Source organism: Pseudomonas sp. RP-B7, from assembly GCF_059803535.1.
This window is the reverse complement of the sequence record NZ_JAPFHC010000006.1, coordinates 1-57,671: the sequence shown is the minus strand read 5'-3', so window position 1 is coordinate 57,671 and position 57,671 is coordinate 1. Positions and strand designations below refer to the sequence as shown.

At 61.2% G+C, this 57,671-nt stretch carries 42 protein-coding genes (1 of these 42 running past the window's edge); 26 read left to right on the top strand and 16 right to left on the bottom strand.

Annotation, left to right across the window (positions count from 1 at the left end; translation table 11 throughout):
* The 3 genes from OPU96_RS08040 to OPU96_RS08030 all read right to left on the bottom strand — a co-directional run.
* Positions 1 to 913, bottom strand: partial view of an ABC transporter permease subunit gene (locus tag OPU96_RS08040; protein WP_192298247.1) — the start only. 1,121 nt of this gene lie to the left of the window's left edge; 913 of the gene's 2,034 nt are visible here — the first part of the coding sequence; its start codon is at positions 911 to 913; its stop codon lies off the left edge, out of view.
* A gap of 489 nt (positions 914 to 1,402) precedes the next feature.
* Positions 1,403 to 2,389, bottom strand: a complete 987-nt coding sequence (locus tag OPU96_RS08035; RefSeq protein WP_192298054.1) for a phosphate ABC transporter substrate-binding protein PstS — start codon at positions 2,387 to 2,389, stop codon at positions 1,403 to 1,405.
* A 232-nt stretch (positions 2,390 to 2,621) separates the two neighbouring features.
* The gene (locus OPU96_RS08030; protein ID WP_192298055.1) at positions 2,622 to 3,911 is read right to left on the bottom strand and encodes an MFS transporter; all 1,290 of its coding nucleotides are present in this window, start codon (positions 3,909 to 3,911) and stop codon (positions 2,622 to 2,624) included.
* 239 nt (positions 3,912 to 4,150) lie between these two features.
* Between OPU96_RS08030 and OPU96_RS08025 the strand changes: the two genes are divergently transcribed.
* The gene (locus tag OPU96_RS08025; RefSeq protein WP_003176975.1) at positions 4,151 to 4,555 is read left to right on the top strand and encodes an acyl-CoA thioesterase; all 405 of its coding nucleotides are present in this window, start codon (positions 4,151 to 4,153) and stop codon (positions 4,553 to 4,555) included.
* A 57-nt stretch (positions 4,556 to 4,612) separates the two neighbouring features.
* Positions 4,613 to 5,512, top strand: coding sequence for a D-hexose-6-phosphate mutarotase (locus OPU96_RS08020; RefSeq protein WP_226454706.1), 900 nt, complete (start codon positions 4,613 to 4,615; stop codon positions 5,510 to 5,512).
* Positions 5,513 to 5,648: 136 nt separating this feature from the next.
* Here the strand turns inward: OPU96_RS08020 and OPU96_RS08015 are convergent, their stop codons facing one another.
* From OPU96_RS08015 to OPU96_RS07995, 5 genes are all read right to left on the bottom strand, one after another.
* Positions 5,649 to 6,185, bottom strand: coding sequence for a DUF3299 domain-containing protein (locus OPU96_RS08015; RefSeq protein ID WP_050784921.1), 537 nt, complete (start codon positions 6,183 to 6,185; stop codon positions 5,649 to 5,651).
* Positions 6,186 to 6,263: 78 nt separating this feature from the next.
* A complete protein-coding gene (locus tag OPU96_RS08010) occupies positions 6,264 to 6,509 on the bottom strand; it encodes a GlsB/YeaQ/YmgE family stress response membrane protein (protein ID WP_016978642.1) in 246 nt (81 codons plus the stop codon).
* A 105-nt stretch (positions 6,510 to 6,614) separates the two neighbouring features.
* Positions 6,615 to 7,700 (bottom strand): 5-(carboxyamino)imidazole ribonucleotide synthase, encoded by a 1,086-nt coding sequence (locus tag OPU96_RS08005; RefSeq protein WP_192298057.1) that lies wholly within the window; start codon positions 7,698 to 7,700, stop codon positions 6,615 to 6,617.
* An 11-nt stretch (positions 7,701 to 7,711) separates the two neighbouring features.
* Positions 7,712 to 8,203, bottom strand: a complete 492-nt coding sequence (gene purE / locus OPU96_RS08000) for a 5-(carboxyamino)imidazole ribonucleotide mutase (RefSeq protein WP_003176980.1) — start codon at positions 8,201 to 8,203, stop codon at positions 7,712 to 7,714.
* Between the two features lie 332 nt (positions 8,204 to 8,535).
* The gene (locus tag OPU96_RS07995; RefSeq protein WP_192298058.1) at positions 8,536 to 9,444 is read right to left on the bottom strand and encodes a LysR substrate-binding domain-containing protein; all 909 of its coding nucleotides are present in this window, start codon (positions 9,442 to 9,444) and stop codon (positions 8,536 to 8,538) included.
* Positions 9,445 to 9,626: 182 nt separating this feature from the next.
* On the opposite strand from OPU96_RS07995, the gene aspA reads away from it, so the two are divergent.
* The 8 genes from aspA to OPU96_RS07955 all read left to right on the top strand — a co-directional run bounded on the left by aspA (position 9,627) and on the right by OPU96_RS07955 (position 26,740).
* A complete protein-coding gene (gene aspA / locus OPU96_RS07990) occupies positions 9,627 to 11,051 on the top strand; it encodes an aspartate ammonia-lyase (protein ID WP_192298059.1) in 1,425 nt (474 codons plus the stop codon).
* A gap of 392 nt (positions 11,052 to 11,443) precedes the next feature.
* Positions 11,444 to 12,889: an alanine/glycine:cation symporter family protein gene (locus OPU96_RS07985; protein ID WP_192298060.1), complete on the top strand. Its 1,446-nt coding sequence runs from the start codon at positions 11,444 to 11,446 to the stop codon at positions 12,887 to 12,889.
* Between the two features lie 77 nt (positions 12,890 to 12,966).
* Positions 12,967 to 13,944, top strand: coding sequence for an asparaginase (locus OPU96_RS07980; protein ID WP_498558945.1), 978 nt, complete (start codon positions 12,967 to 12,969; stop codon positions 13,942 to 13,944).
* A gap of 109 nt (positions 13,945 to 14,053) precedes the next feature.
* Positions 14,054 to 18,676, top strand: a complete 4,623-nt coding sequence (locus OPU96_RS07975) for a hypothetical protein (protein WP_498558944.1) — start codon at positions 14,054 to 14,056, stop codon at positions 18,674 to 18,676.
* A gap of 62 nt (positions 18,677 to 18,738) precedes the next feature.
* Complete coding sequence (locus OPU96_RS07970) at positions 18,739 to 19,731, top strand: AraC family transcriptional regulator (RefSeq protein WP_226454710.1); 993 nt, start codon at positions 18,739 to 18,741, stop codon at positions 19,729 to 19,731.
* Between the two features lie 122 nt (positions 19,732 to 19,853).
* Positions 19,854 to 20,894 (top strand): histone deacetylase family protein, encoded by a 1,041-nt coding sequence (locus OPU96_RS07965; protein WP_226454711.1) that lies wholly within the window; start codon positions 19,854 to 19,856, stop codon positions 20,892 to 20,894.
* Positions 20,891 to 21,982 (top strand): polyamine ABC transporter substrate-binding protein, encoded by a 1,092-nt coding sequence (locus OPU96_RS07960; RefSeq protein ID WP_226454712.1) that lies wholly within the window; start codon positions 20,891 to 20,893, stop codon positions 21,980 to 21,982. The genes OPU96_RS07965 and OPU96_RS07960 overlap by 4 nt, the downstream gene beginning before the upstream one ends.
* 123 nt (positions 21,983 to 22,105) lie before the next feature.
* On the top strand, positions 22,106 to 26,740 hold the full coding sequence (locus OPU96_RS07955) for a dermonecrotic toxin domain-containing protein (protein ID WP_498558943.1): 4,635 nt from the start codon (positions 22,106 to 22,108) through the stop codon (positions 26,738 to 26,740).
* On the opposite strand, the gene pdxR is transcribed toward OPU96_RS07955, so the two are convergent.
* The gene (pdxR, locus tag OPU96_RS07950; RefSeq protein ID WP_226454715.1) at positions 26,720 to 28,264 is read right to left on the bottom strand and encodes a MocR-like pyridoxine biosynthesis transcription factor PdxR; all 1,545 of its coding nucleotides are present in this window, start codon (positions 28,262 to 28,264) and stop codon (positions 26,720 to 26,722) included. The two genes, OPU96_RS07955 and pdxR, sit on opposite strands and share 21 nt — an antisense overlap.
* Before the next feature lie 87 nt (positions 28,265 to 28,351).
* Here pdxR and OPU96_RS07945 point away from each other — a divergent pair, with 87 nt between their 5' ends.
* The 3 genes from OPU96_RS07945 to OPU96_RS07935 are packed head-to-tail and all read left to right on the top strand — an operon-like array spanning position 28,352 to position 30,127.
* On the top strand, positions 28,352 to 28,990 hold the full coding sequence (locus OPU96_RS07945; protein WP_305391763.1) for an FMN-binding negative transcriptional regulator: 639 nt from the start codon (positions 28,352 to 28,354) through the stop codon (positions 28,988 to 28,990).
* On the top strand, positions 28,987 to 29,433 hold the full coding sequence (locus OPU96_RS07940) for a GNAT family N-acetyltransferase (protein WP_498558942.1): 447 nt from the start codon (positions 28,987 to 28,989) through the stop codon (positions 29,431 to 29,433). The genes OPU96_RS07945 and OPU96_RS07940 overlap by 4 nt, the downstream gene beginning before the upstream one ends.
* 10 nt (positions 29,434 to 29,443) lie before the next feature.
* On the top strand, positions 29,444 to 30,127 hold the full coding sequence (locus OPU96_RS07935; RefSeq protein ID WP_226454718.1) for a GNAT family N-acetyltransferase: 684 nt from the start codon (positions 29,444 to 29,446) through the stop codon (positions 30,125 to 30,127).
* Positions 30,128 to 30,646: 519 nt separating this feature from the next.
* Here OPU96_RS07935 and OPU96_RS07930 read toward each other — a convergent pair.
* The gene (locus OPU96_RS07930) at positions 30,647 to 31,543 is read right to left on the bottom strand and encodes a homocysteine S-methyltransferase family protein (protein WP_226454719.1); all 897 of its coding nucleotides are present in this window, start codon (positions 31,541 to 31,543) and stop codon (positions 30,647 to 30,649) included.
* A gap of 112 nt (positions 31,544 to 31,655) precedes the next feature.
* Here OPU96_RS07930 and OPU96_RS07925 point away from each other — a divergent pair, with 112 nt between their 5' ends.
* The 3 genes from OPU96_RS07925 (at position 31,656) to OPU96_RS07915 (ending at position 34,819) form a co-directional block, all read left to right on the top strand.
* Entirely contained in the window at positions 31,656 to 32,477 is an 822-nt protein-coding gene (locus OPU96_RS07925) for an ABC transporter substrate-binding protein (protein WP_498558941.1), read from the top strand.
* Complete coding sequence (locus OPU96_RS07920; RefSeq protein WP_305391765.1) at positions 32,474 to 33,304, top strand: amino acid ABC transporter permease; 831 nt, start codon at positions 32,474 to 32,476, stop codon at positions 33,302 to 33,304. Before OPU96_RS07925 ends, OPU96_RS07920 begins: the two co-directional genes overlap by 4 nt.
* 231 nt (positions 33,305 to 33,535) lie before the next feature.
* Positions 33,536 to 34,819 carry an autotransporter outer membrane beta-barrel domain-containing protein gene (locus tag OPU96_RS07915; RefSeq protein WP_498558940.1) on the top strand — a complete coding sequence of 428 codons (1,284 nt, stop codon included), beginning with the start codon at positions 33,536 to 33,538 and terminating at the stop codon, positions 34,817 to 34,819.
* 71 nt (positions 34,820 to 34,890) lie between these two features.
* On the opposite strand, the gene oadA is transcribed toward OPU96_RS07915, so the two are convergent.
* Positions 34,891 to 36,699 carry a sodium-extruding oxaloacetate decarboxylase subunit alpha gene (gene oadA / locus OPU96_RS07910; protein WP_192298075.1) on the bottom strand — a complete coding sequence of 603 codons (1,809 nt, stop codon included), beginning with the start codon at positions 36,697 to 36,699 and terminating at the stop codon, positions 34,891 to 34,893.
* A gap of 11 nt (positions 36,700 to 36,710) precedes the next feature.
* Complete coding sequence (locus tag OPU96_RS07905; protein ID WP_010565910.1) at positions 36,711 to 38,126, bottom strand: acetyl-CoA carboxylase biotin carboxylase subunit; 1,416 nt, start codon at positions 38,124 to 38,126, stop codon at positions 36,711 to 36,713.
* 196 nt (positions 38,127 to 38,322) lie between these two features.
* Between OPU96_RS07905 and OPU96_RS07900 the strand changes: the two genes are divergently transcribed.
* Positions 38,323 to 39,297 (top strand): LysR family transcriptional regulator, encoded by a 975-nt coding sequence (locus OPU96_RS07900; RefSeq protein WP_498558939.1) that lies wholly within the window; start codon positions 38,323 to 38,325, stop codon positions 39,295 to 39,297.
* Here OPU96_RS07900 and OPU96_RS07895 read toward each other — a convergent pair.
* The 3 genes from OPU96_RS07895 to OPU96_RS07885 all read right to left on the bottom strand — a co-directional run bounded on the left by OPU96_RS07895 (position 39,227) and on the right by OPU96_RS07885 (position 43,562).
* Entirely contained in the window at positions 39,227 to 39,424 is a 198-nt protein-coding gene (locus tag OPU96_RS07895; RefSeq protein ID WP_226454723.1) for a PA3496 family putative envelope integrity protein, read from the bottom strand. The genes OPU96_RS07900 and OPU96_RS07895 overlap by 71 nt on opposite strands.
* A gap of 235 nt (positions 39,425 to 39,659) precedes the next feature.
* Positions 39,660 to 40,526, bottom strand: a complete 867-nt coding sequence (gene hexR / locus OPU96_RS07890) for a transcriptional regulator HexR (protein ID WP_017739023.1) — start codon at positions 40,524 to 40,526, stop codon at positions 39,660 to 39,662.
* A gap of 162 nt (positions 40,527 to 40,688) precedes the next feature.
* The gene (locus OPU96_RS07885; RefSeq protein ID WP_498558938.1) at positions 40,689 to 43,562 is read right to left on the bottom strand and encodes a putative bifunctional diguanylate cyclase/phosphodiesterase; all 2,874 of its coding nucleotides are present in this window, start codon (positions 43,560 to 43,562) and stop codon (positions 40,689 to 40,691) included.
* Between the two features lie 245 nt (positions 43,563 to 43,807).
* Between OPU96_RS07885 and uvrD the strand changes: the two genes are divergently transcribed.
* From uvrD to OPU96_RS07845, 8 genes are all read left to right on the top strand, one after another.
* Entirely contained in the window at positions 43,808 to 45,991 is a 2,184-nt protein-coding gene (uvrD, locus tag OPU96_RS07880) for a DNA helicase II (protein ID WP_192298079.1), read from the top strand.
* A gap of 190 nt (positions 45,992 to 46,181) precedes the next feature.
* Positions 46,182 to 47,054, top strand: a complete 873-nt coding sequence (locus OPU96_RS07875; RefSeq protein ID WP_192298080.1) for a Tim44 domain-containing protein — start codon at positions 46,182 to 46,184, stop codon at positions 47,052 to 47,054.
* 174 nt (positions 47,055 to 47,228) lie between these two features.
* Positions 47,229 to 47,726: an RNA polymerase sigma factor gene (locus OPU96_RS07870; RefSeq protein ID WP_192298081.1), complete on the top strand. Its 498-nt coding sequence runs from the start codon at positions 47,229 to 47,231 to the stop codon at positions 47,724 to 47,726.
* 43 nt (positions 47,727 to 47,769) lie between these two features.
* A complete protein-coding gene (locus OPU96_RS07865; RefSeq protein WP_226454725.1) occupies positions 47,770 to 48,744 on the top strand; it encodes a FecR family protein in 975 nt (324 codons plus the stop codon).
* Positions 48,745 to 48,888: 144 nt separating this feature from the next.
* Positions 48,889 to 52,002, top strand: coding sequence for a TonB-dependent receptor domain-containing protein (locus OPU96_RS07860; protein WP_305391769.1), 3,114 nt, complete (start codon positions 48,889 to 48,891; stop codon positions 52,000 to 52,002).
* 88 nt (positions 52,003 to 52,090) lie between these two features.
* Positions 52,091 to 52,852: a Slam-dependent surface lipoprotein gene (locus tag OPU96_RS07855; RefSeq protein ID WP_192298083.1), complete on the top strand. Its 762-nt coding sequence runs from the start codon at positions 52,091 to 52,093 to the stop codon at positions 52,850 to 52,852.
* A 92-nt stretch (positions 52,853 to 52,944) separates the two neighbouring features.
* Positions 52,945 to 54,444, top strand: coding sequence for a surface lipoprotein assembly modifier (locus OPU96_RS07850; RefSeq protein WP_498558937.1), 1,500 nt, complete (start codon positions 52,945 to 52,947; stop codon positions 54,442 to 54,444).
* Positions 54,445 to 54,563: 119 nt separating this feature from the next.
* Complete coding sequence (locus OPU96_RS07845; RefSeq protein ID WP_017739032.1) at positions 54,564 to 54,971, top strand: SMI1/KNR4 family protein; 408 nt, start codon at positions 54,564 to 54,566, stop codon at positions 54,969 to 54,971.
* Positions 54,972 to 55,040: 69 nt separating this feature from the next.
* Here the strand turns inward: OPU96_RS07845 and OPU96_RS07840 are convergent, their stop codons facing one another.
* Positions 55,041 to 56,804, bottom strand: coding sequence for a cation:proton antiporter (locus tag OPU96_RS07840; RefSeq protein ID WP_305391772.1), 1,764 nt, complete (start codon positions 56,802 to 56,804; stop codon positions 55,041 to 55,043).
* A 291-nt stretch (positions 56,805 to 57,095) separates the two neighbouring features.
* On the opposite strand from OPU96_RS07840, the gene OPU96_RS07835 reads away from it, so the two are divergent.
* On the top strand, positions 57,096 to 57,572 hold the full coding sequence (locus OPU96_RS07835; protein ID WP_017739034.1) for an acyl-CoA thioesterase: 477 nt from the start codon (positions 57,096 to 57,098) through the stop codon (positions 57,570 to 57,572).
* The last annotated feature ends 99 nt before the right edge of the window (positions 57,573 to 57,671 follow it).

Below are 57,671 nucleotides of genomic sequence, written 5' to 3'. Positions count from 1 at the left end.
CGCCCTGGGCGTCGACCACTTGATCCACCAGCAAGGTGCGATGAGCGGTGCTGTGGAACACACCGAACTTGCCGGAAGCATCCAGGGCGGTGAAGCCTTTGCGACGTTCTTCGGCGGTGATTTCAACAACCGGCGCAGTGCCCATCTGGAAGGTGCGGATCTGCTTCAGACGCTGCTCGCCATCCGGGTCGCGGGCCATGAACCACTGGGCCAGGCCGCCCTTGGAGTTACCGACGATCAGCGAGATACCGCCAACCAGCTGGGTGCTGGCGGTGATTTCGGCGGTGCCATCTTCCAACAATTTGTAGCGACCGTTGAGGCTCTTGTCGCGCAGGCTGAACACATCGGCCAGGGCGCGACCGTTGATTACGTACAGCCACTGTTGGCGCGGATCGATGAAGATCGCCTTCACCGGCTCGGTCATTTGCGGCAGCTCGATACGCTTCTGCTCGCTGGTGACTTCGCCGGTCATCATGTTTTCTTCGCGGCTCAGGGACAGCACGTTCAGGTGCGAACCGGCGGAACCGGCGACCACCAGGGACGAATCCGTAGCGTTGAGCGCAACGTGCTCCAGTGGGCGACCGGCGTCATCCAGGACGATCGGCGTTTCACCGTAGGGGTATTCAATCGCAGGCGTAATCGTCTTCTTGCCGTCCGGGTAGGACACCTTATAAGTGTGGCGGAATACCAGGGACTGGCCATTGGACAAACCAAGGATCACCAGTGGGCTGCCCGGTTGGTCTTCACCAATGGAAGCAACGCTTGTACCGGCTGGCAGCGGCAGGTCGACACGCTTGAGTTCGGCGCCGTTTTCGACATTGAAGAACAGTGCCTGGCCCTTGTCGGAAACCCGCATGGCGACCTGGTTCTGCTCTTCGAGGGAGATCATCAACGGTTTGCCGGCGTCCTGCATCCAGGCGGGCGTCAAGGCGCCTTCCTTGGTCAGCGAGGCGCCCTGGAACAACGGCGCGACCACGTAGGCGAGGAAGAAGAAGATCAGGGTGATAGCGCCGAGGACGGCGAGGCCGCCGATCAACACGTACCAACGGGTCAGGCGATCTTTGAGCGCGCGAATGCGGCGCTTGCGTTGCAGCTCAGGCGTATTGAAATCAATGCGCTTGGGAGGAGAAGTCGTCGTCATGGTGGAATTGGCCAGATCATTCATGCGCACACCCTAGCGATCCTGTATGACAGAAAGATGACAATGCAGTGACGCAAGAAATCCGCCGCGTAGCAGAGCTGGCAGCGGACTGAAAATTAGGAGGTGTAGACCGGTTTGCTTGTGTGGGAGCGGGCTTGCTCGCGAAGGCGGCGTGTCATTCAACACAGTGGCGACTGATACACCGCCTTCGCGAGCAAGCCCACTCCCACTGGGCCCGCTGCTACACCAGGTATTGCAGGCTTACTTGGCGCCTTCTTTCAAACCCAGGTCAGCCAGGGCCTTGGCGGCAACTTTGGCTGGCAGTGGGATGTAGCCGTCTTTCACGACAACTTCCTGGCCCTGTTTGGACAGCACCAGTTTCACGAACTCAGCTTCCAGCGGCGCCAGAGGCTTGTTCGGGGCTTTGTTGACGTAAACGTAGAGGAAACGCGACAGCGGGTATTTGCCGTTCAGGGCGTTTTCTTCGCTGTCTTCGATGAAGTCAGTGCTGCCTTTTTTAGCCAGGGCAACGGTCTTCACGCTTGCAGTCTTGTAGCCGATGCCCGAGTAACCGATGCCGTTCAGCGAGGAGCTGATCGACTGCACGACCGAAGCCGAGCCTGGTTGTTCGTTCACGTTTGGCTTGTAGTCGCCTTTGCACAGGGCTTCTTCTTTGAAGTAGCCGTAAGTGCCGGATACCGAGTTACGACCGAACAGTTGCACTGGCTTGTTGGCCAGGTCGCCAGTCACACCCAGGTCGCCCCAGGTTTTTACGTCAGCTTTGCCGCCGCACAGACGAGTCGAGGAGAAGATCGCGTCGACTTGTTCCATGGTCAGGTGCTGAATCGGGTTGTCCTTGTGTACGAATACAGCCAGGGCGTCCACGGCAACCGGGATAGCGGTTGGCTTGTAGCCGTACTTCTGCTCGAAGGCAGCCAGTTCGGTGTCCTTCATCTTGCGGCTCATCGGGCCCAGGTTGGAGGTGCCTTCAGTCAACGCAGGTGGCGCGGTGGCGGAGCCAGCGGCCTGAATCTGGATGTTTACGTTCGGGTATTCTTTTTTGTAGGACTCAGCCCACAGGGTCATCAGGTTGGCCAGGGTGTCAGAACCAACGCTGGACAAGTTGCCCGACACACCGGTGGTCTTGGTGTAGCTCGGGATAGCTGGGTCAACAGCGGCGAATGCGTTAGCAGTCGCAACGCCAGCAGCGACAAATGTCATAGCCGCCATCAAACGCTTCAGTTTCATGCCTTACTCCTAGCAGATAGGGATAGTTGGATCGGGGCCAAGTATCGGTAGGCCGTGTGAACACTCTATGTCTGGAATATGACAATTAGATGAAAGGCCAGTATTGGCTTTAAACGCAGCTAAACGGGGAAAGGCCGAGAATACGGGGGGTTTGGCAACAACGGGGGCGGCTCAGAAATACTCTGTAATGTGATCGTTCCTACATTGCATAGGAACGATCACTCTCAAGCGCTTAGCGGGAACGCTTCCACAGATACCCACCCACCAACATCCCCATCACACACAGCACGGCGACATAGTAGGCAGGGCCCATCGGGCTTTCCTTCATCAGCAACGACACCGCCAGCGGCGTCAGGCCGCCAAAGATGGCGTAGGCGACGTTGTAGGAAAACGACAAGCCGCTGAAGCGCACCACGGGTGGGAAGGCTTTCACCATCACGTAAGGCACCACGCCGATGGTGCCGACGAACAAACCGGTCAGGGCGTACAGCGGGAACAGCCAGTCCGGATGCTGGAAGAGGCTGTGGTACAGGGTCCACGAGCTGCCCAGCAGCAACAGGCAACCGGCGACCAGCACACGGCCAGCGCCGAAACGGTCGGCCAGGGCACCGGAAAGGATGCAGCCCAGGCTCAAGGTGACGATGGCCAGGCTGTTGGCTTGCAGGGCGACGGTCGGCGCGAAGTGGTAGACGGTCTGCAGCACGGTCGGGGTCATCAGGATGACCACGACGATACCGGCCGACAGCAGCCAGGTCAGCAGCATCGACAGCACGATGGCACCACGATGGTCACGCAAAACCGCACGCAGCGGCAGTTCGGCGGCCAGGGTCTTGCGTTGCTGCATCTCGGCGAAGATCGGCGTTTCATGCAGCCAGCGACGCAGGTACACCGACAACAGGCCGAACACACCGCCAAGCAGGAACGGGATGCGCCAGGCGAAATCCGAAACCTCTACCGGGGTGTACAGGGTGTTGATGGCCGTCGCCACCAGCGAACCCAGCAGAATGCCGGCGGTGAGGCCGCTGGTCAGGGTGCCGCAGGCATAACCGACGTGGCGCGGCGGTACATGTTCGGAGACGAACACCCAGGCGCCCGGTACTTCGCCGCCAATCGCCGCGCCCTGGATCACGCGCATCAGCAGCAACAGGATCGGTGCCCACAGACCAATCTGCGCGTAGGTCGGCAGCAGGCCCATGATCAGGGTCGGCACGGCCATCATGAAGATACTCAGGGTGAACATCTTCTTGCGACCCAGCAGGTCGCCGAAGTGCGCCATGATGATGCCGCCCAGCGGGCGTGCCAGGTAGCCGGCGGCAAAGATGCCGAAGGTCTGCATCATGCGCAGCCATTCAGGCATATCGACGGGGAAAAAGAGTTTTCCGACCACGGTGGCGAAAAACACGAAAATAATGAAATCATAAAATTCCAGCGCCCCGCCCAAGGCAGACAGCGACAGGGTTTTATAGTCGTTGCGGGTCAGCGGGCGCGAAGGTTGCGCACTGCTTGCGGGCACGGAGGACATGGCAAGGCTTCTCTTATTAGTCAGAACGGCAGATCCGAGGTGCTGGCTGAGCCAGGACGGTTGGGCACGATAGCAAATCGCTTGCAAAAGCACACCAGAAGCACAGTTGTCGGAAAAAGCCGCAATACAGCGGCGAATTGCCGACCAAATCAGCCATAGACGGTCGTCGCGGCGCGAGGCTCCCGATATACTCGGCCCTTGCACGCGCCAGACCCGCAGTCTTGAGAGGCATCCTCGGCATGATCGAACTCGAACAAGAAGACCCCATCCCGCAAGGCGATCTCGCCCTGCAAATCACCGCGCTTCCCCGTGAAACCAACGGCTTTGGCGATATTTTCGGCGGCTGGCTGGTCGCGCAGATGGACCTCGCCGGCACCGCCATGGCCAGCAAGGTCGCAGGTGGCCGTGTCGCCACCGTGGCCATCGACCGCATGGCGTTCCTGGTGCCGGTCGCCGTGGGCGCACAACTGTCCTTTTATACCCAGGCCCTGGAAATCGGTCGCAGCTCGATCCAGATGATGGTCGAAGTGTGGAGCGACGACCCGCTGTCCAGCGAATGGCGCAAGGTCACCGAGGCGGTGTTCGTGTTCGTCGCCATCGACGGCAGTGGCCGCACGCGCTCGGTTCCATCGCGCGCCCGTTAAACCTCGCGGGGTTTTGACGGTCAATTGCCCCATTGCCTGCCATTTGAGAGCGCTGTTATGCCTACGCCCCACGTTGAAACCGTGAAACTGGATGAGCTGGACTGCTGGCGCATCCGCCACAACGGCGCTGAATTGATGGTGGCCCAACAGGGCGCGCATATCTTCAGTTACAAGCGTGATGGCGAGCAGCCGCTGATCTGGCCGAACCCGCAAGCGGTGTTCAAGCAAGGCAAAGGCATCCGCACCGGCGTGCCGGTGTGCTGGCCGTGGTTTGGTGTGTTTGAGCGCAACCCACAGAGCGTCAAGGCGATGCGCCAGAGCGAGCAGCCGGCCGGTGCCCATGGTTTTGCGCGCACTGCGTTGTGGGAATTGGCCACGACCGAGCTTGAAGGCGACGCCCTGCGTATCGACCTGGTCTTGCCTGTGCCGGCGGGCGGCTTCCCCGGCTGGCCCCACCAGGTCGAGCTGATCTTGAGCCTGCTGCTGGACGAACAACTGCATATCCGCCTGACCAGCCACAACCGTGGTACCGACACCGTGACCCTGAGCCAGGCGCTGCACACCTATTTCGCCGTGAGCGATGTGCGTAACGTGCACGTCGAAGGGTTGGACGCAACGGCCTATATCGACACCGCCGACGGCTGGACGACCAAACGACAGAGCGGGCTGCTGCACTTCAACGCCGAGACCGATCGCATCTATCTGGATACCCCGGCGCAGTTGAACATTGTCGACCAGGATTGGCAGCGCCGCATCCAGCTCACCAGCCAGGGCTCGAAATCCACCGTGATCTGGAACCCGTGGACCGAACGCGCCAAGGCGTTTGATGACATGGCCGATGACGGCTGGACGGGCATGTTGTGCATCGAGACGGCGAATGTGCTGGATGATGTTGTTGAGTTGGCACCCGGCCGAAGCCACACCCTGGGCGTGAGCATCACAGGTCTCGGCCTGTAAGCGCTGATCAAAATGTGGGAGCGGGCTTGCTCGCGAAGACGGTGTATCAGACACAGATATTTCGACTGAACCACCGAATTCGCGAGCAAGCCCGCTCCCACACAAGCCCGCTCCCACATTAGATCTTCGCCAGGCGTTAGAGATCCGACTCCTTTACCACCCTCACCTTGCCAGCATCCAGCGCATACGCTGCATCCGCCAGGTCATTGTTGACCTTCTCCACCTTCAACGTGCCCGTGACCCACAGCGGCGTGTAGATGTCATCCAGCTTCAGCCCCTTGGGATAACGCACCAGCACCAGTTGGTTCGGCGGCGGTGGCGGCACGTGGATGCAGGCGCCTGGGTACGGCACCAGGAAGAACAGCGTGCTGCGGCCCTTGGCGTCGGTTTCCAGCGGCACCGGGTAGCCGCCGATGCGGATATTCTTGCCGTTCATGGCGGCCACGGTCTTGGTCGAATACATCACCGCCGGCAAGCCTTTGCTCTGCTTCAAGCCACCTTTGTCGGTAAAGGTGCCCTGGGCTTCGGGGGAGTTGTGGTCGATCTCGGGCATGGCTTCGAGGGCTTTCTGGTCCGACAGCGGCATCAGGTCGAGCCAATCGGTTTCCGGCAGTTCACCGGCGTGGGCCAGGCCGGAGCCGAGCAAGAGGAGAGTCAACAAAAGACGGCGCATGGAGAGGCTCGACAAGTACAGGTGGCGAGCATTCTAGCCCTCTGCGCCTGCGCAGCGCAGAGGGCTTTGTCGCTTAGATCATTTCTTTTTGATCAGACCGTAGATCACCAGCAGGATGATCGCGCCGACCAGCGCACCAATGAAGCCCGCGCCCTGGCCTGCCTGGTAGATACCCAGCGCCTGGCCACCATAGGTCGCGGCAAGGGAGCCGGCGATACCCAGCAGGATGGTCATGATCCAGCCCATGCTGTCGTCGCCTGGCTTGAGGAAACGCGCGAGCAGACCGACGATCAAGCCGATAAAGATGGTTCCGATGATACCCATGGCATTTCCCTCTGAATGTAGGTGAGCTATGCCAAAGCCTAGACAGGCTTTGGCATCCTGCAATCAGAGAGACGACGGTCACCAATGGTTCCCGTCGGACTTGGCTTATTGCTCGGCGATCAGCGCTTCAACCTTGAGGATCTGCGCTTCCAGCGTCGCGCGGTCCTTGCAGCGCAGGTTGGCATGGCCGACCTTGCGCCCGGCCTTGAAGGCCTTGCCGTAGTGATGCAAGTGGCAGTCGTCGATGGCGATGACTTTTTCAACCGGCGGTACCACGCCGATGAAGTTGAGCATTGCGCTCTCGCCAACCTTGGCCGTGGAGCCCAACGGCAAGCCCGCCACCGCCCGCAGGTGGTTTTCGAACTGGCTGCACTCGGCGCCTTCGGTGGTCCAGTGCCCGGAGTTGTGCACCCGCGGCGCGATTTCGTTGGCCTTGAGGCCACCGTCGACTTCAAAGAACTCGAACGCCATCACCCCAACGTAATCCAGCTGCTTGAGCACGCGGCTGGAATAGTCTTCGGCCAGGGCCTGCAACGGGTGATCGGTGCTGGCCACGGACAGCTTGAGGATGCCGCTGTCGTGGGTGTTGTGCACCAACGGGTAGAAGCGGGTTTCGCCATCACGGGCACGCACGGCGATCAGCGAGACTTCGCCGGTGAACGGCACGAAGCCTTCCAGCAGGCAGGCGACGCTGCCCAGTTCGGCGAAGGTGTCGACCACATCAGCGGCGGTGCGCAGGACTTTCTGGCCCTTGCCGTCGTAACCCAGGGTGCGGGTTTTCAGCACGGCCGGCAGGCCGATGCTGGCGACGGCGGCGTCCAGGTCCGCCTGGGACTGGATGTCGGCGAAGGCCGGGGTCGGAATGCCCAGGTCCTTGAACATGCTTTTCTCGAACCAGCGGTCGCGAGCGATGCGCAAGGCTTCGGCGCTCGGGTACACCGGCACGAACTGCGACAGGAAGGCCACGGTCTCGGCCGGGACGCTTTCGAACTCGAAGGTCACCAGGTCGACTTCGTCGGCCAGTTGACGCAGGTGGTCCGGGTCGCTGTAGTCAGCGCGCAGGTGTTCACCCAGGGCCGCCGCACAAGCGTCCGGCGCCGGGTCCAGGAAAGCGAAGTTCATCCCCAGCGGGGTTCCCGCCAGGGCCAGCATGCGACCCAGTTGGCCGCCACCGATTACACCGATTTTCATCGTCAACAACCTCAGGCGATGCGTGGGTCTGGATTGTCCAGCACGCTGTCTGTCTGCTCAGCACGGAATTTTTTCAGCACCGCGTGGAACTGCGGGTGCTTGGCGCCCAGGATGCTGGCGGACAGCAACGCGGCGTTGATCGCGCCGGCCTTGCCGATCGCCAGGGTCGCCACCGGGATGCCGGCCGGCATCTGCACGATGGACAACAGCGAATCCACGCCCGAGAGCATCGCCGACTGCACCGGCACGCCAAGGACCGGCAGGTGGGTCTTGGCCGCACACATGCCTGGCAGGTGCGCTGCACCGCCGGCACCGGCGATGATCACCTCGATGCCACGGGATTCTGCTTCATCGGCATACTGGAACAGCAAATCCGGGGTGCGGTGGGCAGAGACCACTTTCACTTCATACGGAATGCCGAGTTTTTCCAGCATATCGGCGGTGTGGCTAAGGGTGGACCAATCGGACTTGGAGCCCATGATCACGCCAACCAATGCACTCATCGTCGTGCCTCTTCTCTCTGGGCGCCCGCAGGCGCGTCAAAAAACAACAAGCCACGCGGGAAATCCGGCGTGGCTTGGTGTGCGAATTAAGGCCGGTTGGACCGGCCGAAGGCCGCGCAGTATACCGTAATAATCCAGATAAACAGCCCCTTGGATGACCATCTGTCTAGCGGGGCAAAGCGGCGGTTTTATTGACTTTCAGGTCAGCGAAAACAACACACATTCCCCATGGGAACTGGGTCAATGTGGGAGCTGGCTTGCCTGCGATAGCAATGGTGAATTCACTACAGCTATCGCAGGCAAGCCAGCTCCCACATTGATCTTCAGCGCACTCAAGCGCCCTGCGCCGCCCCACCTTCCAACTTGCGCCACAACAACCGCACGTTGGCCTTGCGCACCAACGCGCAGCGATACAGGCGAATCTCCAACGGCACATGCCATTGCGGGCCGCCGCACACCACCAATTCACCACGCGCCAATTCCGCCCGCACGCTCAACTGCGGCACCCAGGCGATACCCAAGCCTTCCAGGGCCATGCTTTTAAGACTGTCGGCCATGGCGGTTTCATACACGGTGGTAAAGCGCAGCGCACGTTGGCGCAATAGCAAGTGAACGGATCGGCCAAGAAACGCACCGGCGCTGTAGGCCAGGAGCGGCACGCTGCCCTCACCTTCCAGGTCGAACAACGGCTTGCCATCGGCATCGGCCGCGCACACCGGGAGCATTTCGGTGTTGCCCAGGTGCAGGGAGGGGAAGATCTCGGCATCCATCTGCATCGCCGCGTCCGGGTCGTAGAACGCCAGCATCAAGTCGCATCCGCCTTCGCGCAGGGCGTGTACGGCGTCGCCGACGTTGGTGGCGACCAGCCGCGTGGCAATGTTCAGGCCTTCGTTACGCAACTGTGCGATCCAGCGCGGGAAGAACCCCAGCGCCAGGGAGTGGGCCGCCGCCACTTGCATGACTTCGCCCTGCCCGCCCTCAAGATGGTGCAAGTGGCGCAGCACTTCACCGAGCTGTTCGACCACGGTGCGCGCAGTCACCAGGAACAACTGCCCCGCCGCCGTCAGCTCCACCGGCGTGCGCGAGCGATTGACCAGAGTCAGGCCCAGCGCCGCCTCCAGGCTGCGGATGCGACGACTGAACGCCGGCTGGGTGACAAAGCGCCGCTCCGCCGCCTGGGAAAAGCTGCGAGTGGCCGCCAGGGCGCTGAAGTCTTCCAGCCATTTGCTCTCAAGGTTCATCACTTACTCCCACGGGTACGCACCATTTTGGTACACACGCCCGCCATGATAGCCGGGTCACACCTGCATTATGCCGTTTATGCATAGCCCAGTGCTGAACAGCATTGGCCCAAAAACACACACAAGCCTAGCATTCGCAGCGTTCCGGCCAGTTCCGGGTCCATATCGAGATGATTTCCGTCATGTCCTCCGCTGCATCTTTCCGTACCGAAAAAGACCTGCTTGGCGTACTTGAAGTACCGGCTCAAGCGTATTACGGCATCCAGACCCTGCGAGCGGTGAACAACTTCCGCCTCTCGGGCGTTCCGATTTCGCATTACCCGAAATTGGTGGTCGGTCTGGCAATGGTCAAGCAAGCGGCGGCAGACGCCAACCGCGAGCTGGGTCAGCTCAGTGAAGCCAAGCACGCTGCCATCAGCGAAGCCTGTGCCCGTCTGATCCGCGGCGATTTCCACGAAGAGTTCGTGGTGGACATGATTCAAGGCGGCGCTGGCACTTCAACCAACATGAATGCCAACGAAGTCATCGCCAACATCGCGCTGGAGGCCATGGGCCACCAGAAGGGCGAATATCAATACCTGCACCCCAACAACGACGTGAACATGGCGCAGTCGACCAACGACGCCTACCCGACCGCGATCCGCCTGGGTCTGCTGCTGGGCCATGACGCGCTGCTGGCCAGCCTCGACAGTCTGATCCAGGCGTTCGCAGCCAAGGGCGTCGAATTCAGCCACGTGCTGAAAATGGGCCGCACCCAATTGCAAGACGCCGTGCCGATGACCCTCGGCCAGGAATTCCGCGCCTTCGCCACCACCCTCGGTGAAGACCTGGCCCGCCTGAAAACCCTGGCGCCAGAGCTGTTGACCGAAGTGAACCTGGGCGGCACCGCCATCGGTACCGGCATCAACGCCGACCCGCGCTACCAGGCCCTGGCCGTACAACGCCTGGCCGTGATCAGCGGCCAGCCGGTGGTACCGGCCGCCGACCTGATCGAAGCCACCTCCGACATGGGCGCTTTCGTGCTGTTCTCCGGCATGCTCAAGCGTACCGCGGTGAAACTGTCGAAGATCTGCAACGACCTGCGCCTGCTGTCCAGCGGCCCACGCACCGGGATCAACGAGATCAACCTGCCAGCGCGCCAGCCAGGCAGCTCGATCATGCCCGGCAAGGTCAACCCGGTAATTCCGGAAGCCGTCAACCAGGTGGCGTTCCAAGTGATCGGCAACGACCTGGCGCTGACCATGGCAGCCGAAGGCGGCCAACTGCAGCTGAACGTGATGGAGCCGCTGATCGCCTTCAAGATCTTCGACTCGATCCGCCTGCTGCAACGCGCCATGGACATGCTGCGCGAGCACTGCATCACCGGCATCACTGCCAACGAAGCCCGCTGCCGCGAACTGGTGGAGCACTCCATCGGCCTGGTTACCGCGCTGAACCCGTACATCGGCTATGAAAACGCCACCCGCATCGCCCGTATCGCTCTCGAAAGCGGCCGTGGCGTGCTGGAACTGGTGCGCGAAGAAGGCTTGCTCGACGACGCCATGCTCGACGACATCCTGCGCCCCGAAAACATGATTGCCCCACGCTTGGTCCCGCTGAAGGCCTAAGCGTTTGTTGCACCGCTCACCAGGTTGAGGGACTAGACACCTCTCACCTTTTGAGGGCCTGAAGGCTCGTTCTTCAGGCCCTTTTTTTTGCCTCAAGGTTGTGAAATGACGCCCATAAAAACTCCAATATCGCCCTGTAAGCCCACCGCCCCTGCAACAGCTTGGCTGAAACCTTTAATCAGCCCAGGCAGACGGATCACGTTCGCCTAGGTATAGTGCCGCCCCTCTCGCGTCTGCGGCCGTCGGTAACGAGGCCCTGAACACAGCGCGAAACCGCATGAATAACAACCCGCAAAAGGATTGGGGTCGAACTGTCGCGCACTGCCTGGTGCCAAGCGACGGCGTCGAACCGTCCTGCGTTTGCCATTAGAAAAATCAGCGAGGAACACTCCATGCTCGAAGTCATCAACGACTTCCTCTCAGGGAAAGTACTGATCGTGCTCATTGTCGGGCTCGGCGGTTATTTCACGATCCGCTCGCGTTTCGTACAACTGCGTCACTTTTTCCACATGTTCTCGGTGTTTAAAGACAGCCTGAAGAACAGCTCCGACCAACTCAGCTCGTTCCAGGCGCTGATGCTCAGCCTGGCCGGCCGCGTGGGTGCCGGCAACATTGCCGGTGTCGGCATTGCGGTGACCCTGGGTGGCCCGGGGGCGGTGTTCTGGATGTGGGTCACCGCATTGGTGGGCATGTCTTCGAGCTTTATCGAATGTTCCCTCGGCCAGCTGTACAAGCGCACCGACGCAGAAGGCACCTACCGTGGCGGCCCGGCGTATTACATCCAGCACGGCCTGCAGAAGCGCTGGTTGGGCATGGTCATGGCGTTCCTGCTGCTGGTGACCTTCGGCTTCGCCTTCAACGGCCTGCAAGCCCACGCCGTGACCCACTCGCTGAACAACGCCTTCGGCCTCGACACCACCTACACCGGCCTGGCCCTGGCGGCCTTGTTGGGCCTGGTGTTCATCGGCGGGATCAAGCGCATCGCCTCGATCGCCGACCTGCTGGTGCCGGTCAAGACCCTGGTCTACATCGCCGTGACCCTGTACGTGATCGTGCTGCAGTTCGACCACGTACCGGCCATGCTGATGACCATCGTCAAGAGCGCCTTCGGTCTGGACCAAGCCTTCGGTGGCCTGGTCGGCAGCGCGATCATCATGGGTGTGAAGCGCGGCGTGTTCGCCAACGAAGCCGGTCTGGGCAGTGCGCCGAACGTGGCAGCCGTGGCCTCTGTAGAGCACCCGATTGCCCAGGGCGTGGTCCAGGCATTCAGTGTGTTCCTCGATACCTTCGTGATCTGCACCTGCACCGCCTTGCTGATCCTGCTCTCCGGTTTCTACACCCCGGGCTTTGAAGGCGACGGCATTGCCCTGACCCAGAACTCCCTGGCTGCCGTGGTCGGTGACTGGGGCCGCATGTTCATCTCCGTGGCCCTGGCGTTGTTCGTGTTCACCTCGATCATGTACAACTACTACCTGGGCGAGAGCAACCTGCGCTTTTTGGTGGGCAACAACCGCAAGGTACTGATGGGCTATCGCGCTCTGGTGCTGGTGCTGATCTTCTGGGGCTCCATCGAGAACCTGAGCACCGTGTTCGCGTTTGCCGACATCACCATGACCATGCTCGCCTTCGTCAACCTGTTCGCGCTGGCGTTCCTGTTCAAGATCGCCATGCGTATCCTGAACGACTACGACAACCAGCGCGCGGCAGGCATCAAGACCCCGGTGTTCGACTCCAGCCAGTTCCCTGACCTGGACCTGGACCGCAGCGCCTGGCCGGCCAACCCGGTAAAACCCGAGGCCGCTCCATCGGCTGAACTGAACGCCCAAGCCCAGCGCTGAGCGTAGAGAGATGACACGCCGTACGACCTTGGGCATGCTCGGGGCCGTGCGGCGTTTTTCGTTCAGGAGATTTTTCGATGCAACCAGCTAACAACGTCATGGTGCTCTATACCGGCGGCACCATCGGCATGCAGGCCAGTGCCAACGGCCTGGCCCCCGCTTCCGGCTTCGAAGCGCGCATGCGCGAACAGCTCGCCAACCAGCCTGTGCCCGCCTGGCGCTTCGAGGAAATGGCCCCGCTGATCGACAGCGCCAATATGACCCCCGCCTACTGGCAGCGCCTGCGCACCGCGGTGATCGATGCCGTGGACCAGGGCTGCGACGGCGTGCTGATCCTGCATGGCACCGACACCCTGGCCTACAGCGCAGCGGCCATGGCTTTCCAACTGCTGGGCCTGCCGGTGCCGGTGGTGTTCACCGGTTCCATGTTGCCCGCCGGCGTACCCGACAGTGATGCCTGGGAAAACGTCAGCGGCGCCCTGCAGGCATTGGGCGCAGGTTTGGCACCGGGCGTGCACCTGCACTTTCACGGCGCGATGATGGCGCCGACCCGCTGTGCGAAAATCCGCAGCTTCGGCCGCAACCCTTTCGCGGCGTTGAACCGTCAAGGCGGCGTGGCGCATGCCGAGTCCATTCCCCAAGCCCTTGGCTATCGCCAGCCCAAAGCCCTGGCCAACGTCGGCGTGCTGCCGTTGGTACCGGGTATCGGTGCAGCCCAGTTGGACGCGATCATTGCCAGCGGCATCCAGGCGCTGATCCTGGAATGCTTCGGCAGCGGCACCGGCCCCAGTGACAACCCAGCGTTTCTGGCCAGCCTCCAGCGCGCGCAAGAACAGGCCATTGTGGTGGTCGCCATCACCCAATGCCATGAAGGCGGCGTGGAGCTGGATGTGTACGAGGCCGGCAGCCGCCTGCGCGGCGTCGGCGTCCTGTCGGGCGGTGGCATGACCCGCGAAGCCGCATTCGGCAAGCTCAACGCGCTGCTCGGCGCCGGGATCGACATCCCGCAAATCCGCCGCCTGGTGGAACTGGACCTGTGCGGCGAGCTGCGCTGAGCCACAGTCTAAGTAAGCACCACCGTTCCTGGCTGCACGCTTCCTAGCATGGCAACACCCCGGCTTTCTTCTGGGGTCGTTGCCATTCTTTTGCCTGCCAGGACGCACCATGACCACACCTCTTTCAACGTACTCCCATCAAAACCTCACCGACACGCTGGTCACGCAAATGTCCACCGGCCCGGCGTTTCGTGAAGTCGCCGCCACATTGCTGCGTGAGCAACTGCAAGAGCTGTATCCGGACCTGGACCTCGACCCGAACGTGACCATGGTGGGTACCCCAATCTGGGGTATTGAAGAGGGTCATGTCGTACCCATCGACCGCCATTACAAAGCGCTCACCGACATCCTCGCCGTCCAGGCGGTGCTGGCCGTGCCTGCGCTTTATATCGAAGGCGAGCACTTTCTGACCCAACTGCCGATCGTTGAACCGGCAGTGCATTTGCCGGTGCGGATCCTCGACATCGCCCGCCTGATCAATACGCTGGCACCCGTGATGTTGCGTGGTTATCAACAGGCTCAGACGGAGTACTGGAACGCGTCCGAGGCTGACAGCGGCCCGCGCTGGCACGCGCTGGCCGCGACGCTGCGCGATTTCTGGAACATAACGCAGGCGCCCGGCTTGAGCGACGACGATTGCCAGATGGCACGCGAGCTGTATCGCACGCCGGACTTCGCCCAGCGCGGCCTCAATGACTCCCAGGCCGTCAGGGCCTACGTGATTGATATCGACAAAGTCGACGACGCAGGCAAGGCCACTCATCTGGAAGATCACTTGATCAGCGTGTTGATCGGCCGGAGAAATGGCCAAGAGGTGATCCTCACCCATTCCCTGCTTGGCGGCTTCAAGAAATACACCAGCCAGGAAAACCTGGGCGAAGACCTGCCGCACCTGTTGAGTACCGCACTGGGGCGCATCAAAGTGCAGTGGCGCCTGATAGAACCCGATGGCGATTTTTTCGACTACCTGGCCTGCACCTTTATCAGCCTCCAGATCACTGCCATTGGGGGCATCGACTTTTCCGGCCTGCGTGAGCCGGGCGCCTCCCAGCAACGCCTGGCCCAACCGCCAGCGCCTGATGTCACGCCCAGTGAGTCCGACATGCAGCAGTATGTAAACGCCCTTCCCGATTGGTTGACCGAGGCGTCGGCCTCAGACCAGGACGCCTTCTCGCGCCACCTCAAAGACCTCGCGACCCTGCACAGTTTGAGTCGCGGCAAGACCTATCAAGAGGGTATAAGCCCCCTCCAGCAATACACCCTGGACCAGCTTAACGCCGAGATGCTCAAGGACCATCCCGAGGCCTCAACGCGGTGGCTGGGCAGCCTCGACATCGTCGTGCGCAGCCCAGTGTTCTGGGGCTTGTTCCCGGTGCCCGGGCAGATCGACACATCGATATTCAGCGTGACCGAACTGGCGCTGCAAAACCTCATCGCCCTGCCTATGGGGGTCAAGACACTGCGCCAGCGTAGTCGGGAAAAACTGCCTGACTGGTTGACCGTCGACTACCTGGAAAGCCTGATCAGCCGCGTGGACATCGGCAACACTTACCCGGCCCTGATCAAGGCAACACTGCTGGACGACCCGCTGGAGACCGCTCGCCGCCAGTTGCTCTACACCCAGCACTTGCGCATCCAACTGCCGATGCTGGCACTGCAATGCAAGATCCGTGGTGAGGGCGGGATCAATGAACTGGGTTATCGATACATCAACGCATTGATGCAGGCTGTCCCCGCCGACCGTCAGGTGGATGGCCAGATGATCGTCATTCGCCCGCTGGCCTTTGTGCCGACCCGACGGCTGGACACCACGCCGGATGTGGTCGCTAACATGTTCGTGATCGGCCCCCAGAACATGAGCGCCGGCCCTTGCTTGCTCTACCGGCCGCTGCTCGATAACCCACTGTCGCAATTCCCGTCGCCGAACAATTTGATCTACGCCTTGCAACAGTCGACGAGCCTGCGCGAATCGGTCTTGGCCTGGCTGCCCGATAACGCTCGGGATGACTACGCCCAGTTCGTGTTTCCCGGTGATCTACCTTCACCTTGGGTGGCGATCACGTTCGTGGTGGACCCGGTCAAGGGGTGGGCAATGAGCGGGCCGATAAAATTGAGCCAGAACACCATAGACGGCGATCTGTTCACCACGCTGTACAACGCCAACGCCAACGCACTGGTGAGCCTGGCCGACCGGCAATCGGTGTCCAACGCCGAAGCCCGCTGGGCGACGTTCAAGCACATCGGTTGGGCGCTCTTCAACGCAGTCCTGCCGTTTCTCGGGCGCACCGTGGGCACGGCGGTCTGGATCTGGCAGATCATGGACCAAGTGCAACACGTCGAAGACACCCTGTCCCACCCCGAGCAAGAGTCGCCCTGGGTTGCCCTCGCCGACCTGCTGCTGAATATTGGCATGGCCATCACCTTGCACTGCGTCACCCACCGCTCGCCAGGCGTCGCATCGAGAAACAATGCGTTTGCGCCGGTGCGCCCTCGGCCACCCGCCCAGCTAAAACCGGAGATAGTCAGCAAACTCGCAACTATCAGCTCCGATAACCTGGGCCCACACGACCGCCCTCTGCATATCAGTGGCGCAGTCAACCGCACGCCGGTGCGATTGGCCACCGTGCTGGACAGTTTCAAAGTGACCAAACCCGGCACCCTCGACGAGATCAACGACGAGACAGGGCCTCACCAGCATCTGTATCGCAGTGGTGCGCACTGGTATGCCCCGGTGGGCGAGCGCTGGTTCCAGGTGCTGGTGGATGAAAACGATACCGTCTTGATCGTCGACCCCGCCCGTCCCGAGCGCACCGGTCCGCCGTTGGTCCACAACAGCAAGGGCCAGTGGTTTGTCGATACGCGTCTGCGCCTGCGAGGGGGTGGCCCCAAGGTCATCAACAGAAGGGCGCTAGCGCTCGCCAAAAAAAGGGCCAGCGAACTGCGCAACGAACTGGATGAATTTGAGCGTCGCAAAGCCACTGCACAAGAGGGATTGGAACGTGCTCGCCGTGAATACGACGAAGCCCCTGCACAATCGATCGAGACCTTGCGCAAAGCCTACATCCAGGCCCTGGAGAACCAGCGCACGGACTACGAGTCGGCACTTCAAAAACTCAAAGAGCTAAACGTTCTTGACCCCAGGGCCACCTACGCGCCAAATGCCCTCAATTACATTAAGGCGCAGACCAAACTGACCCAAGAGGCAATACGAGACATTACCTCCCGCTTCACCCCCAAGTGGAGAACCGTGCAGGAACTACTGCAAAGCCAGGCCGAATTACCGCAAACGCGTGATATTGAAGTGTTTCGTGAGACGCACACGCTGACCAACGAGTTGCTTGCCCAGATCCAATATATGGATGGCCGGTTCATGGAGCTCAAACGTTTGGGTAAAGTCGGTTCGTTGCACTTGGTGGATCAGCAGGCAAAGATGCCCGTCTACACCTCCAATAGCCTCAAGGCTTTTCGCGTAACACTCAGCCGCAACCTGTGCCTGCGTGCAGAGACCCTCGACACTGCTCAGGACGCCTGGGCGCAGATTGACCAAATCATCAACACGGCCGATATCGCAATCCAGTGCCTGCACGACACCCTGGCAGAGATAAGCGAACGGCGTCTGGATGAGCGGATTGATAGCCTGAGCAGCTTGATCGAGCAGTTTCAGATGCTGGATGAACGCTTGCAGGATTTCCACGTGGAGTACTCCGAACAAGCCCTCACCAATCCGCTGCTTGAGTTACGCAGGGAGCTCACCGACTTCCAGCGGCTCGCCACCCGTAACCTCGGTGAGCTCAGTATCGAAAGAACGGCTGTCAGAAGCCGCCCCACTCCGCCTTCATCCCCGCTTCGCCCTCAAAAGAGGTTTATTTACACCCGCTTCAACGGCCTGTTGATTGGCGAGCCGCGCTTGTCGGATGTCGGTCTGGACACTGGCATTGTGGATATTCGCTCACCAACGACCAATCAAATCCTCGCGACCTACCATGAGAAAACTGAGGGTGTGTGGGTTTTACGCATAAAGACCCCGCCGCCCTCGGCTGAATCCATTGCCGTGGACGTACAAACCAGTATCGATCAGGGCCAGGCCTTGCTCGATGAATTGCCGGTGTTTCTCGCAAGGGCTCGCGCTCAAGCTCTGTTCTCAGACCGAGCGCCCTTCGGCATCGAATACCTGTATCACCAGCATGCTCTGAAACTGGAACACGCCAGCAATACAATCGAACACGCTCTGACGCAACAAAACATCACCGAAAGCTCTGGGCACTACGCCTCCGCCAGTAAGGTGAACGCGGCCCTCGATACCGCGCTGAAGGATCTCTACCAACAGAGCAATCAGCTGGTACAGCGCAGGCTCAAACTGCATCCGCCGACTGTGACCGGCGTCCAATGGCTGGAACGGCACAAGGCAATCACCATCAAAAAAGAAACCGTGAAACGCCGCATGATCCCAGGCAACCCGAAAGACTTCCTGGATGAGTACAGCATCACTGACCGCTCCAACGGGACAGTGCTGTGGTACGCACACTTTCACTACAGCGCCGACTGGACATCGGACAACGCTTATCAGTCTGCCCGCTTGGTAACCCCGACAGAGCAACGTGCGGGTAACACCAGCGTTATGCCGCCAAACTTGACCCGGGCGGAAACGGTGGCGTTCTATCGCAGTGAGATCAGTGTGGCGCAGGCCCACATGCTGTTTTTCCAGAAATCGACGCCCAAATCCGTCAGTTGATCAATACCAGGGGACGGCATGCAACTTGCTGCCCCTCAGCCACACTCTGGCACCGGCTTCCCATGCTGCATTCACACCTGACCACCCTCAATGCGGTGTCCCTGGTCCTGGCCACGTTCCAGGACCAGGGCACGGCAAGCGATGTATTACTGGCCGGCAGCGGTATCGGAACCGCCGATCTGCGCCACGCAGACACGCGCATCACCACCTGCCAGGAAATGCGCGTATGCGCCAATGCCGTGGCCCTGCGCCAAGACATCGGCCTGGAACTGGGCCAGCGCATGCATGTGTCCGGCTACGGTTTGCTCGGCTATGCCCTACTCACCAGTGCCACCTTAGGTGACGCTTTGCGCCTGGCACTACGCTACCCGGCGCTGTTGGGAACACTCTTCGAGCTGAGCCTGGTGGACGATGGCGAACAGATCTGGCTGACCGCTGGCGACTATCGGGAGAACCCGGCATTGGCAGCGTTCAACGTGGAGTTCTGCCTGGTGTCGCTTAAGGTCATCTGCGATGACTTGCTGGGTCGCGCCTTGCCGTTGCGTGAGGCGCGCTTCGACTACCCAGCGCCGGATTACCACGCTCGTTATGCCGAGCGTTTCGGCTGCCCATTGCACTTTGCCGCCCAGGCCAACGGGTTTGCCTTCGACCAGGCATGGCTTAAGCAACCGCTGCCGCTGGCAGACGCCATCACCCACCGCGCCATGGCCGAGCGCTGCCGTAAACAGAACTCCGAATTCACCGGGCGCCAGGCCTGGCTCAACCGCGTGCGCCAATTGTTGGCCGATCAACTGCACGCCGCGCCCGGCCTTGATGGCTTGGCGGCACAGATGAACTGCTCGGCGCGTACCCTGCGGCGGCACTTGCAGGCCCTGGGATGCAGCTACCAGCAATTGCTCGACGAGCTGCGCTTTGAGCAAGCCAAGCAATGGCTGGCGCAAGATCAGATGCCGATCCATCAGATTGCCGAGCAACTGGGCTTTAGCGAAACCGCGAGCTTTCGCCATGCGTTTGTGCGCTGGAGTGGTGTAGCGCCCAGCCTGATGCGCCATTAATGGGCGAATTATGGTCAGCGTTTTTGGCCACATTTATCCCCTTCTGGCCGCTCCTGCCGTTCTCATGATTGCTGCGTGACGCAACACTGCAAGGCACAACAACGAGCCTGCGGGGAGTACCCATGCTGACGATCTACTCCGACGACCACCACCTGCACCACGGACGCTGCGAACTGATGGACGGGCAACTGATGCCCTGTTTCGAAATGCCCTCCCGCGCCGACCACGTGCTGCAACGGGTCAAGGACCGCGAGCTGGGCCCGGTACTGGCGCCGCAGGACTTTGGCCTGGCGCCCCTGCAACGCATACACAGCCGCGACTACCTGGATTTTTTCAAAGGTGCCTGGGCACGCTGGAGCGAATTTGGCCAGGACGGCGACCTGCTGCCCTACACCTGGCCCGCCCGCACCCTGCGCCGGGTGTTGCCCACCAGCCTGCATGGGCAACTGGGGTATTACAGCTTCGACGGTGGCGCCCCCATCACCGTCGGCACCTGGCAAGCGGCCTATAGCGCGGCCCAGGTCGCGTTGACCGCGCAACAGGCGATCCAGCAAGGCGCCCACAGCGCCTTCGCCCTTTGCCGACCACCGGGGCACCACGCCGCCAGTGACTTGATGGGGGGTTATTGCTACCTGAACAATGCCGCGATTGCCGCCCAGGCATTTCTCGACCAGGGCCGGCAGAAGGTCGCGATCCTGGATGTGGATTACCACCACGGCAACGGTACCCAGTCGATTTTCTATGAGCGCAGCGATGTGCTCTTTACCTCGATCCATGGCCACCCCGAGGCGGAGTTTCCGTTTTTCCTGGGGTATGCCGATGAGCGGGGAGAGGGTGCCGGTGAAGGCTTCAACTTCAACTACCCGTTGCCGGCCGGCTCGGGCTGGGACATCTGGAGCGCGGCACTGGACGCGGCCTGCGATGAGATCGAGGACTACAGCGCCGACATCATCGTGGTATCCCTGGGCGTCGACACGTTCAAGCACGACCCCATCTCCCAATTCAAGCTCGACAGCCCGGACTACCTGGCCATGGGCCGCCGCATCGCACGCCTGGGCAAGCCCACGCTGTTCGTGATGGAAGGTGGCTACGCGGTGGCAGAAATCGGCATCAACGCCGTCAACGTCCTCGAAGGTTTCGAACAACAAGGAGCTACCCGATGAAGATGCTCACCTCCCTGGCCCTGTGCATCGCCGTGTTGAGCGGCACGGTGCATGGCGAAGAAAAAACCCTCAAGGTCTACAACTGGTTCGACTACATCACCCCCAAGGCGCTGGAAGACTTCAAGGCGCAGAACACCAGCGTCAAGCTGGTGTATGACATCTTCGACACCAACGAAGCCCTGGAGGCCAAGCTGCTCACAGGCAACTCCGGCTATGACGTGGTGGTGCCGTCCAACGTGTTCCTGGCCAAGCAGATCGAGGCCGGCGTGTTCCAGCCCCTGGACCGCAGCCAATTGCCCAACTGGAACCACCTGGACCCCAAACTGATGAAGTTGATCGAGGCCAACGACCCCGGCAACAAGTTCGCCGTGCCCTACATGTACGGCACCATCCTGATCGGCTTCAACCCGGCCAAGGTCAAGGCCGCCCTGGGGGATAACGCGCCGGTGGACAGCTGGGACCTGATCTTCAAGCAAGAGAACATCAGCAAGCTCAAGCAGTGCGGCGTGGCCCTGCTGGACTCGCCGTCGGAGATCCTGCCCCTGGCCCTGCAACACCTGGGCCTGGACCCCAACAGCAACAACCCCAAGGACTATGAAAAAGCCGAGGCGCTGTTGCTGAAGATCCGCCCCTACATCACCTACTTCCATTCCTCCAAGTACATGGCCGATATTGCCAACGGCGACATCTGCGTGGCCGTGGGTTACTCGGGCAGCTTCTCCCAAGCCGCCAACCGTGCCAAGGAAGCCAAGAACGGCGTAACCGTGGACATGCGCCTGCCTAAAGAAGGCGCGCCGATCTGGTTCGACATGCTCGCCATCCCCAAAGGCGCTCAGAACCCGCAGGACGCCTACACCTTCATCAACTACCTGTTGCAGCCCCAGGTCATTGCGCCCATCAGTGATTTTGTCGGCTACCCTAACCCCAACAAGGACGCCACCCTGCAAGTCGACCCGGCGATCCGCAACAATCCCAACCTGTACCCCACCGACGCGGCCATGGCCACGCTCTATACCTTGAAGCCACTGGACAGCAAAGCCGAGCGCGCCAGAACGCGGGCCTGGACCAGGATCAAGTCCGGCACCTGATCGCAACGCCCGCTCCCGCCAGGGAGCGGGCCCCGGTACTTATCTACCGTCTACGCAGCACCCTCAGTGATTACTTTGCGGCTCCACAGCCCGAACGGGCTGGTGACCGACAAGGAGCTGAATGTGCCCAACGACGCCCCCAACCACAGCAATAACAACCGCCCCTCTACCAGCTATGGCCTGCTGACCCAGTTGACCACTGGCCCGACCACTCGAGAGGTCGCCAGCACCCTGCTGAAGACGGCGCTCAGCGAGCAATACCCTACGCTCAACCTCAACCCGGACCTGGCGATGCTCGTAACGCCACGCTGGCGAGCCAACAAGGAGGTGGTCGAGCCACTTGAACCACTGAGCGAATCCCTCACCAGCATCCTGGCCCGCCAGGCGCTGGGACGTGAACCGGTCACCTACCTGGAAGGCGAACACTTCCTGACCCTACAACCCAACACCACACCCTCCGTACACCTACCCGTACAGATCGACGCCATAGGCCGCCTGATCAACGAACTCGCCTTACTGCTGTACAGCGCGTTCCAGGAGCAACAACTGGATTACTGGAACGCGTCCTACAACAGCACCGGCATTCGCTGGCAAGTGTTTTCCAGCGCCTTGCGCAAAATATGGAATGTGACCCAGGTGCAAGGCTGGGATGAAGAAGACTGCGCCATGGCCCGCACGCTGTACCACTCCCCCGACCTGGCCATGCGGGCGGACAAGGACCGCTATCAGAGCCACGCCTACCTGATGGATGTAGACCTGCAAGGGCCCACCCACCAACAACACGTAGGCCTGTTGGATATGGCCATATTGGTGGGCACCCATCAGCAACGCACGATCATCCTCACCTACTCGCTGATCGCCGGATACGAGCGCTTCGACTCCATGGAGCAACTGTCGGACAGCCTGCTCTACAAGCTGAGCAACGTGCGCCCGGATGCCGAGGTGAAATGGCGGCTGTACGAGCCCCGCGGCAACTTCTTCGACAGCCAGGCGTGCGCCCTGATCGCCCTGCAAATCGACGCCATCGGCACGCTGGACAAGGACGCCGCCGACAACCGGGCCGAACTGTCTCGACATCGCCCGGCTGTCGCCCGGATCATGCCCAGCATCGAAGACCTGAGCGACCACCGGTTGTCGAATATCCGGGAGATCCACCAACGTTTGCCTGCCTGGATGATCGCGGCCTCGGACCTGGATATGGCCGCCTACAGCCGCCTCATGATCGACCTGGCCCAATTGCATACCCATTATCGCGGGCGCACCTTCAACGACGACATTGCACCGATCCGCGATTACGCTCGTGAGCAACTGCAAGACCGGATCAAGACGCATCCTAAGGGCGCGATGCTGAATGTGGACAAGATCCAGATCGTGATTCAGAGCCCGGTGATCTGGGGCACCTTCGTGGTCCCCGGGGGTGAGGAAATCACTCGTCGCAGCCTGATTGACCTGGCCCTGGACAACCTCACAGGCCTACCCACCGGCGTATCGAGTGTGATCTACAACGGTAACGACGCTCCCGACTGGCTGACTTTTGACTACTTGAAGGGAGTGATCGAAAGCCTGGATATCGGGGCAAACTACCCAGCCCTGATCCGCCAGAAGTTGCTGGATGCCCCCCTGGAGTCCAACCGCCGCCAGGCGCTGTACACCTCGCACCTGCGCCTGCAGCTACCCTTGTTGGCGTTGCAATTGAAAATGCAGCGGCGCAACGGGCTGGATGAGCGCGGTTTTTTGTATGTCGCTGCGGCAGTGCAGGCCGAAGCGTATGAGCGCCACGTCGACGGGCAACCCGCCGTGATCCGCCCCCTCGCCTTCTCCCCCGCCCTGCGGCCCGGCCACCGCGAGGACGTGGTTGCCAATATGTTCGTCATCGGCCCCCAGGACCACACCGCAGGCCCCTGCGTGCTCTATCGGCCCTTGCTGCAGCCGATGCTGCTGCAGTTTCCCTCTCGACAAAACCTGCTCTATGCCATCAAGCATGATTGTGCGTTGCGTGAGTCCGTGCTGGCCTGGCTCCCCGAAGCAGAACGTTTCAATTATGGCCAGTACGTATTCCCCGGCACCCTGCCATCGCCATGGATCGCTGTGCGCGCACTGGTCGAGCCGGCGACCCTGGTGTACATGAGCGGGCCGATTGGCCTCGGTGACGAAGTCCTGCTCGGCGATCCACTGGCGACATTGTTCACCAGCAATGCCAACGCGCTGATCGAACTGGCGACCCGGCAATCGGTTTCCAACGCGCAAAAACGCTGGGCCACCCTTCGCCACGCAGGCTGGCAGATTTTTAACGGCGCCCTGCCATTCCTTGGACGCACTGTCGGTATCGCCGTGTGGATCTGGCAGATCATGGACGACCTCCAGGAAGCCGAGCAGTTGGTCGACACCCCCGAAGCCCATGCCCCCTGGACAGCACTGGTGGATATGTTCCTCAACCTGGGCATGGCCCTGGCCCTGCATGTCGCGTTGCGCCATCCCACTCGCGAAGTCATTCCCGAGTCCCTTGAGCCGCTGGCAGAACCCAAGCTCGAGCTCGACCTGGGTGAAATCACCAAAGAAGAACCCGCCCCAGCGATCGAACAGGTTTCGGTGACTCGTCAACCCGACGTTTCCGAACGCGAACTGCCCCCCTTGCACCAAGGCCCGCTGAACGCCAGTGGCGCCTTGCTGCGCACCCCCTCTAGCCTTGGCGCGACGCTGGACAGCTTTGCCACCCCCCAACCCGAAGGGTTGGGGGCGCCCAGCAAAACCGCCGGGGCACATATGCACCTCTATCCCCACGGCGATAAATGGTACGCACCCGTTGCACAGCGTTGGTTCGAAGTCACGCTGGACGCCAACGACAACGTGATGATCATTGATCCGCAAAAAAACACTCGTACCGGCCCCCTGCTGATTTGCAACCTGGCCGGGCAGTGGTTTGTCGACACGCGCCTGCGCCTGCGCGGCGGCGGGTTCAGAAACCGGCGGCGGGCCGCCCAGGAGCAGAAGCCCTCGCGGATCCAGACCCTGCGCAGAGAACTCAGCGCGTTCAACGCCGATGAGGATCGCGTTCAGGCTCAATTGTCCGCCGCACTGTTGGCGATAGGCACTGAGCCGGGCCCTTCCACCGACCTGCGCCGCGAAGCCTTTATCAGCCAGGTGGATGAACGCCTGGAGGCCTACGATGTGCCGATCCGCCAGCTTCGGAGCCTGGGCATCATCGACAGCGTGCCCAACTATCAGAGTGCGATGGTGGACTACCTGAACAAGCAGTTGATACTGACACGCACCGCCGTAGAGGAGCGCCTGGGACCGTTCCGCGACCTGCTGGAAACCACCGTGGAGGCATTGGAATCCAACCTGCCTGCCGACCCGCAGACCCAAGCCGCGTACGCGCAGACCATGTCGGACATGACCGTAGAGATGATTCGACGCATGCAGTACATCGAGACGCGCTTTCGCGAACTGGACGGCCTCGGGGCGGCGGGCGCCCGGGTCATCCAGAGCACCATGCGGGCGTTGCCGAACATTCGAGTCACCGACCTCAAGGCCCTGCAAATCACCATAGGCCGCTACTTGTGCAGCGCTATTACAGCGGGTGATGGGCAGGACGTTGCCCGTGGCCGGCTCAATGTCATCGTCGACGCCGTGGACCTCAGCGTGCAGAGCTTCATCGAGGTGCTCGACAAGATCAACGGTAGCCCGCTGGAGCAGCGCATTGAAGTCTTGAACAGCCTGGTCGAGCAGTTCACGCTCGGCGACCAGCGCCTGCTCGATCTGCATGCCGATTACCCGGAACACCTGCTGCGCGAGCCACTGGAAACCCTGCGCCAGTATATCGACGACTTCAATCAGCGGGCCATCCAAGACCTGGTAAAACTGCTGCGCGAAAGAAGGTCCCAGGAACCCAAGCCCGGGCCATCCAAGCCGCCAACCACGCCACAGCGCAAAATCATCAAGACCCGCTTCCAGGGTGTCGTGGTGGGCGAACCCCGCGAATCCGACAGTAGCCTGGTGGACGTCAAGGCGCCGATGACCGGTAAGATCATCGCCACCTTCCACGAGAAAACGCCAGGGGTGTGGGTTGAACGCGTAGCCCCGGTAGTGCTCCCGCCAACGCCGAAAAAGGTCGACCTGGACACAAGCGTCAACGCCGGCCAGAGCCTGCTGGAGGAGGAGGCGGCGACGACCCGGCGCATCCTTGGGCACTCCCGCAAAGCCGGACGGCTGCCGGTGGAGATTGAAGAAATGTTCAGCCAATACGCCACGCGCCTGGCACACGCCGCCAGCGAAGTAGAAACGGCACTGACCCAACTCAACCTGACCGGAATCGACCGCCCCCTTGTCGCCACCCTCAGCAAAAACCTCGCCGACGCCTCCACACGGCTGTTTGAACTGGGCAAAAACACCCGCATCAGCATGATCAAGCAGCAACCCCCTACCGCTACACGCCTGGAGTGGCTGCACAACGACGGGCAGGTGGCCATCAAACAAGTCGGCGCCCGTCGCCGCCTCAAGGGCCCGGGCAAGGACTACCTCGACGAATACGAAATACGCGATGCCCAGGACAATACAGTGCTGTGGTACGCACACTTTCATTACCCTTCGCCCCAGGCGGCTGTTGAAGCGTTCAGCGCCGCACACCTCAAGACCCGGGACCAACAGAAACTCGGCGGCGCCTTTGAGCGCAAGGGGGCCAGTGACCGTGACCAGATTGCGATTTATCGCAGTGAGATCAGCCCGGCATTGGCCAGGTCACTGTTTTTCCGAGGTTGAAGCCTGCCACGCCACCGTCAGACGCGCCAACGCCTGGGCGATGGCTGGCTCGGGCACGGCGGCAAACCCCAACACCAGGCCTGCGCGCTGGTCCACGGGGGTTGTGGATTGCGCCAGCCAGTAAGTGCTCAAGCCGTTGACTTCGACCTCTGCGGCCCTGGCCTGCTCAAGCAATTGCTGCTCGCGCGCCAGGCTGTCCACCCGCACCGTCAGGTGCAGCCCGGCCGCGACACCCGGTAACTGACCGACACCCGCCAGGCCGCTCGGCCAACCGGCGAGCAAGGCGTTGCGTCGGCTCAAGGCCGCACGCCGCATGCGCCGGATATGCCGCTGGAAATGCCCGGCGGCCATGAATTCGGCCATCACTGCCTGGGTACTCACCTCTGAGTGACGCATATCCACCGCACGGCGGCGGGAGAAGGCATCCACCAGCCCCGGCGGCAATACCAGATAGCCCAGGCGCAACGCGGGGAACGCGACTTTGCCGAAGGTGCCGACATAAAGCACGCGGCCGCTGCGATCCAGGGCCGCCAAGGGTGACAGGGGCGCACCGCTGTAGCGGTACTCACCGTCGTAGTCGTCTTCGATGATCCAGCCACCCGCGCGCTCGGCCCAGGCCAGCAACTCCAGGCGTCGCGCCAGGCTCATGACCACGCCCAGCGGGTATTGGTGGGACGGCGTGACATACGCCACACGGCAGTCATCCAGGCTATTGAGTACCTGGCAGTCGATCCCCTCAGCGTCGACCTGCACGCCGTGCAAGCGCCCGCCCGCCAGCGCGAACGCATGGCCTGCGGCGCGGTAACCAGGGTTTTCCACCGCAACCCCGTCGCCGGGCTCCACCAGCAACTGTGCACAAAGGCTAATCGCCTGCTGCGCACCACTGGTGATCACAATTTGTTCAGCACTGCACTGCATACCCCGAGAGCTGAGCAGGTAAGCGGCGATCAAACCGCGCAGGCGTGCATCACCCGCCGGGTCGCCGTAGCACAGTTGCTCCAGGTCCGGTTTGCGCCAGAAAGCCCCATTCAGCTTGGCCCATACGTCAAACGGAAACAGATCGAACGCCGGTACACCCACGCGAAAAGCCCGTGGCGGACCCACCGGTGGTTGCGGCAAATGGTTGTTTTCCACGCGCCCCAATGCAGCTCTGTGGATAACTTCCGTGGAGGAATTGACCGGCAGATCCAGCCAATTTGTGGATAAGGCTGGGGATAAGCCTGTGCGTAACCCTGTGGATACTTTTGTGGATAATTTTCCCGCGCCGGGCAGTTGCGCCACATAAGTGCCATCGCCGACCCGGCTTTCGATAAACCCTTCGGCGTACAGCTGATCGTAGGCACGCACCACGCTGTTGCGCGAGATCGACAGCGCCGCCGCCAAATCACGACTGGCGGGCAAGCGCGTGCCACTGACCAGACGCCCGTCCAACACCCGTTGGCGCAGGGCTTCGTAGAGTTGGCGGGCCAGCCCCTGGCGACGATCCAGTTCGATACCGGCGGGATTGAACGACATTGGCGGCATATTGGACCTATGAAATTGGCCTTAGATGGCTCTTACAACGAACCATTAGCCTGCCTAGGATGGGCGCATTCGCCAAGGAAATTTTCCATGTACACACCCCGCGCCTTTGCCCTCGACGATTTGCCCGAACTGCATCAGTTGATCCAGCACACACGCCTGGCGCAGTTGGTGACGTTTGGCGAACAAGGCCTGCTGGCCAGCCATTTACCGCTGCTGCTCAACCCCGATGAAGGCCCGAACGGCACGCTCTACGGGCACTTGGCCAAGGCCAATCCACAGTGGCGGGACTTGCAGAACGGCCGCGAAGCTTTGCTGATCTTTGCCGGCGCCGAGGCCTATGTCAGCCCGGCGTTTTACCCGTCCAAGGCTGAGCACGGCAAAGTCGTGCCCACCTGGAACTACATCGCCGTGCACGCCTACGGTACTGCCGACGTGTTCAGCGATGCCGAGCGGCTGCTTGGGGTGGTCAGTGCGCTGACCGATCGCCATGAAACCGGTCGCACCCAGCCGTGGAAAGTCAGCGATGCCCCGGCCGACTACATTGACGGCATGCTCAAGGCTATCGTCGGCTTCGCCCTGCCCATCGAGCGCCTGATCGGCAAGCGCAAACTCAGCCAGAACCGCAGCCCGGCCGACGTCGCCGGGGTCCGCGAAGGCCTGGCTGCCAGCACCGATGTGCGCGACCAGAGCCTCGCCCGCTATATTCCCCAAGGAGTTGCAGAATGAGTTCGATCGAGATCCGCCAGGTGACCGCCGCCGACCACACCGCCTGGCTGCCGCTGTGGCAGACGTACCTGAAGTTCTACAACATCGAACTGCCGGACGCCGTCAGCCAAAGTACCTGGCAACGCCTGATCGACCCAAGCGAGCCGACCCATTCGGCGCTGGCCTGGCAGGATGGCAAGGCGGTGGGCATGGTCAATTTCATCTACCACCGTTCCAACTGGAGCATCGAGAATGCCTGCTACCTGCAAGACCTGCTGGTGGACCCGGCCCAACGCGGCACCGGTGTCGGCCGCAAGCTGATCGAATTCGTCTACACCACCGCCAGGGCCGATGGCTGTTGCAAGGTGCACTGGCTGACTCACGAGACCAACGCCACGGCGATCCAGTTGTACGAACGCATCGCCGAACGCCCCGGTTTCATCCAATTTCGCAAAGGTCTTTAAGGAGCGCAGCATGTCCACTTCCCTCGCCGACTGGAAAGGCGCACCCGCCCCCACCGTGCAACTGCTTGAAGGGCGCTTTATCCGCCTGGAAAAACTCGACCCGGCGCGCCATGCCGAGCAGTTGTGGCAAGCCCTCGAAGGCCCCGGCGCCGATCCCAAGCTGTGGGACTACCTGCCTTACGGCCCTTTCCCGGAGCGCAGCGCGTTCAACGACTGGCTCAACAACCACGCGACCCACAGCGACCCGTACTTTTTCAGCGTGGTCGACCGCGCGACCGGCCAGGTGCAAGGCATTCTCAGCCTGATGTCCATCGTGCCGGCCCAGGGCCGCATCGAGATCGGCCACGTCACCTTTGGCGCGCCGATGCAGCGCTCGCCAAAAAGCACCGAGGCGGTGTATTTGCTGGCCAAATATGCGTTCGAGCAGGGTTATCGTCGCTTGGAGTGGAAGTGCAACAACGGCAATGCCCGCTCCAAATATGCGGCTGAGCGCTTGGGCTTCAGCTTTGAGGGGGTGTTCCGCCAGCATATGGTGGTCAAGGGGCAGAACCGGGATACGGCGTGGTATTCGATCATTGACTCGCAATGGCCGCAGATCGGGGCGGGGTTCGAGCAGTGGTTGTCGGAAGAAAACCAGTCAGGCTCGGGCCAACTGAAGTCCCTGGCTGAATGCCGAAGCCCAGGCAGCGCATAACCCCTGTGGGAGGATCTATGGTTGAGGGGCAGCATATCCGCCAGCAGTGCCGCCGCCTTCGCAGCCTCGCTAGAGCTCGACAACTCCCACAAGGGATTGGCAGTGCCCGGACAATCTCCAGCCAAACGCTGACCGCCCAGCAACCCCAATCAACTGTGGGAGCGGGCTTGCCCGCGAAAGCGGTAGTTCAGGCAACCTCTCTGCCAGCAGTACCGCCGCCTTCGCAGCCTCGCTAAAGCTCGGCAGCTCCCACAGGAGATTGGCAATGCCCGGGCGATCTCCAGCCGAACGCTGACCGCCCAGCAACCCCAATCAACTGTGGGAGCGGGCTTGCCCGCGAAAGCGGTGGTTCAGACAACACCTCTACCAACAGTGCCGCCGCCTTCGCAGCCTCGCTAAAGCTCGGCAGCTCCCACAGGAGATTGGCAATGCCTGGGCGATCTCCAGCCGAACGCCTACTGCCCATCAACATCGCTCCCACACAAGCCTGCTCCCACCTGTTGACGTGTGTGGGTTCTATTACCCCAGCTTCTGCGCCAACACCGCGATATGCTCCGGCCCAATCCCGCAGCAACCACCCAGGTGGCTGGCACCGCGGGCCTGCCAATCGGCCGCCCAGTGCAAGTAACCCGGTGGATCAAGGTCTTCGCGCAGCGGGTCCAGGCCATCGTTGGCCGTGGCTTCTTTCGGCTGCGGAGGAAAGGCGTTGGCGTAGGCCCCCACCTGAATCTGCACGCCCAGGCGTGCGAAAGTCTGGCGAGCGGCGTCGATGGCGTCGCCAATCACTTCCGGCTGGCTGCAGTTGAACAGCAGCACCTCAACCCCCAACTGCGCAGCGGCCTCTGCCGCTTGCGCCACCGGCTCGCCGGAGCGCAGGCGCGGCACGTCATCGGTGTCTTCATCCTTCAAGGTAAACGACAGCCAGAACGGTTTGCCGTCCTTTGGCAGCCCGGCCTGGATGGCGCGTGCTTCGGCGATCGAGCTTTGGGTTTCCGCCAGCCACAGGTCGACAAAGGGCGCGAGGCCCTGCACCAGCGGCGTCAGCAATTCAGACACGCGCTGCGGTTCGAACAGGTCGGGACGATATGAACCAAACAGCGGCGGCAGCGAGCCGGCCACACGCACAGCCTTGCCGGATGCCTCCACGGCACGTCGTGCCAATTCACCCGCCAGCGCCGCCAGGGCCTGGCCCTCGGCGGCGAAGCGCGCCTCGCCGATATGGAACGGCACCACCGCGTAGCTGTTGCTGGTGATGACGTTGGCGCCGCTCTGGATATAAGCCGCATGCACCGCCTCAACCGCTTGTGGCGCTTCGCTCAAGGCCAAGGCTGACCACTCCGGCTGCCGGAACGGCGCGCCACGGCGTTGCAGTTCACGGCCCATGCCGCCATCGAGTATTACTGTTGTTGTGGCCATATGCTTTTTACTCATAAGCTTATGAAAATAACTCACTATGAGAGTCGTTCTTATAACTATTTAATACGTTCAATTCCGCTCATAACAACTCTTTTTTACTCAGGTGTCCTCCGTGAAACTAAAACCGCTGCTGGCCTTGGGCCTGACGATTCTGGCTGCTTCCACTCAAGCCTTCGGCGGCGTCACGCTGGATCGGGTCGAGAAAAACAAAGAACTGGTCGGCGTGCTGATGGAAAGCTACCCGCCGTTCTCGTTTCTGAACGAGCAAAACCAGCTCGATGGCTTCGACGTCGACGTCGCCAAAGCCGTGGCACAAAAGCTCGGCGTGAAGCTGCGCCTGGAAACTCCGTCCTGGGACGTGATCGCCGCCGGCCGCTGGAGCGGGCGCTACGACATCTGCATCTGCTCCATGACCCCGAGCAAGGCCCGCGCCGAAGTGTTCGACTTCCCCGTGGAATACTACGCGTCGCCAGCAGTGATCGTGGTCAACGCCACGGATGATCGCATCCATAGCGCCAAGGATCTGAGCGGCAAGAAAGTCGGCCTCACCAGCGCCTCCAGCTACGAGAGCTACCTGAACAAGAACCTGGTGATCGAAGGTGCCGAGGATACCCAGTTGCAGTACCCGTTCGACAACGTCGAAATCGCCCCCTACGACACCGACAACGTGGCCTTCCAGGACCTCGGCCTGGGTGCCGGCAAGCGCCTGGATGCGATCCTCACCAACCTGGTCACCGCCCAGCCGCGCCTGACCGAAGACAAGCGCTTCAAGCTGGCCGGCGAGCCGCTGTATTCGGAGCCCAACTCGGTGGCCATCGAAAAAGGCGACCCGCAGTGGGACAGCAAGGTGCGTGAGGTCTTCGCCCAGTTGAAACAGGACGGCACCCTGAGCAAGCTGTCGCAAAAATGGATCGGCGCCGACATCAGCCAATGACAGCGTTCCCGACACCTCCCAAGCCACCAGTGAGTGCATCGCGGGTGCAGCGGCTGTTTGGCTTTCGCACCCGCCTGTACCTCACCTGGGCTGCGCTGCTGTGCCTGTTTGCCAGCTTCTTCCTGAGCTTTGACCTGAAGTTCTCGATCATCCTCGACAAGCTGCCCAACCTTGTCGGTGTGCACCTGGCGCCCAACGGCTTCCTGCAAGGCGCGGCGTTGACGCTGTTTTTATGCCTGTGCTCGATCGCAATTTCGTCGGTGCTGGGCTTTGTCACCGCACTGGGGCGCTTGTCGAAAAGCGCCGTGGCCTTCGGTATCGCGAGCTTCTACGCCTCGTTTTTTCGCGGCACGCCGCTGCTGATCCAGATCCTGCTGATCTACCTCGGCCTGCCCCAACTGGGCCTGGTGCCAGGCGCGATCGTCGCCGGGATCATCGCGTTGTCGCTGAACTACGGCGCTTACCTGAGCGAAATCTTCCGCGCCGGCATCCTCGGCGTCGCCCACGGCCAACGCGAAGCCGCCCTGGCCCTGGGCATGCGCGACAGTGCGATCTTCTGGCACGTGACCCTGCCCCAGGCCATGCGCACCATCATCCCGCCAGCGACCAACCAGTTCATCTCGATGCTCAAGGACTCATCGCTGATCTCGGTGATGGGCGTGTGGGAAGTGATGTTCCTGGCGCAGTCCTATGGACGGTCGAGTTATCGCTATATCGAGATGCTGACCACCGCTGCGATTATCTACTGGGTGCTGTCGCTGGGCCTGGAACTGATCCAGGCGCGGATGGAACGGCATTACGGCAAGGGGTATGTGCGCCGTAGCTGATGCTCAGCTGTAGTGACGGCGCAGTTTGACCACGCCCATTTGCACACCGGGCAACTGCAATAAAATGCAGGTAAATGACGGCTGTGCGATTTTGTACGCAATAAAATGCAGACCCTACTTGAACGCGTGCCAATAGAGACAACTCCCGCAAACCGGCAGCCCTTGCCCTGACAGTTATCCCCCCGCCATCTCGCTAAATTCCCGGCCTCATCCACAAGAGGTCGGGAACTCATGCCCATAACCCCCCGCAGAATCGCATTTTTCATCAGCCTTGCGGTTGCCGCCAGCCTTCCCCATGCGCAAGCACGGGGCGACATCGAATACATGCCCTATTGGGTTCACCCTTACGACGCACTGGATGACGAATGGGCGTATGAACCGACAATCGAAGCCGCGCCCATCGACGGCTATTTCACCCGGCAAGCCACCACGTACAACGGCTTGCAGGTCGCGAAAGTGCTAGAGCCCGCAGTGGTTCGCCTGCTGGAATCCGGCCAACTGACCTCCGAGCAACTCAAGGCCTTGCAAACACTCAACGCCGAACTTGCGCAGCAACCGAATGGCTTTGGCGCGGCCCTCGAACAGTTGGCCGGTAGCCAGAATGCCAACCTGGCGGCTGCAATACAGAGCACCACCCAGCAGCTCGGCAGCCGCGTGCTCTCGGCCTTGCGCGAACTGCCCACCGACACCGACGGTCACTTCTGGGTCAAGAACCTCGGCAGTGAAGGCGGCCTCGACAGCCAGCGCGGCACCGCCGGCCTGAACACGGCCAACCAGGGTGTGCTCATGGGCGCAGACTGGGCAGTCGATCATGCTTGGCGAGTCGGGGTGCTGGGGGCCAAGTCCAGCAGTCGCTTCGACGCCCAACGCTTTACTGCCGACCTGGACAGCTGGCACCTGGGCGGCTACGCCGTGCGTCAGGACGGCCCATTGGCGTTGCGCCTGGGGGCGATCTACAGCAGCCATGCCGGGCAGAACCGTCGCGGCATTGAGATCCTCAGTTACAAGGACACGCTCAAAGGCAAGTACGACGCCAGCAGCCAAAATGTGTTCGGTGAAGTGGGCTACCAACTGGGCACTGGCAGCTTGAGCATCGAGCCATTTGCCGGGCTTGGCTACCAGCGCTACAGCCGTGACAGTTTCAGGGAGCAAGGCGGGCCGGCGGCGTTGCATGTCGAGGCACAAACCCAGCAAAACCTGAGCAGCACCTTTGGCCTACGCCTGGCCAAGCAGATTCGGTTCGATAACCAGATGAGCCTCACACCCCACCTGAGTGCGGGCTGGAAACACCTCTACGGTGACGTTGATAGCCAGGTGCGCCAATCCTTTCGCCAGAGCGGCATTGACGCTTTCACCATTCAGGGCTCCTCTCTGGATCGCAACAGCCTCAGCCTGCAAGCCGGGCTGGACCTGGCACTGTCGGAAAACCACACCGTCGGCCTGGCCTACGTCGGCGAAAACGGCACCCATAGCAGCAACCAGGGTTTGATGGGCCAGTGGCGCATGCGTTTCTAAGCAAATTTCAGGCGAAAAAAAAGGGGGGCACCTGCCCCCCCGAGGATTAAGCGGTCGTGTCGAAGGCTGGATCAGCCTTCGATTTCAATCAGGATTTCGCCAGGGTTGACCCGGTCGCCCTTGGCCACGTGAACGGCAGTCACCTTGCCGGCAATCGCTGCCTGCACTTCGGTTTCCATCTTCATCGCTTCGGTGATCAGCACGGCCTGGCCGGCCTTGACCACGTCGCCGGCCTTGACCAGTACGTCGACGATATTGCCCGGCATCGCGGTGCTGACATGGCCAGGCTCGGTGGCTTGCTTGCGCTTGCTGCTGCCGCCGCCGACAAACTCGTTGAGCGGTTCGAACACCACTTCTTCCGGCATGCCGTCGATGGACAGGTAGAAGTGCCGCTTGCCTTCGGCCTTCACGCCGACACCGGTGATGTCCACGCGGTAGCTCTCACCGTGGACGTCGATGACGAACTCGGTCGGCACCCCTTCGCCACCGGCACGCGCCACGCCGCCGGCTTCAGGGATTGGCAGCAACACTTCTGGAACCAGGGTACCGGCGTCGCGTTCTTCGAGGAACTTGCGGCCAATGTCCGGGAACATGGCGTAGGTCAGGACGTCTTCTTCAGACTTGGCCAACGCACCGATTTCGCCGCGCAGCTTGGTCATTTCCGGCTTGAGCAGGTCGGCCGGGCGTACGTCGATCACTTCTTCGCTGCCGATGGCCTGGCGCCGCAGTTGTTCGTTCACGGTGCCCGGCGCCTTGCCATAGCCGCCTTGCAGGTACAGCTTCACTTCGTTGGTGATGGTCTTGTAGCGCTCGCCGGCCAGCACGTTGAAGAACGCCTGGGTGCCGACGATCTGCGAGGTCGGCGTGACCAGCGGCGGGAAGCCGAGGTCTTCACGCACGCGCGGGATTTCGGCCAGCACTTCGCCCATGCGATTGAGGGCGCCCTGCTCTTTCAACTGGTTGGCGAGGTTGGAAATCATCCCGCCCGGCACTTGGTTGACCTGCACACGCGTGTCGACGGCGGTGAATTCGCTTTCGAACTGGTGATACTTCTTACGCACAGCGTAGAAGTACAGGCCGATCTCTTGCAGCAGTTCCAGGTCGAGGCCGGTGTCGAATTCGCTGCCTTTGAGGGCGGCGACCATCGACTCGGTGCCCGGGTGACTGGTGCCCCAGGCGAAGCTGGAGATGGCGGTGTCGATGTGATCGGCACCGTTTTCGATGGCCTTGAGTTGGCACATCGCGGCCAGACCCGCAGTGTCATGGGAGTGGATAAAGATCGGCAGGGTCTGCTCGGCTTTCAGCGCCTTGACCAGTTCGCCGGTGGCGTACGGGGTCAGCAGGCCAGCCATGTCCTTGATCGCGATGGAGTCGCAACCCATGGCTTCCAACTGCTTGGCCTGGGCCACGAATGCCTCGACGGTGTGCACCGGGCTGGTGGTGTAGGCGATGGTGCCCTGGGCGTGTTTGCCGGCGGCTTTCACGGCCTCGATGGCAACGCGCAGGTTACGCACGTCGTTCATCGCGTCGAAGATGCGGAACACGTCGATGCCATTCACGGCGGCCTTGGCGACGAAGGCTTTGACCACGTCGTCGCTGTAGTGACGGTAGCCCAGCAGGTTCTGGCCACGCAGCAGCATTTGCAGGCGCGTGTTGGGCAGTGCGGCGCGCAGTTTGCGCAGGCGCTCCCACGGGTCTTCCTTGAGGAAGCGCACGCATGCATCGAAGGTCGCGCCGCCCCAGACTTCCAGGGACCAGTAGCCGACTTTGTCGAGCTTGTCGCAGATCGGCAGCATGTCGTCGGTGCGCATGCGGGTGGCCAGCAACGATTGATGGGCGTCGCGCAGGATGGTGTCGGTTACGAATATTTTCTTAGTCATTGTTCTATTCCTCACAGGCCTGCGTGGGCGGCGATGGCGGCGGCGATGGCCAGGGCCAGCTCTTCGGGTTTGCGCTTGATCGAGTAGTTGGTCAGCTCAGGGTGGCTTTCAACGAAACTGGTGTTGAACTGGCCGCTGCGGAATTCCGGATTGCGCAGGATTTCCTGGTAGTAGGCGGCGGTGGTCTTCACGCCTTGCAGGCGCATGTCATCCAGGGCACGCAGGCCGCGGTCCATGGCTTCTTCCCAGGTCAACGCCCACACCACCAGTTTCAGGCACATGGAGTCGTAGAACGGCGGGATGGTGTAGCCGGTGTAGATCGCCGTGTCGGTGCGCACGCCGGGGCCGCCGGGGGCGTAGTAACGGGTGATCTTGCCAAAACTGGGCAGGAAGTTGTTTTTCGGGTCTTCGGCGTTGATCCGGAACTGCAACGCGAAACCACGGTGCTGGATGTCTTCCTGTTTCACCGACAGCGGCAGGCCCGAGGCGATGCGGATCTGCTCACGGACGATGTCGATCCCGGTGATTTCTTCGGTGATGGTGTGTTCCACCTGCACCCGGGTGTTCATCTCCATGAAGTACACCTCGCCCTCGGCGAGCAGGAACTCCACGGTGCCAGCGTTCTCGTAGCCCACGGCCTTGGCGGCACGCACCGACAGGTCGCCGATGTAGGCACGCTGTTCCGGAGTCAGCTGAGGGCTGGGGGCGATTTCGATGAGCTTCTGGTTACGACGCTGGATCGAGCAATCGCGCTCGAACAAATGCACCACGTTGCCAAAGCTGTCACCCAGGATCTGCGCCTCGATGTGCTTGGGATTGACGATGCATTTTTCCAGGAACACTTCCGCCGAACCGAACGCCTTGGTGGCTTCGGAAATCACGCGGGGGAAGGCTTGTTCGAGTTCTTCGCGGCTGTTGCAGCGACGGATACCGCGACCGCCACCACCGGAGGTGGCCTTGAGCATCACTGGGTAACCAATGCGGTCACCTTCGGTGAGTGCCTCAGCGATGTCGGCGACGTTGCCTTCGGTGCCGGGAGTGACCGGCACACCGGCCTTGATCATGCTGCGGCGCGCTTCAGTCTTGTCGCCCATGCGGCGGATCACTTCAGCGGCCGGGCCGATGAACTTGATTCCACGTTCGGCGCAGATGTCCGCCAGTTCGGCGTTTTCCGACAGGAAGCCGTAGCCGGGGTGCAGCGCGTCACAACCGGTTTCCACAGCCAGGTTCACCAGCTTGCGCGGGTTCAGGTAACCGGCCAGGGGCTCGGCACCGATGCTGTGGGCTTCATCAGCACGTTTGACGTGCAACGCGTGGCGGTCGGCGTCGGAGTAGACCGCGACCGAGCGAATGCCCATCTCGGCGCAGGCACGCACGATTCGTACGGCAATTTCACCACGGTTGGCGATCAGGATCTTTTTTATCACTTGGAAATTCCCTTGAGCCGATTGCTGCGTTCTTCGACCCGCTAGACCCGGGTCGACGCGTGACCAAATGTTTCATGACAGTCGCGAGACACACACTAAGCCCGTGGAGGGATTAACAAAAATCAATAATTATTGGGTCGTGCATAAGTAAAGACTTATAGTTGGCCGGACGGCCTCCCGCGAAAGGACTATAAAAATGCGTAAGTCATTGATGCGTATGACATTGCGTCAATTGCAGATCTTCAATGAGGTGTGCGATTTGCGCTCCTATAGCCGCGCTGCCGAGGAAATGTCCCTCACGCAACCGGCCGTCAGCCTGCAAATTCGTCAGTTGGAAGAGCTGATCGGCCAGCCGTTGTTTGACTACGTCGGCAAAAAACTCTACATGACCGAGGCCGCCGAAGCCTTGCAGCGCGCCAGCCGGGATATTTTCGGGCGCCTGGAAAACCTCGATATGCAGCTCTCGGACATGCAGGGTTCGCTGCAAGGCCAGTTGAAGCTGGCGATTGAGTCCAGCGCCAAATACTTCGTGCCGCACCTGTTTGCCGCGTTCAAGCGCCAGCATCCCGAAGTGCAACTGCACCTCACGGTGGTCAACCGCGCCCAGGTGATCCGCAGGCTGTCGGATAACCGGGACGATCTGGTGATCATGTCCATGGTGCCCCAGGACATGGGCCTGGAATTCCTGCCGTTCCTCAACAACCCGATTGTCGCCATGGCGCGCCTCGACCATCCCTTGAGCCTGCAAGGTCCGCTGCGCCTGCAGGATCTGGAGCCGTACACGCTGCTGGTACGCGAGCAGGGTTCCGGCACGCGGATGGCTTGCGAGGAGTACTTCAAGGAGAAGCGCGTGCACTTCACCCAGACGGTGGAAGTGTCGTCCGCCGAGGCCCAGCGCGAATGTGTGAGCGCAGGTTTGGGCGTGGCCTTGCTGACGCGCCACGCGGTCAACCTGGAACTGGCCACCGGCGGGCTCAAGGAGCTGCCGGTGGAAGAACTGCCGCTGTACCGCAGCTGGTGCCTGGTGCAGGCCAAGGCCAAGCGCCTGTCACCCGTGGCCCACGCGTTCCTGGGCTTTATCCGCAGCGAACGGGTGCAGATCAGCGCACTGGCTGAGCGTTTCGCTGGGCAGCTACGGGTACCTGCCAATGGAGTTCCGGGTAGTCACTGATGCTTTTGAGCAATTGGCGTTCTTCACAACGGTCTTCGATTGCACGACGGAACGCCATGCGGCGTTGGTCTTCCTGCTGACGGCGGGTTTTTACGGCGCTGTTGCTGTCTTCGTAGGGACGGGCCATTTCGAGTCTCCCAATGCGAGTACGGGAGTTCAGGATGGGCTCTGGCGGTTACGGTTTGGCGGCGGTGGGATGACAGGACGATGAATCTGCTGGAAATACAGGAGATCAAAATGTGGGAGCGGGCTTGCTCGCGAAGGCGGTGGATCAGTTAAAACATCTTTGACTGACGCGCCGCCTTCGCGAGCAAGCCCGCTCCCACACAAGCCCAACCCCACATGGCTCCGCGTCCGACCTATCAGTCGTCGAGGGCTTTGACGGACTTGGGCGACAACCGCAGGCTGCGCAAGCTGCGCTTCACGCTCTTGAGGTGGTTGACCAGGCTCGGCCCGCGCGCCATGGCCACGCCCATCGCTAGCACGTCGATCACCACCAGGTGGGCAATCCGCGAGGTCAGCGGCGTATAGATCTCGGTGTCTTCGTGCACATCGATCGCCAGGTTGACCGTGGACAGCTCCGCCAATGGCGTCTGGCTCGGGCACAGGGTGATCAGGGTCGCGCCGCTTTCACGCACCAGGTTGGCGGTGATCAGCAGGTCTTTGGAACGGCCGGACTGGGAAATGCAGATCGCCACGTCGGTGGGCTTCAACGTCACCGCCGACATCGCCTGCATGTGCGGATCGCTGTAGGCCGCCGCCGTCAGCAGCAGTCGGAAGAATTTGTGCTGAGCGTCAGCCGCCACCGCGCCCGAAGCGCCGAAACCATAGAACTCGACACGCTGGGCCTGGGACATGGCCGTCACGGCTTTTTGCAGCTCGATCGGGTCGAGTTTCTCGCGCACTTCCATAAGGGTGTGCAGCGTGGTGTCGAAGATTTTCAGGCTGTAGTCGGCGACGGAATCGTCTTCGTGGATCGCAAACTGCCCGAAGCTCGCACCGGCGGCCAGGCTCTGGGCCAGCTTGAGTTTCAAGTCCTGGAAACCCGAGCAACCGATGGCGCGGCAGAAGCGCACGATGGTCGGCTCGCTGATGCCCACGCTGTGGGCGAGGTCGGCCATGGAACTGTGCATCACGGCCGCAGGATCAAGCAGCACGTGGTCGGCAACCTTGAGTTCCGATTTGCGTAACAGGTGGCGCGACTGGGCGATATGTTGCAACAGGTTCAAAGGGCAGGACTCTTGTTATTGGCAGGTGCCAGGGATGTAGCAAGCTTGTAGTTATACTACAAGAATTGTCGTTTTGCCCGTCTGATGCATCACTAAATCGCCCTGCTGCCCTCTGATTCAAAGGGCAGGCGCTTTGTAGCCCGCAGGGCGGCCTTGGTGCGATCAGGGAAAACCTGCATTTTTCCGTAACAAATCTGCCAGCCCTTGTGCCTGCATCGGCCGGCTGATCAGGTAGCCCTGCACTTCGTCACAACGCTCCAGCCGCAGGAAGTCCAACTGCTGCTGATCTTCCACGCCTTCGGCCACCACTTTCAGCGCCAGGCCATGGGCCATGGCAATGATTGCGCGGGTGATCGCCGCATCTTCGCGGCCCTGGCCGAGGCCACGGATGAAGGTTTGGTCGATCTTCACGTAATCCACCGGGATGCGCTTGAGGTAGCTGAGGGAGGAATAACCTGTGCCGAAATCGTCGATGGCCAGCTTCACGCCCAGGTCGCGCAACTGCTGGAAGGTCGAGATGATGTGTTCGACGCTGTCGAGCAGCTGGCTTTCCGTCAACTCCAGCTCAAGGTATTGCGGATCCAGCCCGGTTTCTTCGAGGACCTGGCGCACCAGGCTGACCAGCTTGCCCTGGCGCAACTGATGCACCGACAGGTTCACCGACACGCGAATCGGCGCCAGCCCCTGGCGTTGCCACTCACACGCCTGCCAGCAGGCCTGGCGCAGCACGAACTCGCCCAACGGTGCGATCAGGCCGGTCTCTTCGGCCAGGCCGATAAACTCGCCCGGCGGCACCATGCCCCACTGCGGATGCTCCCACCGCACCAGCGCCTCGGCGGCATTCAGCTTGCCGGTGGCCAGGCACAGCTTGGGTTGGTAGAACACCGTGAGCTGGCGCTCGTCGATGGCCTTGCGCAGCTGGTTTTCCAGCTGCAAACGCTCCAGCGTGCTGGCTTGCAGGCTGTCGGTGTAGAACTGGAAGTTATTGCCGCCCAGGTGTTTGGCATGCTGCATGGCCATGTTCGATTGGCTGACCAACGCGGAAATTTCACGCGCATTATCCGGCAGCAGGCTGACGCCCATCGAGGCGCTGACCACCAACTCATGCCCGTCCACCGTCACCGGCACCCGCAGCTTGGCCAGCAGCCGGGTGGCCACGCGTGCCAGGCTCGACAGGCTGCCGTATGCGTCGAACAGCACGGCGAATTCATCGCCGGACAAGCGCGCAATGGTGTCCGCCTCGGGCAAGGCGTTGATCAGGCGCCGTGACATTTTTTGCAGCAACTGGTCGGCGACTTCATGGCCGAGGCTGTCATTGAGCAGCTTGAAACGGTCCAGGTTGATGTGCAGCAACGCCAGGCTACGCCCGCCCAGGCGCACCCGTGAGTGAGCTTCGCGCAGGCGTTCGCGGAACAGCGAGCGGTTGGCCAGACCGGTCAGCTCGTCATAGTGGGTGAGGTAGCGCATGCGCTCTTCGGACTCGCGGCGCGCGGATAGATCGGCGAAAAAGCCCACGATATGGCTGACTTTTCCCCGAACATCGCGCACCACATTCAATTGCAGCCACTGCGGGTACAGCTCGCCGTTCTTGCGCGTTTCCACCAGCTCGCCCTGCCAGGTGCCGTGGCTGAGCAACGCCTGGCGGATCACCGGGAAGTGCCGGCGCGCATCGCGGCTACTGGGCAGCTCGACGACGTTGCGCCCGAGCATGTCGTCGATCTCAAACCCGGTGACGCGGCTGAACGCCTGGTTGACCGCGATCAACTTGTAGTCCGGGTCCAGAATCACGATGCCTTCGCTGGCCGCCTCGAATACCGTCGACGCGAGCCGCTGCTGTTCTTCCAGGACCTTGCCGGCACTGATGTCGCGGCGTGTACCTAGCATGCGCGTGACCCGGCCACTGGGCGCACGCTCGACGGCGCGGCCACGGTCTTCGATCCAGACCCAGTGGCCGGCACCGTGACGCACGCGGTACTCGACTTGATAGTCCTCGCTGCGGCCCTTGAGGTGCTCGACCAGCGCGCGCTTGAGCAACGGCAAGTCATCGGGGTGCAGGCGCGGCTTGAGGTGGCTGAGCATCGCCGTGACGTACTCGGGCTCCAGGCCGAACAGTTCCTTGAGTTGAGTGTGGTGGACTTCGTCGGTTTGCAGATTCCAGTCCCACAGGCCCAGTTCGCTGGCTTGCAACGCCATGGCCAGGCGCGCTTCGCTTTTATTCAGGGCGAGGCTGGCGGCGTCGAGTTCCTGGCTGCGTTGCGCCACCCGGTCTTGCAGGCCGGTCTGGGCATTGCGCAGTTCCTGTTCGATCTGGCGACGCTGTTCGACTTCGCGCACCAGGTCTTGATTCAACTGCTCGCTGCGCTGCTGCGCCTGCTGCAGATGTTCGATCAGCGCCTGGTTCTGGAAGCGCCGCAGCAGCCCGCGCTGGATCAGGCGGTTGACTTGCCACGCCACCACGCTCAAGGAGGCCAGCAGGATCAGGCCGAGCACGCCCCAGCCTTGCTGCTGCGGGGCGCCGTTCCAGAACAGATAGACAATCGCCGGCACCAGGCACGGCACGGCAAACGACAAGAACGCCGGCAGGCTCACGGCGTAGGCCACGCTGGCCGACAGCGTTGCGGCGCCGATCAGGCCGAATACCCACGCCTGCTGCATGAAGCTGTCCGCTGGCACCAGGGCGATGGCGGCGATGGCCAGGGTCAGGCCGCTGACCGCCGAGCCGAGCATGAACATGCGCCGCCACACCGGCAGCGCCTGGCGGCTGGGCATCGCCGAATCAAACGCCGCCACCTGGATCACCCGCATCGCGACCAGTGCCAGCAGCCAGACCAGCCAGATGCTGTCCAGCAGGTATTGCTTGGGGTTCCACAGCAACCAGGCGCAGACCAGGCCATTGATCAGCATCAACAAGGTGGGCAGCAACGAGCCCTGATACAGCAGGCGCGTGCGTTCGACCGCCATCTCGGTGGCGTACTGCTTGCGGATAACCTGCGCCGGCGCCACCGAGGGGCTGAGCAGGTCGGTACTGAGGGTCATAGGCAGTGTTCTTATAATGGTGAGCCCGAAACGTCGACGGAGCATACACAAGCAAAGGTCTGCGCCAAACTGCTCCACGTCATAAAATCCCCCAGGATTTACCTGCAAACCACGGGGCCAGACCCCTCAAGCGAAGCGTGGCGGGGCCTGGACCCTATGACCGACCGGTCATCCGCCCCGGCAGAATTATCGACCATCCGGCATTGGGGTTTGCCCCACTCCGCCGAGGGCCATAGAATGCGCCGATGCGCGATGATCTCTCCCTTTTGCTGAACTCCCTCAACGATGCCCAACGCCAGGCCGTAGCGGCCCCCGTTGGCCGTCAGTTGGTCCTGGCCGGTGCCGGCTCCGGTAAAACCCGAGTGCTGGTGCACCGTATCGCCTGGTTGATCCAGGTCGAAAACGCGTCGCCCCATTCGATCCTGTCGGTGACCTTCACCAACAAGGCCGCTGCCGAGATGCGCCATCGCATCGAGCAGTTGATGGGCATCAGCCCGGCCGGCATGTGGGTCGGCACCTTCCACGGCCTGGCACACCGCCTGTTGCGGGCGCACTGGCAGGAAGCGGGCCTGGCCCAGACCTTCCAGATCCTGGACAGCGATGACCAGCAACGTCTGGTCAAGCGGGTGATCCGCGAGCTGGGCCTCGACGAACAACGCTGGCCGGCGCGCCAGGCACAGTGGTTCATCAACGGCCAGAAAGACGAAGGCCTGCGCCCGCAGCACATCCAGGCCAGCGGCGACATGTTCCTGGCCACCATGCGCAGCATCTATGAAGCATACGAAGCGGCCTGCGCGCGCGCCGGGGTGATCGACTTCTCCGAGCTGCTGCTGCGCGCCCTCGACCTGTGGCGCGACAACCCGGGCTTGCTGGCCCATTACCAGAAGCGCTTCCGGCACATCCTGGTGGACGAGTTCCAGGACACCAACGCCGTGCAATACGCCTGGTTGCGCCTGCTGGCCAAGGGCGGCGACAGCCTGATGGTGGTGGGCGACGACGACCAGTCGATCTACGGCTGGCGTGGCGCGAAAATCGAGAACATCTACCAGTATTCCGAAGATTTCCCGGACGCCGTCACCATCCGCCTGGAGCAGAACTACCGCTCCACCGCCGGTATCCTCAAGGCCGCCAACGCCTTGATCGCCAACAACACCGGGCGCCTGGGCAAAGAGCTGTGGACCGACGGCGGCGAAGGCGAGGCGATCAACCTGTATGCCGCGTTCAACGAGCACGATGAAGCACGCTATGTGGTGGAAACCATCGAGAGCGCGCTGAAAACCGGCCTCGCCCGCAGCGACATCGCCATCCTTTACCGCTCCAACGCCCAATCGCGGGTGCTGGAAGAAGCCTTGCTGCGCGAACGCATCCCGTACCGCATCTATGGCGGCCAGCGCTTCTTCGAGCGCGCCGAAATCAAGAACGCCATGGCCTACCTGCGCTTGCTGGAAGGGCGTGGCAACGATGCGGCGCTGGAGCGGGTGATCAATATCCCGGCGCGTGGCATCGGCGAGAAAACCGTCGAAGCGATCCGCGACCACGCGCGCCACGCCGATGTGTCGATGTGGGAAGCCATGCGCTTGCTCATCGCCAATAAAGGCCTGACCGGGCGCGCAGCCGGGGCGCTGGGGGTGTTTGTCGAGCTGATCGAGAACCTCGCCGCCAAATGTGCCGAAATGCCGCTGCATTTAATGACGCAGACGGTGATCGAACAGTCCGGGCTGATCGCCTATCACGAAGCGGAAAAAGGCGAGAAAGGCCAGGCTCGGGTAGAAAACCTTGAGGAACTGGTCAGCGCCGCCCGTGCGTTCGAAAACACCGAGAATGAAGAAGACCTCACGCCGCTCGCCGCCTTCCTTGGCCATGCTTCGCTTGAAGCCGGGGATGCTCAGGCCGACGAGCATGAGGACAGCATCCAACTGATGACCTTGCACAGCGCCAAGGGCCTGGAATTCCCGTATGTGTTCCTGGTGGGCATGGAAGAAGGCCTGTTCCCCCACAAGATGAGCCTGGAAGAACCCGGCCGCCTTGAGGAAGAGCGCCGCCTGGCCTACGTGGGCATTACCCGGGCGATGCAAAACCTGGTGATGACCTACGCCGAGACACGACGCCTGTACGGCAGCGAGACCTACAACAAGGTGTCACGCTTCGTACGCGAGGTGCCGAAGGGGCTGATCCAGGAAGTACGCCTGTCCAACAGCGTCAGCCGCCCGTTCGGTGGCGGCCAGCAGCAGAGCGCAAGCAGCTTGTTCGCCGGTTCCGCGATCCCGGAAACCGCGTTCAGCCTGGGCCAGCAGGTCAAGCATGCGATCTTTGGCGAAGGCGTGATCCTCAACTTCGAAGGCGCCGGTGCGCAGGCACGGGTGCAGGTTAACTTCGCCGAAGGCAGCAAGTGGCTGATGATGGGCTACGCGAAGCTCGAAGCAATCTGACACATCTTCCTAGGATGAAGGTTATTGGCCCGCCCTTGTAATTCACGAGCGCGGGCCAATATCTGTAATAAGTCCTACAGACACTTCCGAATCTGTCCTACGCAAAAGCCCGAAACATTATGTCGCTAGCCACTGTCACGACACCTGTGCAACATGGCGCGCGTGCAATCCACAAATGGGAATTCCCTTTATGAAACGTTTTCTTAGCATCGCCATGGCGTTGTGCATCGGCCTGACGATGAGCCTCGACGCCAACGCCAAGCGCTTCGGTGGCGGCAAAAGTTCGGGCGCAGCACCGACTCACCAGACCAGCCAAATGGCTCCATCCGCCGGTGGCATGGGCGGTGCAGCCGCGACCGCAGGCGCAGCCGGTGCCGCTGGCGCCGCTGCCAAGGCTGGCGGTGCTTCGCGCTGGCTGGGCCCTCTGGCCGGCATCGCGGCCGGTGGCCTGCTCGCTTCCATGTTCATGGGCGGCGGCTTCCAGGGCATGCAGATCTTCGACATTCTGATCCTGGCGGTCATCGCCTTTGTGATCTTCCGCTTTATCGCCGCCCGTCGCCGCAAGCAGCAGGAGCACATGGCTCCAGCCGGTGCGCCGATGCAGCGTGAAGTGTTCGAGCAAAAGCCAGCCATGGGCTCGATCTTCGGCGGCGGTTCGCCAGCCGCTGCTGCCCGTCCGGTGATCAACGCACCGGCGTGGTTCAACGAAGAGCGTTTCGTCGAAGCAGCCCGCAGTCACTTCCAGTCCCTGCAACAGCACTGGGACGCCAACGAAATGGACAAGATCGCCGAGTTCGTGACCCCGCAATTGCTGGAGTTCCTCAAGCGCGAACGCGCTGAGCTGGGCGATGCGTTCCAGTCGACCTACATCGACGACCTGCGCGTGCAACTGGACGGTGTGGATGACCGCGCCGACAAGACCATCGCCACCCTGACATTCAGCGGCGTGTCGAAAAACTCGCGCTTTGACCAGGGCGAAGTGTTCAGCGAAAGCTGGAACATGGAACGCCCACAAGGTGAAAACCAGCCTTGGCTGGTCGCCGGTATCCGCCAGAACGGCTGATCACCTGGCGCCTTGAGCGCGCAGTGAACGACCCCGACGGTGTATGCAAATACACCGCCGGGGTCTTTTTTTGCCGGGCGGAAATGCGTTGCGGTTTTTACTGGATTAATGAGAAACATTCTCACTATACTCGTGCCCTCTCCCGGTTCTGCCCGAGCATAGGAACGTGCCGCCGTGCTGGAAAAACTCTTCAATCAACACGCATCCGCGCTGCATCGCTACCTGTTGCGCAAAAAATGCACACCCAGCCTGGCCTCGGACCTGGTGCAGGACACCTTCCTGCGCATCGCCCAGCTGGAGAACGTGGAACGCATCCTGTGTGCGCCGTCCTACCTGTTTCGCGTCGCGCACAACCTCATGATCGACCACCATCGCCGCTACGGTGAAAAGCGCTTCGACAACGATGCCGCCGCCTATTTCGATACGTTGGTGGATGAGGCCAGCGGCCCCGAAGAACAGGCCCTCGACGCCCTTGCCCTGGAACAACTGGAAAGCCTGCTGGAGCGCATGCCAGAACGTACCCGTGACATCTTCCTGCTGTGCCGGGTCGAGGGCATGACGCACAAAGAGACCGCCCGCTATTTACGGATTTCCACAAGCTCTGTACAAAAACACATGGCGATGGCGCTGGCCAGGATTGGTAAGGCGCTTGACCCAGACCAGGAGGGCTAAGCCTTGGGTCTCTTGCAAAGCGATAAGGTAAACAGTCAGAACCGTGAATGCTTCCCCACAAACGACCGACCCGTTGGAGCGCAAAGCTGCCGATTGGGTGATGCGTCATCGACAAGGCCAGCTGTCGGCGCGTGAGCTAGAAGCTTTTCAGCGTTGGCAGGAAGCCGACCCCAGGCATGCCGCCGCTGCCGGTCGGGCGGATCGCGCCTGGCGCGCCACCGCCGCGCTCAAACGCCGCCCAGGCTATGTCAAACCGCAGCGCCCACCACGCAGCCTCTGGACACGCGGGACAGCCACCAGCGCTGTCGGCGCCCTCGCGCTGGGGTGCTGGATGCTGCTTGCACCGCCCTTCTGGCTGCAAGCGCTGAGCAGCGACTATCACACCGGTTTCGGCGAGGTTCGCCACATCACCCTGGCGGATGGCAGCCAGGTTGAACTGGGCAGCCACAGCATCCTGAACATCGCCTATGACGATCAGACCCGCCTGGTGAACCTGAGCCAGGGCGAAGCGGTGTTCACCCCATCGCCAATCAATGATCAGGAACGCCGCCCGTTTACCGTGCGCGCCCCCGGCGCCGACATCACCGCACGCGGCACGCGCTATCTGGTCGGTATCGGCCAGGAGCGTGAAGGCTGGGTCGGGGTGTTGCAGCATAAGGTCGAGGTCAATCTCACCCCTGCCCAGCGCGATGACGTGGCCGGGTCCGCGCTGCTGGAGCAAGGCAACAGCCTGCGCTTCAGCCCGAAAGCCGGGTTGGTGCCGCTCACCACGCACCCGGATGAACTGGCCAGCTGGCAGGAAGGTCGCCTGGTGTTCCAGCGCGAAGCGTTGGGCGATGCCGTGGCGCGCATCAACCGCTATCGGCCGGGGCTGATCGTAGTCAAAGGCGACACATTACGCGCCGTGCGAATCAGTGCGGTGATGCGCCTGGACAACCTCGACGACGCCGTCAAACGTCTCGCACAGCAAGCCCACGGGCGCATTCTCGACCTGCCCGGGCTCACGCTGATCTACTGAAAGGCCGCGTCTGCGGGCCTTTTGACATCATTCATATATAAAACGCGATACATAGACCATATCGATCTATCGCGTTTTGACTGCTGCTGCGTTTCTACTACATGTGAATAACTCTTATTTGCTTTAGTGAGGCCGGTTTTGCAGATGCAACAGAACCACAAGAAGCGCAAGGCAACCCATCGCACTCGGCTGAGCCTGGGGATTCAGCTCGCCGTGTTCGCGCTGGCCGCCGACGCCGCCGACATCCATCCGCTGCAAACTCGCCCGGCCAGCAGCGCGGCCCAGGTGCAACCCCAAAGTACGTATCACGACTTCGACGTCCCCGCCCTGTCACTGGACGAAGGCCTGGTCCTGCTGGCGCGCCAAGCCGGCGTCGAGGTGTACCTGGGCAGCAATGACCTCACCGGCACCTACGGCAACCCGGTCAAGGGCCGGCTATCCCTGGAAGCCGCACTGCAACAACTGCTCGCCAACCAGGCGCTGACCTACAGCCTGGGCAACCACCCCGAGCGGCCGATCATCCAGGTGCAACCCGCGCCGGGCATGAGCGGCATCCAGCAAGGCGACCTGCACCCGATCTACGTGCACGGCCTGGATGGCAAGGAGTCCCGCGACGAAAAAGGCTACAACGACATCTACGATCAGGACGTGTCCTCGGTGTATTCCGGCAAGGAACAGATCGAACGCTACAAAGGCGCCGCCCCCGCCGATATGTTCAAGGGCATGCTCAACGTCTACAGCGGTGACGGCCGCAACAGCGGCGCGCTGGACCCGAACGTGCGTGGCATCCAGGGCCCCGGCCGCGTGCCGCTGACCATCGATGGCACCGAGCAGGCGCTGACGGTGTATCGCGGCTACATGGGCGCCAACAACCGCAATTACATCGACCCCAACCTGATCGGCAGCATCAAGGTGCTCAAGGGCCCGAACCTGGAGCGCAACGTCTACAGCGGCGTGGGTGGCGCGGTAGTCGCCAACACCCTGAACGTGGATGACATCCTCAAGGAAGGCCAGGCATTCGGCGGCGAGCTGAAGGTGGAAGGCAGTAACAACTCGGTGTCGCCCAAGCTGCCGCACTTGATGACCGGCCAAAGCCCGCCCGCCGACTATCAGTACATCCCGATCTCTTCCTACTACGACCCGTCGTTGTACAAGCACCCACGCACCAGCCGCGACAACAACCTGATCACCGGCGGCGACTCGGCCTATCGCCTGGCCCTCGGCACCCGCCAGGAAAAATTCGAACTGCTCGCCGCCTACGCCTACCGCGAAAAGGGCAACCACTACGCGGGCAAGAACAAAAGCGGGTTCTACGCCACTGGCGAACAGGTCAACGGCCAGTTCGACTACATCCCCAATCTGGCCAACATCTACAAGCCGGGCGATGAAGTGCCCAACACCTCCAGCAAGATGGAGTCCTGGCTGGCCAAGGCCAAGCTCAAGATCGACGACGACCAATCCCTGGAGTTCGGCTACCGCGACACCGATTCGCTGTACGGCGAAATCCTGCCGTCACGCATTTCGTTCTTCCGCCCCGGCGACCAGTTCGATGCCGAATCCAGCGGCGTGCCGCAGTGGCCCCTGAGCCATGTGCAGAGCAAAGCCTACAACCTGGAATACAACCTCAAGCCCGAGGGCAACCCGTGGGTGGATTTCTATTCCAACCTCTGGGCCACCAATACCCAAAGCGACACCTACTCAAGTGGCGGCGTGCCCAACGCCACCAGCGCCGCCGACCCGGTGTTCAGGAATACCGCCGTCGCCAATGCCCAACATGACCGGGCCGGGGTGACCGTCAGCAACAAACTCAAGTTGATCGACAGCCTGGACCTGACCCTGGGCGCGAGCTACCAACATGAGAAGTTGGGTTCCAAAGACAACTATTACGACGCGGCGATCTTCGACACCTTGCGCATGAACCCGCGCGCGGGACGCCGTGAAGAAAAGGAATACAACTTCAATTTCGAGTGGCGACCGGTGAGTTTTGCCAAGTTCACCGCAGGCGCGCGCTATTCATCGTATTGGGCGTTTGATGACTACTTGAAAGAAACCCAAGACAAAAGCGGTGCAACCACGCAGTGGGTCAATACGGCCTATCGCGTGGATTACACCACTCGCAAAACATTGACGGATGCTGAATGGAATGCCGCCGTTGATAAGAAAGTTGCCGACCTTAACGCCGCATTTGATCTGTTTGGCATTCCGCCGGAATTCCGCATCATTGATGTAAAGCAGTTGCAGGCAGAAACGCCGCGGGTTGAAGACACCCAACTTCGGGCTGTGTGGAATGCGGATGATAAAGGTCGCCTTGCCCGTTATAACGACCCGTGCATTCTGGCGGCCAATGCGGGCCAGAATGTAGTGTCTTGCGGCGTGTCCGATACCGGCATTGGCTACCAAAAAGACGTGACGGCCAAACATCAGAAAGACAGCGCCTGGGCGCCGACACTTTCCGGTACGTTCTATACCTCCGAGAACGGTCGGGTTTACATCCGCTACAGCGAGGCCATTCGCTACCCGAGCATGTTTGAAAGTACCTTGGGCTTTTCCTCCTCTCTCAACCCATGGGGGCTTGAACCCGAACACGCCTATAACTATGAGGCCGCGTATATCCATAACCTGGCCGGGTGGGGCGGCAGTGAACGCGCCGACGTCAAACTGACCTATTACCACAACACCACCAAAAACGTGATTGAACGCAGCCCGGAACTGGTGTTCAGCAACGTTGAAAAACAGACCACATCCGGCCTTGAGTTTCAGGGGCGTTATGACAGTGGGCGGTTCTTCACTGACCTGAGCGTCGCCCATGTGTTGAAGAACCGGGTGTGCGATGAGAGGTCGGCCATCACTATTACACCCGACGGCAGTACCCCAAACTGCGTAGATGATGGCTTTGTCGGTGGTTACCTGGCGAGCATGTCGCAACCCGAATGGTCGGCCAACCTCGGGCTGGGCGGTCGATTTTTCAACCGTAAGCTGGAAGTTGGCGGGCGCGCCATTTATTACCGCCAACACGAAAACAAGTTTAATAAAAACTACCCCAACAGCCCCATGGTCAGTTACTACATCAATACACCGATGTCGTGGGACAAGATTGTCACGTATGACGCTTATATCAATTACAAGTTAACCGACGACGCCTCGATCGAACTCACCGGCACCAACTTGAGCAATCTCTATTACGTCGACCCGCTGACACGCTCGGCCATGCCCGCGCCGGGGCGCACATTAAAACTCGGCTTTACCACTACGTTCTAACTTATGAGGTGCACCATGGGAGGCTAAAGAAGAAATTGGCAAATGCTCTACGTGTTGACTTAATTAAATTCACTCAATGGAACATGAAATGAAAACTTTTAACTACACCGTACTGGCAGTGGCTTTTCTTGGTTTGGCTGGCGTTGCTCAAGCAGATACTTCTTCCGGTCAAAGTTATGACGGCACCATCGTTGTAGATGGCTCCAGCGGCACGGGCACTACCAATCACCCGGGTGCAGCGGGCCAACCTGCCGTGGGCGTAAAAGCCTTTTACAACGGCGCAAAAGTGACGTTTGCCGGCCTGAAAGGCATGGTCCCCACCGACACCAACGGCGTCACCACCATTACCCCGGCAATGATGCCAGCCTCCCACTCTGCCCTGGGCAATTTCGACTTCAAGCAAGTTGCCAGCCAGCAGGTGTACTACGGCGAGTGGTCGCAGAACGGCACCCACAACGATCCGACTCGCGTCGTGTACTACTCCGGCGACACCACCGGCCGTGTGCTGCCCACCACCAGCGTGACCTACGCGGTGCAGGGCATCAACAACTACTCCGGGGCTAACCTGCTGTCCGGCGACCTGACCGCCACCTTCGGCACCGCATCGCCCACGCTCACCGGTTCGCTGACCAACGCCGCGCTGAAAGTCGGGATTTCGGCCAACATCAACACCGCCACCGCCGGTTTCAGCGGCAGCGCCATTGCCCAGAACCCGACCACCAGCGCAGTGCTGGCAGCCGGCACCACCCAAGGCAGCTTCTTCGGTGCAGGCTCCACCGCGTCGCTGGCCGGTATCGCCAAGTTCACCAACCGCAACTACGACACCGCTTTCGGCGGCGTAGCCAAGTAACTGCGGCTTGCACTGACGTAGCACCACGAAGCAAGTGCCTGGCCTCCAGGCACTTGCTTTTGGCGTTTTGAAGCGATCTCGAGAGCCCGGTAATGCCCCAGCCCTACTGCAAGCGATCCCTCACGTTGCATGTTTTGCCCCTTTCCCTGCTGCTGTTTACGGCCCCAACGGTGTTCGCCGCCGACCAGGACACCAACCTGCGCCTGAACCAGAGCATCGAGTACCGCGCCAACAAGCAAGAGCGCGAGTTGCTCAAGGATGAACTGCCGAGTGACGGTGCCGCGCCGTCGCTGACTATCGACGGCCAGGTCTACAGCGTCGGCAACAACCTCGACGAGCTGGGCCGCGCGGTGTACCTGAGCGTCGAGCGCCAGCAATGGCCGCAAGCCCGCGACTATCTCAAGCGCTACACCGCCCTGCCCGGCCACGACCCGATGCTCACCGCCTACGCCAACGGCGGCCTGGCCCGCGCCGATGGCGACCTGGAAACCGCCGAACGCTATTACCAGGACCTGCTGGCCATCCAGCCCGACTTCCTGCCCGGTCGCCTGGAGTTGGCACGCGTACAGTTCGAGAACCGCAAGGATCGCGACTCCAAAGCCGTGTTCGAACAGATCAGCAGCAGCCTCAGCCCGTCGGACGCCCAAGCCATGGGCCTGGGCAAGACCGTCGACAGTTTTATCCAGGCCCTGGACCATCGCGAAGACTGGCAAGGCTCATTCGCCATCGGTCCGACCTGGAGCGACAACCTCAACCAGTCCTCCGAAGGCAGCGTGACCTACCGCTATGAGACCGCTGAAGAGACCTACGTGGTCAAGCAATCCCTGCCCAAGGCGGTGTCGGCCCACGGCCAGGACTATGAGGCCACGCTCAACAAACGCATCTCCATCAGCGGCCATCACGGGCTGTTCGTGCGTTCGCTGCTGTACGGCCAAGCGTACGAAAAAGAGAGCAAGTACAACGAAGCCACCGTGATCAACAACGCCGGCTACAGCTACCACGATGCGCGCAACCAGTACGCATTCGGGCCGTCCTACGAGTTCAACACGATCGGCGACAACGCCATGTACAGCGCCTGGGGCCTGCGCGGCGAGTGGATTCACACGCTCTCGGCCACACGTATGTTCAAACTCGAAGGCGAGTACAAGGACATGACGTACAAACACTCGATCAACAGTAACCTCGACGGCGGTATCAGCTCGGTCTACGCCACCCTGTGGCAAGTCTTGCCCCAGCAATGGACGCTGTTCGGCGGCGTAGACATCACCGAACGCGACGCCCGGGACCGCGTCGCGGCGTACCTGCAAAAAGGTGTGCGCCTGGGCATCGCCAAGGACTTCGATATAGGCGTGAGTGCCGTGCTGTTTGCCTCGTACCGTAAGCGTCAATACGATGCCTACAGCGCAATCGTCGATGGCACACGGGAAGAGAATGAGCAGGGCTACACCTTCATCCTACGTGCGCCAAGACTGGCGGTGTACGACGTGGTTCCCAGCCTCACCGTCAAGTACAACAAGGTGCAGAGCAACATCGACTGGATTTATTCCTACGACAAAAACAGCATTAGCCTAAAGCTGGAGAAACAGTTCTAATCCGCCGCTGTCACAGGGATTGTGCTTGTGCCGGAATATCTATTTCACGGTTGCACTTATAGCGAGCTACTGTATAAAACGCCCCTATAAACCGCGCCATCAGCAAGAGGATCCCGGCCGTGGAAGAAATCATCGAACAATTGCGTGAAGCCAACGAACCGGTCCCGGTTCCTCTGGAACTGCCTGACGAAGACCAACTGGTGGAAATCGAAGAACAACTGTTCATCGACATCCCGTTTGTCTTCCGTGAATTCCTGCTGACCGTCAGCGACGTGGTGTACGGCAGCCTGGAGCCGGTGACCGTCACCGACCCGCAGTCCCACACCTACCTGCCGGACGTGGCCGCCAACGCCTGGGACGCCGGTGTCGATCGCAGCATGATCCCGATCTGCCAGGACGGCGACGACTACTACTGCGTCGAGGAAGACGGCACCGTGGTGCTGTGGTCCGGCGAAGAAGAACTGGTCACCGAAGAAACCTGGGAATCGGTCTGGCACTGGGCGCGGGACGTCTGGCTGGAAAGCTGATCCAGAGCGCGCGTGTGGCGAGGGAGCTTGCTCCCGCTGGGCTGCTTCGCAGCCCCCCGACATTAGCCACTAGTGCTCCGCCGTATCCTTATGGTTATCCAGCGTCTCCAGCAAGGCGACCTGCATCCGCGTATGCACGCGGATGAACCAACGCCAGAGCACGGCAGCCACCGCCGCCGTGACTACGGCGATCAACACCAGCAACTTGTTGGTTGGCAGAATACTGGCCGATAAGGCTGCCAATAGCAGGAAGATCACCAGCAACGACAGGATCGGGATCAACTCCGCAATCACCCGCCGCACGCGCTGGGTATGCCGCCCGGCCATCTCCGGCTTCACGCTCATCTCCGCCAACAGCATCGACAGCGCCTTGAGCTTGCGATAAGCCGCAATCAAAAACGGCAGCGATAACAGCAACGCCCCGCCCCAGATCAACGCCTTCTGCCAGCTTGGATCACTGATCCAGCTTTGCAGATAACCGCCAATGCGCACTGCAAAAAAGCTGCCGGCGAAGAAGATCGCCACCACCAGCGCCAGGTTCACCCCCACTTGCAGGATGATCTTGCGGATCATCGACGCCAGCATCGCGCCTTCACCCTGGGGCTGAATGCTGCGCAGCCACTCGCCGTACAGGCCGAACACCCGGCTCATGCGCTTGGGCATCACCGCCGCGATCTTCAATGACAGTGGGTCGGCCCCCCGGATCAGGTAAGGCGTGAGCAAGGTTGTGATCGCCGAAACCGCCACCGCCACCGGGTAGAGGAAGTCGCTGGTCACCTGCAGCGTCATCCCCAACGCCGCGATAATGAAGGAAAACTCACCAATCTGTGACAACCCCATACCTACTCGCAACGAGGTTCGGCCATCATTGCCGGCGATAAATGCCCCCAGGCCGCAGGACAACATCTTGCCCAGCACCACCGCCACCGTGATCACCGCAATCGGCCAGGCGTATTGCAGGAGGATATGCGGGTCGATCATCAGGCCGATGGCGACAAAGAAGATCGCACTGAACATGTCGCGAACCGGCTCGATCAGGCGCTCGATGTCGAGCAACTGCTTCGATTCGGCCATGATCGCGCCAATCAGGAACGCGCCCAGCACCATGCTGTATTCCAGCTTGACCACCAGCAGACAGAAACCGAAACACAGGCCCAATACGGTGATCAGCAACATCTCGTTGCTTTCGAACTTGGCCACGTAGGCCAGCAGGCGCGGTACCAGCAGGATGCCAATGACCAGCGCGACGATCATGAACAGCGACAGCTTGCCAACGGTGGAGAACACCTCGCCGGAGCTGACCGTGCCACTGACGGCGATGCTCGACAGCAAGGCAATGATGCCGATACCAAGGATGTCTTCGACGATCAGCACGCCGAAAATCAACTGGGCAAAGCGTTGGTTCTTCATCTTCAGGTCGTTGAGCGCCTTGACGATGATGGTGGTGGAAGAGATTGCCAGGATCGCGCCGAGGAATAGCGAGTCCATGGTATTCCAGTCGAACCAGCGGCCGATCTCGTAGCCGATCCAGATCATCAGGATGATCTCCAGGAACGCCGCGATAAACGCCGTGGCCCCGACCTTGAACAGCTTGCGCAGGCTGAACTCCAGGCCCAGGCAGAACATCAGGAAGATCACCCCCAGCTCGGCGAGGGTCTTGATCGTGTCTTCATCGTGGATCAGGCCAAACGGCGGGGTATGCGGGCCGATGATGAAGCCGGCGACGATGTAGCCCAGCACCACCGGCTGCTTGAAGCGATGAAACAGGATGGTGACCACCCCTGCCACCAGCATGATCACGGCCAGGTCCTGGATAAAGCTGATGGCGTGCATGGCGAGGGGCTCCTTGAGGGTACTGGTGCTTTTCCCACTTCCGTTCGCGCCGCTGAAATGTCGCAAAGCGCGGAAGGAAAAGTCTGCCGAAATCGTAAGAAATGCCCTGAGACGGGCTTTTGCAGGTTAACACCGCGACTTCCGGCAGAAAGCCGGTGCAATATATGGAAACAGATCGGCCAGCGCGTGACGGCAAGCCGCCCGCCGGCGTCCCGTTATGGATGGCGCAGTAAAGATTCCAGCACCCGCAGAGGTGCCCCCCAACAGATGCCTACAACCCGTGAGTGTGCTATGGAACCCGGAAACGCCCAGCTGTCGATGACGGTGCTGATGACCCCTGATATGGCCAACTTCTCTGGCAATGTCCACGGTGGCACCCTGCTCAAGTACCTCGACGAAGTGGCCTACGCCTGCGCGAGCCGTTATGCCGGTCGCTACGTAGTGACATTGTCCGTAGACCAAGTGATTTTTCGCGAGCCGATCCATGTCGGTGAGCTGGTGACCTTCCTCGCCTCGGTCAACTACACCGGCAACACCTCGATGGAGGTGGGTATCAAGGTGGTGACCGAAAACATCCGCGAGCGCTCAGTGCGCCACACCAACAGCTGCTTTTTCACCATGGTGGCTGTGGACGACCAGCGCAAACCGGCCGCCGTGCCGCCGCTGCAACCGCACAACAGCGAAGACAAGCGCCGTTTCGTGCAGGCCCAGCAACGTCGGCAGATTCGCCAGGAGCTGGAAAAGCGTTATCAGGAAATCAAAGGCTGAGGCGCTGACAATCCCAGGGTGTAAACCGGGTCAAATGTGGGAGCGGGCTTGCTCGCGAATACGGTGGTTCAGTTGGAACATCTTTGACTGACACACCGC

Coding starts and splice junctions, on each gene's coding strand:
- OPU96_RS08010 (WP_016978642.1), bottom strand. CDS start 6,509: ATGGGTATCATCGGAACCATCTTTATCGGCTTGATCGTCGGTCTGCTC.
- aspA (WP_192298059.1), top strand. CDS start 9,627: ATGTCCTCCGCTGCATCTTTCCGTACCGAAAAAGACCTGCTTGGCGTA.
- OPU96_RS07900 (WP_498558939.1), top strand. CDS start 38,323: ATGCGTAAGTCATTGATGCGTATGACATTGCGTCAATTGCAGATCTTC.
- purE (WP_003176980.1), bottom strand. CDS start 8,203: ATGAGTGCATTGGTTGGCGTGATCATGGGCTCCAAGTCCGATTGGTCC.
- OPU96_RS08030 (WP_192298055.1), bottom strand. CDS start 3,911: ATGTCCTCCGTGCCCGCAAGCAGTGCGCAACCTTCGCGCCCGCTGACC.
- OPU96_RS07860 (WP_305391769.1), top strand. CDS start 48,889: ATGCAACAGAACCACAAGAAGCGCAAGGCAACCCATCGCACTCGGCTG.
- OPU96_RS07965 (WP_226454711.1), top strand. CDS start 19,854: ATGCTGACGATCTACTCCGACGACCACCACCTGCACCACGGACGCTGC.
- OPU96_RS07875 (WP_192298080.1), top strand. CDS start 46,182: ATGAAACGTTTTCTTAGCATCGCCATGGCGTTGTGCATCGGCCTGACG.
- OPU96_RS07915 (WP_498558940.1), top strand. CDS start 33,536: ATGCCCATAACCCCCCGCAGAATCGCATTTTTCATCAGCCTTGCGGTT.
- uvrD (WP_192298079.1), top strand. CDS start 43,808: ATGCGCGATGATCTCTCCCTTTTGCTGAACTCCCTCAACGATGCCCAA.
- OPU96_RS07840 (WP_305391772.1), bottom strand. CDS start 56,804: ATGCACGCCATCAGCTTTATCCAGGACCTGGCCGTGATCATGCTGGTG.
- OPU96_RS07850 (WP_498558937.1), top strand. CDS start 52,945: ATGCCCCAGCCCTACTGCAAGCGATCCCTCACGTTGCATGTTTTGCCC.
- OPU96_RS07935 (WP_226454718.1), top strand. CDS start 29,444: ATGTCCACTTCCCTCGCCGACTGGAAAGGCGCACCCGCCCCCACCGTG.
- OPU96_RS07945 (WP_305391763.1), top strand. CDS start 28,352: ATGTACACACCCCGCGCCTTTGCCCTCGACGATTTGCCCGAACTGCAT.
- OPU96_RS07885 (WP_498558938.1), bottom strand. CDS start 43,562: ATGACCCTCAGTACCGACCTGCTCAGCCCCTCGGTGGCGCCGGCGCAG.
- OPU96_RS07855 (WP_192298083.1), top strand. CDS start 52,091: ATGAAAACTTTTAACTACACCGTACTGGCAGTGGCTTTTCTTGGTTTG.
- OPU96_RS07940 (WP_498558942.1), top strand. CDS start 28,987: ATGAGTTCGATCGAGATCCGCCAGGTGACCGCCGCCGACCACACCGCC.
- OPU96_RS08020 (WP_226454706.1), top strand. CDS start 4,613: ATGCCTACGCCCCACGTTGAAACCGTGAAACTGGATGAGCTGGACTGC.
- OPU96_RS08035 (WP_192298054.1), bottom strand. CDS start 2,389: ATGAAACTGAAGCGTTTGATGGCGGCTATGACATTTGTCGCTGCTGGC.
- OPU96_RS07985 (WP_192298060.1), top strand. CDS start 11,444: ATGCTCGAAGTCATCAACGACTTCCTCTCAGGGAAAGTACTGATCGTG.
- OPU96_RS07960 (WP_226454712.1), top strand. CDS start 20,891: ATGAAGATGCTCACCTCCCTGGCCCTGTGCATCGCCGTGTTGAGCGGC.
- OPU96_RS07920 (WP_305391765.1), top strand. CDS start 32,474: ATGACAGCGTTCCCGACACCTCCCAAGCCACCAGTGAGTGCATCGCGG.
- OPU96_RS07895 (WP_226454723.1), bottom strand. CDS start 39,424: ATGGCCCGTCCCTACGAAGACAGCAACAGCGCCGTAAAAACCCGCCGT.
- OPU96_RS07835 (WP_017739034.1), top strand. CDS start 57,096: ATGGAACCCGGAAACGCCCAGCTGTCGATGACGGTGCTGATGACCCCT.
- OPU96_RS08005 (WP_192298057.1), bottom strand. CDS start 7,700: ATGAAAATCGGTGTAATCGGTGGCGGCCAACTGGGTCGCATGCTGGCC.
- OPU96_RS07975 (WP_498558944.1), top strand. CDS start 14,054: ATGACCACACCTCTTTCAACGTACTCCCATCAAAACCTCACCGACACG.
- OPU96_RS08015 (WP_050784921.1), bottom strand. CDS start 6,185: ATGCGCCGTCTTTTGTTGACTCTCCTCTTGCTCGGCTCCGGCCTGGCC.
- OPU96_RS07970 (WP_226454710.1), top strand. CDS start 18,739: ATGCTGCATTCACACCTGACCACCCTCAATGCGGTGTCCCTGGTCCTG.
- pdxR (WP_226454715.1), bottom strand. CDS start 28,264: ATGCCGCCAATGTCGTTCAATCCCGCCGGTATCGAACTGGATCGTCGC.
- OPU96_RS07980 (WP_498558945.1), top strand. CDS start 12,967: ATGCAACCAGCTAACAACGTCATGGTGCTCTATACCGGCGGCACCATC.
- OPU96_RS07930 (WP_226454719.1), bottom strand. CDS start 31,543: ATGGCCACAACAACAGTAATACTCGATGGCGGCATGGGCCGTGAACTG.
- OPU96_RS08025 (WP_003176975.1), top strand. CDS start 4,151: ATGATCGAACTCGAACAAGAAGACCCCATCCCGCAAGGCGATCTCGCC.
- oadA (WP_192298075.1), bottom strand. CDS start 36,699: ATGACTAAGAAAATATTCGTAACCGACACCATCCTGCGCGACGCCCAT.
- OPU96_RS07995 (WP_192298058.1), bottom strand. CDS start 9,444: ATGAACCTTGAGAGCAAATGGCTGGAAGACTTCAGCGCCCTGGCGGCC.